The following is a 57,671-nucleotide window of genomic DNA, read 5'->3' as shown; positions in this document are numbered from 1 at the left end:
CGCCATCTTGTCATGCCATCCTTGTTTTTTCGGATCAAACGCCACCCAAAAAAGACCGATACAAAACACTAAAATGGATGGAATATATCCAATATAACGAATGATAGATTGCATCAAAGTTAACTTATTGCCTGTTTTTTCATCGAGAACCTTTAAACGCATTAAACGCTTACCTGGGGTACCCGCAAGATAGATCCAACATAAAACGGTGTATAAAAACGGAAAAGCATAATTCACGATCAAATCAAAACCATAATTTTGAGGTTTACTGCTCAAACCAGTAGAAAATATCAAATCATAATCGCCATGATAAAAAATCCATGCTGCAGGTATAATTGCTAAAAACATGATAAGGCTATCTATAATCATTGCCCCAAATCTTAGCCAGAACCCTGCATATTCGTATTTATAACTCATGCATACACCTCACTTTTCTTATGTTTTTACTTTACACCAAACACATAACTTCATTTTAGTTTCATCGTAAAGGAAATGTTTTTATTTTTAAATACTTGAAGTAATTTTTTAAGTTTATTAAGAATTGCCCTAAATTTTTTCGAGACCCTACACTCATCACATTAAAATAACATAGATCATTTTTAAGTATTTTATAAACACAAAACTCTAAATAAAGTAGCTTAATTATTTTCATTCGATTAGGCATATATAACAGCTAACTATTTCCAATAGAAAAACATCGATTTTACGTTCTTTTTTAAATAATAAAGCTGCACAAAAAAGCCCTAAACTAATCATAATTTAAAGAGGCTTAAAGTTAATATGCTATTAAATTTTTCAGAATGTTAAATACCACCAAAAAACATGATAAAGATCATATTTCTTATTTAACTTCAAAATAATGCTTTTCAGTAACGAGTTTTATTTTTAGATTTTTATATAATCGATCCTTGGCATTCTCGAGCGAAGGGACTACTTTTTCTGCAAATTTATCATCAGCCATAAGCCTTGCATAAGTTTTGTAGCCGATTACTAATTTTTCTGGCTCTTTACCTGTTTGTTTAAATTCTTCAATAAGCTTACTTACTTTCTTTGCTGTTAAATCTGCCATATGATCACTCCCCCTCAATATACTATTTGGTTATACGAGCTCAGTGTGACAAAAATATGAAAAAGTAATTTATTGTAAAGTTCATCTAAAAAATAAGTTTTCAGTTTAATCTTTACTATCTTAATAGTTATATTTAAAAACCTTATAAAACAATGAAATAATTAAGCTTCATTTAATTTGGTTGTGACTTAATTGAATTGATTTGTACCTTTAAACAAATGTGTTACTCTTAAAGTAAGAAAAGCTTCATACATATAACAACTTGTAAATAAGAGGAATAACATTATGAATTATCAACATATTATTGTACCTGTAGATGGTTCAGAAATTTCTTTGGCAGCAGCACGTCAAGCTGCCCATATTGCTAAGGCTTTTGGTAGTAAACTTACAGCGATTAGTCTTGTTGCAGTAGATCCTTTTAGCGGTGTCGATTTTTATTACATCTCTCCTGTTGTAAAAGATTACTTTGTTGAAGCTCGTGCAAATGCTGAAAAAACACTGGCTAAAGTAAAAGCTTTATGTGCTGAAGAAGGTGTTGATATTGATACAGAAATTATTCAGGGTGAAATTTCATCTGACGGTATTTTAAAAGCTGTAGAAGACTTAAAATCAGACTTAATTGTTATTGGTTCACATGGCCGTAAAGGTTTCCAAAAACTTATTTTAGGTAGCTTTGCGCAAGATGTTCTTAACAGCACCAAAATTCAGGTTTTGGTCGTTAAAGAATAATTTATTGATGTTAAGGAAAAGCCTAATCTATATCTATGGATTGGGCTTTTCCTTTTTAAACTGCATAAATTTTACACAGACTAAAAATCATTATAGAATACCAACCTCGTTTCCTATTCTTTGTGAGTCACGCCAATGAAGTAAGTCCTTTTTCTCATCAATTTTCCTTTTTTTGATGTGCAAAATAGACTATTTCTTAGTGGCTTAACGTCTTTATTTAAAGTTTAACTTTCCTATTTTGTACATCCTGTATTTATGAGGTTTTAATGACTCAGCAGGCATGTGTAATATCACAACTCACTCTAGAATTTCCTTCGAAAGTGATGTTTAAACAATTGAATTTCTCACTAGAGTATCGCCAAGTATCCGCTTTAATTGGTCGTAATGGTCAAGGTAAATCCTTACTTATGCAATTGCTCCAAGAAATTTGTCCCACTGAGGAAATGCACATCAGCGGTCAAATTACTTGGCAAACGAAGCATGCATATTTATCTCAATTAATGCGTCTTTCTTCATCCACCATTGCAGAAGCTTTAGAGATCGATCATCTCTACAATGCCTTGCAAAGAGTAGAACGAGGCGAAGCTGAATATGATGATTATAATTTATTAGAGGGCAAATGGGATCTTCCTTCAGTTTGGGAGACTTTATTGCGATCGGCACAACTCCCAACCGATTTAAAATTTCCAGTTCATCAATTAAGTGAAGGACAAAAAACCAAGTTAGCGTTAGCAGCATTATTTTTAAAAACCGACCACTATCTATTGCTTGATGAACCAAGTAACCATCTCGATCAAGATGCTAGACAATGGTTGATTGCTCACCTAAAAAATCATCCGGCAGGTGCTCTTATTATTAGCCATGATCTGACTTTACTCAATGAAGTAGACCATATTTACTATTTAAATGAACATGGTTTACATCACACTACAGGAAACTATGATTTTTTTTATGAGCAATATCAAGATCAAATTGAGTCTTTAGAGCAGTCGGTGCACCAACATCAACGTGAAGTTAAACACATGAAGCAGAAACAACATGATGTCTTAATGAAAGCTCAAAAACGTGAACGTGCTGGTAATAAGCTTCGTGATTCAAATTCACAAGCCAAAATTTTACTCGACTTTAAAAAAGAACAGGCTGGACAAAGCTTAGGTGCAATACATTCTCAACATCAGCGTCAAATTGATCAAAGCCAGCAAGACTTAAAGAATAAAAAAGTACTTCTGGAAACCGTTAAGCCCCAACAATTTGTCTTCCCCTCTTTTCAAAAAAGGTCAGGAGAAATTCTCAGGGTTCATAACCTAAAACTCAACTATGGCACACAGCAGCCAATTAATTTCGCACTCAAAGCTTCTCAAAAACTTCACTTAGTTGGTCGCAATGGTATTGGTAAATCAACTTTGTTGAAACAGATTGTTCAAAGTAGTTTATTGCCTACCGACGAAATTAGCCTATTTGTAAATTGTTTTTATCTTGATCAGAACTTTAGCTTTTTGTTAGATCATCTATCAGCAGTTGAAAACCTAAGGAATATTAATTCGAATATTTCCGAATTGGAGTGGAGAAATTTACTAGGTCAACTCAGGCTCCGTGGTGATAAAGGTACCCATCCTTTAACTCAACTCAGCGGCGGCGAAAAACTAAAAGTAGCTTTACTAGGTTTGAGTCATGCAGAGACTATGCCTGAACTTTTATTACTCGATGAACCAGAAAATCATTTAGACATCGAATCAAGAGAACTTTTCGCAGAATCAATTTCAAGCTATGAAGGTGCTGTATTACTTGTTTCTCATGATTCAAATTTTGTTGATAAATGCACAATTGTAGAAAAACTTTATTTAAACTGATTCTATTTTTAATCTATACATAGGCTCGATAGTTTAGACCTCATGTATAGATTATCTCTGTCATTTTATATTTTTATTATCTAATATTTGCAAATCTAAATTAAAGGACACTGTTCTATTTTTACGTGCACTATTTCGCATTTGATAAACTTGGATAATATAATCACCATCGACGGGCAATACTATTTCTCCGGAAGAACCTAATGTCGAACCCACTAACAAGGCTTGATCTTTGCCTGGCTTTTTACCTGGAGCAAAAATATTAACATAAGCTAAATTACTATAACTATTAATATTGAATTTTAAAACTTGTCCACTTTTTGCAAACACTCTATATCTAACATCATCATAACCTTGAAACTTTCCAGTTAATGTCATTTGATGTGAACCTTTTAAGAAACTTACTTTTGTTTCAACATTCTTAGCAAGAACTGATAATGGTATAGATAAAATTAAACCAGATAATAATATAGTTTTAATGATTTTATTCATTTTTAATCCTCAACATTATTTTGAATAATTATATGAAATATACTTTTTATTAAGTTTTAATTTATGTATAAATTTGATGTATACCGTTTGAGTTTGTAAATCATTTTCTTATAGCCTTAAAAAAATAGATGTCACTAAACTTTAACTTGCCAGCCCAATAAAACCAATTTAGAATCCGCCCAACGAATTTCTGGGGGCTTCATTGTGAGTACTTGCTCGATTGATAGAATTAAATCATCGACTCATATCTAAGTATCCACTACAGCCCTCTAGCTCTCTTGTGGATCAAAGAGAGTCCCCACCTTATTTTATTCTTATTCATCAGTTTTGTTTACAAACTAGCAAATACTTACATGTGCTCTTTGCTGTATTGGAGTCATCAATGCTATTTCTGAACTTAAAAAAATCTATTGTCTTTGTGAGTACTTGCTTAGCCTTTATTTCAAGTTATGCTGGTCGACCAATGGTTGTCGATGATGCTTCTTTAGTTCCTGCCCACACCTGTCAGCTTGACTCATGGATGCAGAATAACCCTAACGATAAGGAATATTGGGTCATCCCTTCTTGTAATATTGGTGGTAATTTTGAATTTGGTATAGGCATGGGCCGTCATTTTTCTGACGACACTGGCAATGCGACTTATACAACTGTGCAAGGGAAAACACTCTTAAAACCACTTGAGACGAATAACTGGGGGATTGGTTTTTCATTTTCGACTCAAATCAGTAACAACCATACTTCTGAAAAAGATTGGACTGTGAATGTTCCTTTAAGTATTTCTATGTTAGATGACCATTTTTTGGTACATACAAATGTGGGTTGGCTTAAAGAACATACCACTCACCGCGAACAAACTACTTGGGGTGTGGGTACAGAAACATTCATTACGAAACCATTAACATTTACTGCCGAAGTTTATGGAAATGATCGAGACGATTCATTTTATCAAACCGGCATTAAATATATGTTGTACAAAGATAATGTCCAGTTCAATGCAAGTTATGGTAACCGTTTAAATAAAACCAAAGATGACTCATTTTTCTCTGTCGGCCTAATCTTTGTGACTAATCCACTTTTTTCTAAATGAAATGATCACTAAAAAAGCCCATCTCAGGATGGGCTTTTGTTTTTATGAATCTTTATCTAGCGAATGTGGCGTTGTAGTTTTATCTTGCTGCTTCGTATCATTCTCGCCTTGGCAACCTATAACAGAGATTGATACGATTGCTACTAAGCTTAGAGTAGCTATTATTTTATTCATATTTTACCTCATACAATTTCCATTGATTAGCTAATAAATACTGGCTATCAATATTACGATCAGCATAGGTTTATAGACTTTTTTGTTTTATCTACATAGAAATGTAAACTGAAACAATGCACTGTAGCCAAAGTAAGACACTATTTTAGAAATTGTATAAAGCCACTACTTATAACTTTTCACTAATCCGAGTAATGCAATTCGTTCTGTTCTAATCGTAAGAAACACAAAAATCTAGCTTATCGTGAGGTTGTTTAAAGCATGTCCATGCATCTTTTTCAGGTTTATCAACAATTTTTTTTGTCTTTAAATTACGATAATAAATGTGTGCATCTTTTAAATTAGATAAGTTACTTCCGACAGAAACACATGGGTCCTCGTTTGAACAAATATTTGATTCTTTAATAAATACTTTAGTGTTAGGAAAAATTAATCTTTCAAAGTTAGATGTTGAGTTATTTGTAGAAGAGAGTAAGCAAGTCTCCGTAGTATTTTTACCATTTACGACAAAACAACTTTTACTGACCTCGAAGGGCTCTTGAGCGAATGTCCCTGTTGCATAAGGCAATACAAATAAAGTAATAATGCGCTTCATGTTCTTTCTCTCTGTATATTCGATATTTAGCCTAAAACTGCCTATTAATATTTAGACTATATTTAACTGAGTTGCCTATAATACCTCTATTAAGTTTAGTTAAATATTTACTATTTGATAAATTTTACAAAATATTGAAAAAACAGCCAAACAACTGATATATCAAATCAAAAAATTATTGATCTAAAATTTCCCAATCAGTTCCAATTTGTGCCAAAGCAGGTAGTTCATCACTATTAAAAACATTATTTTTACTATCCATAGCGAATCGATAGAGGGGAATTGAATCTGCCTCTGTTTTTTTAAAAAAACTAAAATCTTCGTTGATATGGTTTAGTCCTCTGAGCTATTATCTACTGCTATTTTACTTTTACCCACACCTAAAGGTATGTGTATATAACTTTCACAAGTAACATGAACTCTATTGCCATCCAAATCTTGATATGAACATTTCATATTTAAGCCCTTCCATAATTTTTATAGATGTGTAGGAAAACTTAACATGCTATGCACATAAGTTATGGAATTTTTTATAATGTAATTGTTTAAGTATGTATATCATGTTGAAAAGTTAACTGTTTTCTTTAATTAGAATTGATAGAAATTTTCAAAAAAAGCACCGTTATCGGTGCTTATAGTTATTTACACTTTCCATGAGGACTGTTTATTTCTTCTTTTAAATAATCAATATCCATTTTAATTAATTCTTTATCATTTGCTAGTTCTCGACCAGATTTCTTCATGAAGGTTTTATACTCCTTAAATCTAGCAATAAGAAATTCATTATATTGTAGTTCAAATTGCATATAGGTACATTCTATTGAATCTAGCTTTTTTCTTTGTGCATTAGTTAAATTTTTGTTCGCATTCTTTTTGATAAAAGCGTCTCTTTCTGCCTGAACTACATGAATTTTCTCTATAAGATTATAATACTCGTCTTCAAAACTTGCGTTTGAAGCAGCCATACTATTAGTACAAATAAGTAAGCCCAAGATAAAAACTCTTAATTTCATAATATATAATATTCACTTATCATAATTAAAAAATGCATATTATAAGACAATCATGATCAAATAAAGTAAATAAGTTATATAAAGAAAACCGCCCCAGAAGGCGGTTGCTGAAATTTTACAGCGATTATAAAAGTGCGGTGGATACACACTTTTATAGGACTTTAGACTAGATTTATTTTTTTATTATTTTTCTTATACTCTTCAGAATTAAAATAATTTTCGATCATTCTGACGTTTTCTTCGGATACTGTTTTTTTATTTTCCAGTACCCTCTGGGCTTCTTTTTTTTATATTAAAGTCTGCGGCCATAATACTTGAAAGTGGTGGAAGTTTTGGCTGCCCACCTATCGTAATTTTTTCAATAAAGCTTGCTAACCACATAATATATTCACCCTTATTTTTATATTTAGGCATTAAGCTCATGTCGATTTTAATGGTACATTCATTTAAAGGTTTACTTAAGCACTCTTCAAAATCTATAAAATTATATTTCAGTTTACAGGGAGTGCCCTTTATCTCTTTTCGAATAATGCTGACTAAATTATTCAGTTGTTCAATCAGGTTATCAGAAAATAATTTATCTTCTTCAAATCTTTTATAGATCTTTTCGGCAATTGTTATAAATTTTGGCATGGTTCCTTCCCTCTTATTCTAACTTTTTTTGTTAGACTGACTTTTAAGGAAGTATGATGGATATATCATTTCAGTATGTAAGTGTTGAAATGACAAGTGTAATCAATAAGAGGGTTATGAAACCTGTGCCCATAACTCACCACAGCAAATAATTAAAATGCAAAATTCATCACAATTTATATGCGGAAAAATTTTATATTTGGTAATAATTTTCTAAAAAAATTAAGCTCATCAATAATATTATTTGACCTAAGTTTTTTCTAATATGCTAGCTAAAAATAGAATATAGGAATTATTTTTATTTACTGCCTTGCTGAATAACGAGGTGATTTAGTCGAAGAATAAAATTTAACCCTATATTCAGCAAGGTTTTCTATGGTTTATATTTTAGATTGATGCAGCTTATGCACTACTTAGCGCTGCTTCAAACATTTCAATAATTGCTTTGGCTCCTTCAGCCTTTTGCCTTGCGTCTTGATCATCGAAGATAACCGTTTCATCATTGAGTTCACTCACATATCGCCGGGCTTCGTCTAGAGCTCTCCTTAATTTTTGTACTTTGTGTTTGTTTACGTCTTTGGCAATGGTTGGCGCATATCCTCCACGTTTTGCGTTTTTAAGTTGTCTAGCTCTGTTCTCTATTGCTGTAGCCATTCAAACACTCCAACTCACCTAACAAATTTTAGTAAAGCAACTTTATTGTTTGTTATTCTTAAACATTTAGTATTTTGTTTGTTTAAAGTGTCAAATTCGTTACTTAAGCCTCACTCCTTAAAAATTTTGGATCGAGTTTGCTTAAAAATCAGTCTTTTTTAAGTCATGAAACGCGCATAACTCATATAGTCAATTTATACCGCTATTTAATAATAATTTTCCAAAAATATTTATAAATTAATGTATAAAAATATTAAAAAATGCTATCTACTTGAAAATTCAAAGAAGATAGCATTCTTGTACCACTTACTCTACTGTAAGTTTTTGAAAATCATGGCCTGATGGTGCCTGATACACTCTTAAACCAAACTCAGGCAAAATCGCGATGAGATGGTCAAAAATGTCGGACTGAATTGCTTCATAAGAAACCCATGCAGTGGTATTAGTAAAGGCATAAATCTCTAGTGGTAGACCTTCACTCGTCGGTTGTAATTGACGAACAATTAAAGTTTGATTTTGTGCGATTCCTTTGTGCTGACGCAAATAGAATTCAACATACGCTCTAAATGTTCCGATATTGGTTAAACGTCTTTTGTTATAACGAGACTGACTACCTAAATGCTTATTGAACTCATCAATCTCAGATTGTTTAGCATTGAGGTATTGATCTAACAATAGAAAATCTTTTAGCTTTTGCTGCTCTTCTTCGGTCATGAAGTGCACACTACTCTGGTCAATGAAAAGCGAACGCTTCATACGACGGCATCCAGCGTTACTCATACCGCGCCAGTTTTTAAAAGTGTCTGTAACAAGTTTATTGGTTGGAATAGTGGTATAGGTTTTATCAAAGTTTTGTACGGTTACAGTATGTAGTGAAATATCAATCACATCACCATCGGCATTTAACGACGGCATTTCAATCCAGTCCCCTATACGTACCATGTCATAAGAAGCAATTTGTACACTCGCGACCAATGACAAAATCGTATTTTGGAAAACCAACATTAATACTGCTGCCATCGCACCAAAACCAGCAAGCAAGGTAAATACATCCTTTTTAAGGAATGTACCTAAAATCATTAAACCACAGACTACAAACAAGATGAGTTTAACGAGTTGCAAATAGCCCTTAATCGGCTTGTTTCTAGATTTTGGATTACGTTGATAGATTAAATTAAATATATTTAATAATTCACTGATCGTGAGCGCAATAGTCAGGAAAATAAATGCTTGCGCACCCATCTGTACCAAAGCAATTGCTTTTTCAGATAAGTGTGGAACGGTGGTAATACCATTCATAATCACAATAGCAGGAACAATATTGGCAAACCGCTTTATGACACTATGTTGAGCAAAGACAGATTGATTAAGTGACTTGATTTTAGTCACTAAATGACGAATACCCCGAACAATAATTCGCTTAGCAATGAAGTTTGCCAATGCAGCAAATAGAATTAAAATTGTGAGTGAAACTATCATTTCTAGCCAAGGATAATTGCTTAACTCAGCCTGAAGATCTCGATAATAATTAAAAAAATTCAAACCTCTACACCTTAAAACTTTATTTTCAATAATTTTAAAGTGTTCGTGTGCTATAGATTAAGACTTGTTTACATATGTCGTCATAAATACAACACGTCTATAATACTTAATCGCTAAATTAGATTAATTTATGGAAATATGATTCATACAGACAATAAGCTTAAATTTTTAGAAAGTTCTTAAATAATTTCTGACGCAAAGCCGCTTTTATCTTTGTAGACCATCTAAATCAGATTTTTGTCCTTTAAGCACATGGTGAATAAATTTACCTAATGCTAAAAATTAGCCATTCGCATTAAATCAAAAATTATGAATGGAGTGACATCTATGCTCACAGGGAATCATCAACTTAAAGCAAGAAAAGTATATTTCGACTTTTCAGAGTCATCTGTATGTTGGATGCCAAATGACCCTCTGTGTTCACATGTTGCTAATGGCATAAATATGCTTTTGCCTGCGGGTGAGTTTTGGTTCTGCCGAGTGTTCAATAAAACTCTACCCTACATTAACGATGAAAAATTAAAACAAGAGGTCGTTGGTTTTGTACGTCAAGAAGCAGCTCATGCTCGTGCCCATGAAAAAGCGCAAGACTTTTTGAGGGAACATGGCTACGACATTCAAGATCCTCTCAATCGTGCTCATCTGGTTTTTAATATTTTATTAGGTGACAAACCTCTTGGTATTCCTTTTTTAAAAGGTGAGAAAGTTGAGGAGTATTGGTTACTATTCCGAGTCGGTGTAATTGCTGCAATTGAACACTTTACCGGAACGATTGGTCAATGGACTCTCGATAGTAAGTCGTGGGATAAGGCAGATCCTGCCATGGCAGATTTATTCCGTTGGCATCTTGCGGAAGAAGTAGAGCATCGCTGTGTTGCCTATGACTTATTTGAGCACTTATTAACAAATAAATTTGGGTTTTATATTTCTAGGCAAGCCATCATGATGGCAGTTTTCCCATTATTTATTTATTTTCTTGCCGATTTCGCCCGTAGTCTTGGACGACAAGATTTGGAACACCAAGATATTCAAAAATTGATGCGTAGGGGTTACATTAATATTATTCGTGAGTTTGAAAAAACTGCTACTCAATCAGATAACCTACCAACAATCAAATATTTATGGAAAGCGACTTTAAGATGGGTGTCTCCAAAATTTAATCCGATCCATGAAGGTGACACCGAACAAGCTTTAGCGTATATGGCTCGCTCACCTGCCGTTCAATACTTTGAACAAATGACACAACATTCTGCTACGGCTTCAACATTAAGCTAAATGCTGACCTATTTTTTGTTTTAATCAGCGCCCCTTTATAGGGGCTTTTTTTATGTAAAAAGCATTATTCACAAAATATATCCGTCATTTTTTCCAAAAGATTACTTTTTGTTAGTGTGATCAATTTTTATAAAATAGTAAGTTCCTGCCTATCTGCTTATATTTAAAAACTTAATTTATTTAGCCTTTTACAAAATATAGATTTTATTATTCAAAGAATTAGATCAAAAAAATTAGTGAAAATTCCTATAACTCATCCTACTTTTGCTTTACAAACCGCAACAATCTTGGAATAAATCGTAATAATAATTTAATTAATAATAATTATCATTTACAACACATAAAAACCTGAGAAGATCTGCCATGATCCATGAAAATATTCTCGAATGCATAGGTAAAACGCCACTATTACAACTATCAAGGCTATTCACGCATCAATCAGTCTCAGTGATTGCGAAAATGGAATTGTTAAACCCAGGAGGAAGTATTAAAGACCGTCCAGCATTATTCATGCTACAGGAAGGCTTAAAATCTGGAGTAATTCATAAAGATAGTCACATTGTTGAAAGTTCGTCAGGGAACTTAGCGATAGCCCTTGCAATGGCTTGCAAAATATATGGATTAAAATTCACTGCCGTTATTGACCCGAAAATTGCCTCAGCAAACCTACAAATGCTGAAGCTTTACAAAGCCAATATCGAAATGGTCTCTGAAAAAGACCAAAACGGCGGTTATTTAAAAACCCGAATTGACACCGTAAAACGGCTCTGCCAACAACTACCAAATGCTGTTTGGATTAATCAATACGCCAATCCAAACAACTGGAAAAGCCACTATTTTGGTGAAGCAGAAGAAATCTTAAATCAAATTGATCGCAAGATTGATTACCTCGTGATCGGGGCAAGTACCTCCGGCACGATTATGGGCGTGTCTCGTCGCCTTAAAGAAAGATTTCCAGAATTAAAAGTCATCGCTGTCGATATTGTTGGCTCTGTGCTGTTCGGTGGTACATCTGGTCCACGCGAAATTCCCGGTATTGGAGCAAGTACTGTTCCGGCTCTCCTCTCCCCCGATGAAATTGATGATGTCATTTATGTAGATGACTACGAGTCGGCACTTGGTTGTAGAGAACTTCTTGAACACGAAGGAATCTTTGCAGGTGGTTCGAGCGGCTCATCAATTTCAGCCATCAAAAAATTGATTCCAACCATTCCCGAAGGTTCATGCGTCTTAACACTTTTACCCGATCGCGGCGACCGTTATCTCGATCTGGTTTATGAAGATGAATGGTTCGAAATGATCAAAAAACGTCACCTTAATCGAAACATGCGACGTCAAGAAAACCTTACTTTACAAAATGTTGTTTAACTTTCTCCTTAGGAAATATTCATGAGCAATTTGGCTACCCTTCGCTATTTAAGTCAATCAGATTTATTAAATCTTGGCGCAAATCATAGTAATTCATTTATTGAAGCGATTACTGAAGGTTTAACCCTGCATGCAAATAAACAGTTTGTACAACCTTTAAAACCTTATCTTCGCTGGCAAGGTGCAGACCATATTGCTGACCGTATTATCGCTATGCCTTGTTATTTAGGCGGCAACGATCCAATTGCTGGAATTAAGTGGATTGGTTCAAGACAACATAACCCTAAAAAATTCAATATTCCGCGTGCGAGCGCATTAATTGTTTTAAATGACTCCGAAACAAATTATCCAGTTGCAGTGATGGAAGGCAGCCTCATCAGTGCCATGCGAACTGCTGCAATTACGGGTGTTTCGATTAAGTATCTAGCAAAAAAAGACTTTTCTGACATTACCGTAATTGGCTGCGGCCCAATTGCCCAAATGCAGATTAAGACGGTGCTTGAACAATATGCTCAAGTGAAAAAAATCCATTTATTTGATGTGAACCCTGAAGCGGCTGAAAAACTCAAAGCTTTGTTCTTATCGGAATATCCACATCTAGAAATTGAAATTCATGACAGTGCTAAGTCTGCGATTCAACAAGCTGACGTCCTTATTACCTGCACAGTCTCAGATAAACCTTACATTCCGTTTGAATGGCTTAAAAAGGGCTGCTTTGTTTCAAACATTTCAATTATGGATATTGAACCTGAAGTCTTCTTAAAAGTCGACAAAGTCATTGTGGATGACTGGGATCAATCAAACCGAGAAAAGAAAGTTATCAACGTGCTGGTTGAGGATGGCTTATTCAGCCGTGAAAAACTACATGCTGAACTTGGCGACATCATTATTGGTCATAAAAACGGCCGCGAACACGAAGATGAAATCATTTTGCTCAACCCAATGGGCATGGCGATTGATGACATTGTCTGCGCTAAGTGGTTCTTCAATGCCGCACAAGAACAAAACGTTGGCACGGTTCTACCGCTTTTATAAGAATAGGAATAACTAAAATGTTAGATCGGATTTACACAACACAACTACAAAAAACGATAGATGCACTCTACATGGAGAATTACGGAGATTTTAAAGATCATATTTCCTATAAAAAGCCTTATCTGTCAATTACTCTCAATGATGAGTTGGAACTCTATTTCAACTGTTTAAAAGTAGATGGTGTAAATCCTTTCTATGTTACCCAACCTGAAGTTTTGCTTCATAACCTCTTGAGCAATACAACTTCTAAAATTTCTATTTCTGAAGTTTTTAACTATTTAACCCAAGCAACTTGGTGGCCGTCACCACACCATCAAAAAGCGACTAATTACTGGCTCGATAACTTAGTAACGGCTGAAAAAATTCCTCAAATTTTACAGTCAGCCCTTTCATTTTCTTCGCCTTTAATCAAAAGCGAGTTGCTATCACTGGTAACTGATCGCCCATTTCATCCGTTCGCTCACTCAAAAGGTGAACTTGCACCACTCACAACTCAAAAAGAAATTGAGGTGTATTGGTGGGCATTTAAGAAAGATGACGTGATCAATAATATGGAGTCAATTCCTCACAAAGAGCTTCTGTTATCAGAAGTTGAGGAAAGTTTTATTACTAACAAAATGCGTCAGCTTTCAGAGGACTACTTAGCCCTGCCTTTGCTAGAGACTCAACATCGCTATTTAAAGTTTGATGAAAATAAGTATGAAGGTATTGACCTAAACCATGTCACCACCATTGGTTTACCGACATCTTCTTTAAGAACCCTTATTCACAATGCAAACCCTACTCTGCATTTAAAACTCTCGACCAATGCCAAAACATTAGGTGCGATCCGCTCTATGCCGGGCCGTTATTTAATGAATGGGCATACGGCGTATGATTTTTTAAATGAAGTCATTAATGAAACTGCGTTAATAAAAAATCGTCTCTTTTTAAGTAACGAAACACATTGGTGGGTGCTCGGTAAGCAAGAGCCAATTGTAAAAAATTTAGGTGTAATCGGCTGCCAAGTCCGACATTTACCCAATTTTTGCCAAGACAAAAACGTCACCCCAATCACCATGTCAGCTTTAAGCTGTACCTATGTTGACCCTTGGGAAACGTTAGGCGTTGAAGGTGACAAATGGACATTACTAAAAGACTTAAGCGTTCATTTTATTCAAACATTCTTAACGCTTTGGGTAAAAGGAATCATGCCTGAATGTCACGGGCAAAACACCATGGTGTGTTATGAAAGTAATAATTTGAAATGCTTTATTTTACGTGACCACGATACCTTAAGAATATGTACCACAGCCATTGAAGAAAGTGGTTTTACCCCTCCGATTTATACCATTGACACGAGCACGCCGAATAATCTTATCTTTACTAAAAATGAGGACTTATTTAATTACTTCATTACCCTAGGGATTCAAATTAACCTCTACCCGATTGCTCTAGCTACCTTGAAATATACGGATCGTACAGAAAGCGATTTTTGGGAGATGGTTCAAGACATTATTCAAGATTTTATAGAAACCCAACCCATTTCAGAGCGAACAAAATCGCAAATTCAAACTTATCTTTTCGACAATAAGACTTGGCCATTCAAACAGCTCCTTACGCCTTTACTTGCGCAAGAAAGCGACTCAACAGGCATGCCAAGTAAAATCGGAACTACGCCAAACCCTTATCACAGCTTATCTGTTTCTAGCTATGAGACCATGGATATCTAAATCATGCGCTCATCTCGCCTAGATCATTTCATTATTTTGCTCTGTCAGTTTTTTTCCACTTTTGGGCTTATGGTGCTTATTCCAATCATGCCGCTTTATATGGAAAAACTGACGGTGCATATGAGTGCTCCCACTATCTGGGCAGGTTTGGCACTCGCGGCTCCCGCCATTGGCAGTTTATTTACCGCACCGATTGTGGGTCATCTATCCGACACATTCGGCCATAAAAAAGCCTTGTTACTTTCACTGGCTGGTTTCTGTATTTCAATATTGCTCATGGCGAGCGCCCAGCATTTATACCTATTTATTTTCGCGCGAATTTTACTCGGGTTTTGCGGTCTTTCCGTGATTTTAAATGCATATGTTTCATATCTTTCCAATGAGCAACAACGAGGCGCCGCTTTTGGGCAACTACAAAGTAGTGTCGCGCTCGCTTGCTTATGTGGCCCCGTGCTCGGCGGAATATTTATGGATCAATGGCGGGTTGAAGTATTACTCAACGCAACAGCATTTGTTGTGATGACACTGATTGTAATTGCGTCATTTGTACTAACCACTCCTTTTAAAACTGAGGCGCCAAAAACCAAAGAGAAATCTAAGCTTTCAGCTTTCTTTGATAGAACGATCTTTTCATGGTTAAGCGCCGGCATTTTGGTTCAAGCGGGCGGCTTTGGTTTGGTGTCTTGCTTTGTTTTATACATTAGTGAAATAAGCCAAAGCACTCATTCATCGTTATCTGCTGCAAGCTTAACAGGAACCATTCATGCGCTTTCATGGGGAGCAGCCTTTATTGCTGCGACCTATTGGGGAAAAAGAAATGATGATAAAGGAGATTCTTTTAATAACTTCGTTTACGCATCTTTAATTTGCGGCATCACAATTTTCGCATTGATCTGGGTTTCGAATATTTGGCTGGTTCTTGTATTACGACTCATACAAGGCTTTTGCTTTGCAGCCCTGATTCCCTCGATCTTACACACCATTTCTCTAAAAGCTGGCGCTCAAAGCCAAGGAAAAGTGATTGGCATTTCTAACAGTGCCTTTGTCTTAGGACAGCTTATTGGCCCAATCACCATCACGCTCACCTACTCATTTTTCAATATCACCGCTGCATTAATCTGCACTTCACTATTTTTTATCGGTGCGGGATTAGTAGTGATTTTGAACAGATTCTTAATGGATACAATTTTAGAAGAGGCACAAGAATGAACTCAATTATTACAACAGATGCATGGTCTTATAAACTTTTCGAACAGTACCTGAATACTTTCTTTCGTGAACTTAAAGTGAATCTTGAAGAACGCATTATCCCAGCTCAAGACTCTCCTTTATTCACACTTTATGCGGAGCAACCAGATACCCTCTATTTTGCTTATACATTTAATGCATCTAACACGACTGTTTATGGCGCAGTTCAGCACTTATCAACCACTGGCTATCACAGATATCAACGTGGTTTTGTACTGCAAAACTTAAATGACAATACATTTGACTCGCTCACCGAACCTAAACAGTTAGTGAAGCTGATTACAGATGAACTGAATAGCTTATTTAAAGACAAAAACCAAAATAAGAACCTATACTCCGATATTGCCAATAGTATCGAGAACACAAAATTCTTTTTAGAAAATAAGCCTTCCCAATCAGCAACTAAAGCGTTAAGCGGTTTTCAGGCTACTGAACAAGGCATGTTATATGGGCACCCTTTTCATGTGACCTCTAAAGCCAATTTAGGATTTTCTAAAGAAGACATGAAAAAGTATAGCCCAGAGTTAGGCGCAAGTTTCCAACTCCACTACTTCGCGGTTCATTCGTCTTTAATCCAAAAACTTGTAAGTGAGACCGAACCTTCTCACCGTATTGAAAATGAAGTTTTAGAAACTGTAAAAGAGCTTTTGCAAGAAAACTTTGCAAACTATGAGCTCATGCCAACCCATCCGTGGCAAGCCAATTTCTTACTTCAACATCCATCTTTAAAGAAACATTTAGATAACCAAGACATGATCTATTTGGGCGCTTTAGGTCAAACTGTATGGCCAACTTCATCCGTTCGTACAGTGTGGTTACCTCAATCGAATCTATTCTTAAAGCTTTCCATTGATGTGCGAATTACCAGTTTCATTCGTAATAACCCAATGGATGAAATGGAACGCGCGATTGATGCAAGCAAAATTATTATTAATCACAAAATTAATGAGCAGTATCCTGATCTTGTGATTCTACCGGAGTTAGAGGCAAAAACAGTCAAAATTCCAGAGTTAGAAAGTTCATTTGGCATTATTTATAGAGCAGGACTCACGCCAGAGGTATTAGAAAATACTCGAATGCTGGGCGGCTTGGTTGAAGAAAACGAAAACCATGAAATCCCACTTTTAAGCTTTATTCAGCAAGCAGCACCGAATCAAAACTTACAATCAAACGATGCGAAAGACTTCATTACTTTTTGGTGGAAACAGTACGTTAAAGTTTCGCTTATTCCATTAATTGAGTTGTTTGCAAATAAAGGCATTAGCGTTGAAGCGCACATGCAAAACAGTTTAATGGAATTTAAAAATGGCTATCCACATCGTCTTATTCTTCGAGATATGGAAGGCATTAGCATTGTTCCAGAAATGATAGAAGACGACTCATCTATTTCTGAAGATAGTACCGTTTGGTTCTCTCATAAAGATGCTTGGACCTTTTTAAAATATTACCTCGTGATCAATCATATTGCTCATCTCATCAGCGCAATTGCACGCGTTACAGCCATTGAAGAATCTGAACTTTGGCAAGCGACCCGTCTTACGCTCACGCAAGAAAACTTTAGCGCCAAAGGCCAACAGTACCGCGACTTATTAATTCATTCACTCACATTACCAATCAAGGCAAATATGTTAAATACGCTCTACCACAGTGGTGGTAATCCAATCTGGATTGAAGTTGAAAACCCTATTTATAAATATCGCGGCGCAGAAGCGCTTTGCCCTCTTCAACCAACACAACAAACCAATTATAAAACCATCGCGGAAAATCGCGTGATGGGCCAATTATTAGAAGCACTTATTTTTGAAAATACTTTTAAATACGAGTTTTCTAAAGGTCAGATCAAGTTCTATATTTCCGATACCGTCTTTTATACCTGTGCGGCTAAACGACACTTTAGTTTTAAACGAATTAAATTAGATCCTTCAACCTTAATCCGTTCTGATATTACGTTAGACGCTGAAACTCGCCCTAACTTAAAAATACTACTTGCCGACCTCAAAAATATTATTGAAGCAGACCCAGTTAAATGGCAAAACTTTAATGATGAGCTGAATTTAACTTACGTTAAACATGCGCAGACTTTGAGCCAAGCGCCTGTCCAACCTTTAAGAACCTTGCCTTATTTAGAACAAGAAGCGCGAATTACCAATGCGCATTTATATCACCCAAGTTTTAAATCTCGTATCGGCTTCGATTTAAAAGAAAATCAAAAATATGCACCCGAGCTTTCTGAAGGTTTTACGGTTCAATGGGTAGCGACTCATAACAGTTTATGCAAACTAGTTTTAAGTGAAACCATTAACTTAGAACAGCTTTATAAACAGCATTTTTCAGAAAAAGATCTACAAGCCATTACTGATCAATTGAAAGAGCAAAATGTAGATTTTAAAGATTATATCCTCACCCCAATTCACCCGTGGCAGTGGGATAAAATTATTGAATTATATTATCAAGATGCGATTAGCAACCAACTGATCATCCCGTTAGATATTGAAGGACCGACTTATTTACCGCAGCAGTCGATTCGAACCTTATCAAATATTAGTGATATCTCGGCGCTTTCTCTTAAATTGGCAATGAATTTGGTCAATACTTCTACCTCTCGTGTATTGGCACCGCATACCGTTCAAAATGCGGCGAAAATGAGTGACTGGCTTTATAACATTGTTGAGCAAGACCATATTTTAGAAAAACAGCGCAAGCCTGTTATTTTAAGAGAGATTGGCGGTCTTTCAGTTAACCAGCAAATTGCACTACCTGTTCAATACGGCGCACTCGCCTGCATTTGGCGCGAAAGTATTTACAGCTACTTAAAAGAAGGTGAATCGGCAACACCAGTAACAGGTTTAATGCAACTCGATATTGACCAAAAACCTCTCATTGATGAGTGGATTCAAGAGTACGGTATCGAGTTCTGGTTAGAAAAATTACTCAGCAATGCTTATTTACCTATCATGCATATTTTATGGTGCCACGGTCTCGCTTTAGAGTCACATGCACAAAACATGGTACTGATTCATAAAAATGGCTTACCTGTTAAAGCTGCCTTGAAAGATTTCCACGATGGAATCCGTTTCAGCCGTCATCTTTTACGTGAGCCAGAGCTTTTACCTAACTTGCAAGATGCGCCAAAAGAACACGCCAAAATTAACCCGAACTCTTTCTTAGAGACCCACTCTCCAAATGAGCTCAGAGACTTTACTCAAGATGCGCTTTGGTTTGTAAATCTCGCAGAGTTAGCGATTTTCTTAAATGAACATTATGGCTTCGATGAAATCAAATTTTGGACCATGTTAAGAACCATCATCAATCAACACAAAGAAGCTCATCCAGAGTTTGGTGAGCGATATGAATTGTTTAACTTTACAGATGACACCATTGATATTGAACAGCTCGCAAGCCGTCGCTTTCTTCCGGAAATTCGCTTAAGAGTACAAACCACGCCAAACCCGCTCAGCCTAATTAAGGAAATTGAATATGAATAAGCATTCGATTTCTTTTAAGAAACGAATAGCAAATGGTGAGACGCTCTACGGAATCTTTTGTTCCGTAGCTTCGCCAATTAATGTCGAGCAACTGGCACTTGCTGGCTACGACTTTATTATTATCGACTTGGAACATACTTTATTTAGTACGTCTCAAGTCGAGACCATGATTTTAGGCGCTAGAGCCATGAGCCTCGATCTGTTTGTAAGAGTGCCTTTAAACGCTAATCATTTAGTTCTACCTTTGCTCGATGCAGGGGTAGCAGGCATTGTGTTTCCACGTATTGAAAATGCTCAGCAAGCTCAAGAAGCGGTGAACTATTGCCACTATATGCCGCTTGGACAAAGAGGACTAAACTCGACAAGATTAAATCGATATGGCATGGATGATTTAGCGAGTTTTGTTCAACACGCAGCAAACGAAACGGTTGTCGTTGCCATGATTGAAAGCTTAGGAGGATTAGAGCAGCTAGATGAAATTTTAAAAGTCGAAGGTATTGATATTATTCTGGAAGGTGCTGCCGACCTTTCTCAATCGATGGGAATGCCGTGGCAAACCAGCCATCCAAAGGTGAAAGAAGAAGTTCAAGAGATGTATTTAAAGACTAAAAATAGTCAAAAGCATTTCTGCGCCATTCCTCGACAACCTGAAGATATCGCGGCATGGAAACAGCAATCTGTTCAGCTTTTTGTACTCGGCGATGACCGCAGCATTATTCGCCGTGCCCATCAAAACCATCTAAACACCTTTAAAGACAACTCATAACTGTTCAAATCTTTTTAGGGGAATAAAAGCCTATTCCCCTAATTCATTGAATAAATTTCAAATATATTATTTTAAAGCAATTAATAATATTGTTAATTACAATGATTCTCATTTATAATTCGGTCAATTTAAAATCACTCTCAGGGCGAGACAATGGGAAATAAGAAAAGTAATAAGCTTTTAACGAGGAAATCTGAAGTTAAAAATATCATTCCACTTCTTTCACTTGGTGGAGCCATTATTCTTTCAAACACAGCATTTGCAGCTTCAACTTCTGACACCACAGAAACAGAAAAAAAGCCTGAAGCTCTTCCTACCATTACCATTACCGCTTCACGTGCAGATGAACTTTCTACATCGGCCAAACAAGTCACCAAGCTCGATGAAAAACAAATTGAACTTTTAAAAAATGGTTCGTCTGGCAACATTGCGACAGTTTTAGCCAAAGCTGTACCGGGCCTATCGGACTCAAGCCGAACCATTACCGATTATGGTCAAACTTTACGTGGCCGTAATGCGCTTATTTTGGTCGATGGCGTTCCTATGAACCTTACACGTGATACAGCAAGAGGACTTTCAGCCATTGACCCTGAAAGTATTGCCAACATTGAAGTAATTCGTGGTAGTAACGCAATTTATGGTGGCGGCGCAGCGGGCGGTATTATTTCAATTACTACAAAAGCTGCGGGCGGTGAACCTACGGCTAAAACCGTCGTTGGCCTACAAACACCACTTACAAATCTGCGTTCTAATGCTTTAAGTGGCGATATTCACCAGTATTTTACGGGCAGTTTTAACGCTTTTGACTATGCACTTGACTTTGGTTATCAACGTATTGGTAGCCCATACGATGCAAGTGGTGACCGTGTTGCACCTGAACCAAGTCAGGGTGACCTTTACGACTCAAATGGTTATAGCATCGGCGGTAAGCTGGGTTATCACATTGATGACAACCAATATCTACAGTTTGCTGCGAACTATTATAATGCCGAACAAGACTCAGACTATGCATCTGACCCAAGTGTAAAAAAAGCTCCAGCTGGAACCGTACCAGCCAAAGCTATTAAAGGCTTAAAGCTTAAAGACCAAAATAAGAATGAAAACCAGATATACAATTTGACTTACAACCATAAAGATTTTTTTGGCAATAAGGTTGATGCTCAAATTTATTACCGCGACTTCTTTACACGTTTTTCACCGTTTGATGCGCGTGGAAATGCGAATCGTGGTAAGCAAGTCGATCAGATTTATCAAGAAAATAACGTACTCGGTAGCCGTTTAACTGTGACCACACCACTTGAATTTTTAGGTGATACATCATTGGTTTGGGGTGGTGACTTTAGCCGCGAAAAAAGCGAAATGCCTTTAGATATTTTCGACCCTAATATTTATGATCAATCTGGTGGTTTAGAGTTTGTAAAAATCGGAAAACTGATTTATTTGCCTGAACTGACCACGCAAAGTGTCGGTGGTTTTGTGCAGTTAAAACACCGCTTTAATGACCAATGGTCAGCAGAAGCTGGTACACGCTATGAAGACAGCTATGCGCAAATTGATAGCTTTGTTCCATTATCACAATTAGGCAAAACCAATCCTTACACGGTTCCGGGCGGAAAAGTAAAAGCTGATGCATGGTTGTACAATGCTAATGTGACTTTCTCTCCAAACGACCAGCACTCGATTTATGCATCGTTTAACCAAGGTTTCCAGTTACCTGATGTCGGTTTAATTATCCGTAATGCAGGTACAGGCTTTAACCTTGGGTCATCATTCTTAGAGCCTGTAAAAGTTGATAACTACGAACTCGGCTGGAAAGGTAACTTTAATAACTTCTCGTCAAGCTTAGCGGTATTCCACTCTACTTCTGACTTAGGTGCTGTGCAATCATTCAACAATGGTTTAGTACTCGCCCGAACCAAAGAGAAAGTTACTGGGGTTGAAGCAACGCTTGACTATCTTGATGATGCTAATGTTTGGGGAACTGGCGGTAGTGTTACGTGGATGAAAGGCCGTGAAAAACCTCAAAACGGTTCTGAACAAGACATGACAGCCTTCCGTATTCCACCATTAAAACTCACAGCTTATGTTTCTTATAGTCCAACTGAAACTTGGACGAACCGATTACAAGCAACTTACTTCGGTTCAGAAGATTACCGTTTAGATGGTAAGAACAGTTTTGGTCGCTACGATGTAAAATCTTATACCACAGCAGATTTGATCAGCAGCTTTGCGCTGAACAAGAAAGACACCATGACCATTGGTTTAGAAAACATGTTTAACCGCAAGTACTACCCGCTTTATAGCCAATTACTAAGAACGAGCGATAACACTAGCCACTTACTTGCAAATGGTATAACGCTTAAAGTGACTTATAGCCATAAGTGGTAAGAACTTTGGTTAGACCCTAATACAGTAAAAGCCCCAACTTCGGGGCTTTTATTATCTTGAGTATTTTATAAAAACATCGCTATAAAATATTGGAATTGCTTGTCTCTTTCATCTACATCGGTATGACTCTGCCTTTGAATAATAGCACCTTCAATCATCTGTAAAAATAGTTTAGCTTCATCATACGAAGTATATGCTTTAAGCATTCTTAGCTGACTATAGATTTCATTGGTGAGCCACATTCTATATCTCACCGCTGTTTGATAAGCGTTTGGATAATTATTTTTAGTTTCAAAAATAGTTTTCAATAACAGGTAATACGGCCCTTCTAAGTCAGTATGCAAGTCATAAAGTATTTTGAGTTTGTCTCTCACAATTGAGTCTTGGTCATATTCCACCGTTGCAACGACTTTGTCTTGAAGACGTTGTTTTTGCACAAGTAGGCAGATTTCAATAAACCGCGCTTTGGACTGAAAGTAATGATAAAACGTCATTTTTGTAATTTCAGACTCTTTCACTATTCTGTCGACACCAACAAGGTAAAATCCGTGTTGATGGAATAAATGAATTGCATGATTCACAACTTTTAAAGCACGTGTAGAAAGTACTAAAGGTGACATAGTTGTACCGTTTAAAATAATTTTTTGTTGTATGTAAAAGAGATAGAAATGCCATCACTCTTAAAATGAGTGCTAAAAACAGGCATGCAAAAGCGGCACAATAGAGGTGTGCTCGCCTATCTCAGGTTTATTGTTGCTATAATTTTTGAGCCGTAACGATTCGTAAGGTGCAGAAAACCTAGAGTCGATTAAACCGATTTATAGGCTGTTTAAACGGTATAAATGGAGAGATTTTGGCAAAGGCCAATAAATAAGATGAATTAGTACGCATAGCGGACTCCTTGTGTGTAAAGAAGTTCTACCAGATCACTGTCAAATGATTATGGTGGTAGAACGAGAGAAGGTTGACAGACTGACACACAAGAATCAGCACGCACAAGGCGTCCCTCCCTCGCCCTACCGCTACGAAGGGGGACGAACGAGTTCGCCACCAAAAAGAGAACTTTTTGATGTCTTGTGTGTTAAATCGATCTGTCAAAATCGACTGGCAATGTAGGCCAGCAGGCAAAGGATAATCGGAGAGATTTGGGGTGTCAATGTGATATTGGCTAGAAAATGGATAAATAATTTTTTGTTTTTCATTAGATTAGATTCGTTAATCTATTGAATAGAATATATTATATTTGCTTAACGCACTTTAAATTATAAATATGAATACGATCTCAGCTACTCTTTTACGTGAACACCCAATTGAGGGTTGCATTAAAGATGCAAATGGCAACTTAAAACCATTTCCTATTCTTGCAATTGATAATATTCCATTAAATATATGGATGCATCAAAATGCGCGCGTTATTGACGAAATGAATGATTTAGTTCCAGCGCAAGGTTGGTTATATGATCATGATAGTGAGTTAGCATTAAGTAACGCATGGAAACTTCTTAAACCAGAAGCTTATGAAAATGTAGCTATTTCAACAGTGGTTCCAATCTTAATTTGCCCTGATGATTTAGATCTAACATGTAGCGTAATTATGGTTGAACAAATTGTTTCCGCAGATCAAGTCATATGGGCTCGTTTTGGTTACGCATTTAACCATATTCACGATGTTGTGACATCCGTAGTTTGGGAAACCTCACCTTCTGCTCCGCGGTTAAGTTTTTCGTTGAGCGAATTTGAAAAAGCATATAATGATTTAAAAGAATTAGACAAAAAATGGAGTGAAGGTTTTATCTAGTTTTTTTAAATATGACCGCATATTGAAAGATGCTGCTCTTACTTTCTCTAAATATCATCTAATAAATTTAGGTTAAATAAATGTCTAATAGTTATAAATTTCAATTAAAAATGGAGCTAGATCTAAAATTAATCACGCCTGAAGAGATTCAGAACTGGGCCGTGTATGCACTAGAGAATGATCCAACAAATGAGCTAGCTTTAGACATCTGTTTTTTATCAAACACTGAGCAAATATTAGAATACTTCAGACTCACAGAAAAAAGTGAATTTAATGAAATTTCGGTAGATGAAATAACAAGGAAAGTTTTGGAAAATTATATTTTTAAGCACTAAAATACTTGGAATTATAAAGATCAGATAGATTCTTTCTTTCAGAATACTCATTACCTGATTCATTATGTAGAAAATGCAGAACTAGGTTTGTTAATTCGCTCATATGAGAGTCAACTAGATGTGGCATTTCTAGGTTATTCACAATTAGAGCCTGAAACACTATGGGAAAATTTTAAATTAGATTTAAAAGAACACCTTTCATCTCCAACAAATTCCAACAACTAAAATATGATCATTAATAGATCCCCAATTAGCTATTTTTTATATTGAGTAGATTCTTAATAATTATTTTCTGATTTAACTGAAAGTTATATACTGTGATACACCGATAAAATGAATCATAAAATTCATTTTATCGGCTTGCCTACAGAGGCTTTTTAAGATTCCATTTTATTTTCTAATATAGTTTGGAAACTCTTTTAAAACCATACTGCATAATTGGCCTTTCATATCTTCGCGCTTGCGCGCTTCAAATTGGTCCATACCTAATCTCATAACTTCTCTACCATACTTTTCACCTAGTTCATGTTTGGTACACTTGTCAGATTCATGAACTAATTCTTGTGAGTTATAGTGATAATTACAATCAAGTTGAGCACGGCTTAAAAAGCCATGTAATTGTACTGTTCTCTCACAGCTTGTCCGCGTTACAAAAGTTTTGGGTTCTTGACCAGCATAAACTGATGTACCTACCAATAAAGTGAAAGCTGTTACTAAAAAATTACGCATTATTTCCCCGATAAAATTATTAAAAGTATAAGTGGCAATGTTGCGGGTGTATTAAATAATAATTGTTTATAAGTGTCTATTAATAATAAGAAAGTTAGATAAATCCTCTCATCTTTTGAATATTTCATCACCTTAATAAAAATGTGGAATTAAGTTTAATAAATGGGATTGGTCTTTATCAAATAGATGACATTAGATTTGTTTTATGCCCGTCTTTAAACATTAGTAAAGAATGTGCTCTTATTATTTTCAATAAAGTGAATTGATAGCAACTTTGAAGTTTCCATGTTTAGACTAAAAAACAAACCTTTGAATATAAAAAAGCTCTTTAAGTAACAAGAGCTTTTTTATCATTTCGACAATTTTACTGATTATCGATATTTTTTATTACCACTTGGTGTAATACAGTAAGTCCCTCCACGAGGCCCAACACAATTATTTGACCCACTACAAGGACATTCGGAAGAACTATTACTAGAAGAGCTACTACTAGAACCCCCATAGCTACTTCGTCCATGGGATAATTTACTTTTTGAAGAGTAATGATGACTACTAGATGAATAACTATGGCTACTAAATGATCTTCCTCCGCCACGACCTCCCCGCGCCTCGGCCTGAGTTAAAAATATTATCTGTAATAAAACTAATATAGATAAGAAAATAATTCTCATATTCACCCCTAAAAAATAAAAACTCATATTAATTTATGGCCAAATTTTAAACTACAGTTTAATAATTCAACTTTGGTAGATCATATAATATTTGGTTTTATGAATACAATTTAAACTAACGGATAACTAAAAATTCTATTAGTTCATTAATTATACAAATATTTTTTGTAATCTAATGCCACTTATAAGAAATTATTTTAAATCCCAAACATGATAATTAATGACAAATTATATTAAAATATACAATATTTTTAATATAATTTAGTATGACTAAAGAATAATAAAAAGGGAAAAATCCAAATATTTTGATCATTTGTGCAATATACGGCTCTGTCCATATAGAGATTTATATGCCTTATAAAAATTCGACTTTAGTCTGATGTTTTTATAGCAGAATAAAAATAAGATGGCGGTTGGGTAGACAGTGAATAAATAATTATACCCAGAATATCTTTAATAAATCAGGAACATAACAATGACTTCGCCTTTAATGAATAATTATCTTAACTTTGCATCTGGAATTGCACATCAGCAGTATTTACCAGCTGAAGAAGGGATTGTTAAGGCATATAATGATGGTTGTACTCACTGGTATGTAGATGGAAGTCTGCATGGAGAAATGGTTCCAGATTGGTCTTCTGAACGAATTGAAAATCTAAATAACTTAATAAAAAAATATAATGTTCAACCTATTTTCCACGGTAATTTTAAAGCCCCATTAGGTAGCGATGTAGATTATTTACGTGAAGCTGCTGTGACATATGTTAAACAAGAGATTGATATTGCCGCAAAGATTGGTGCCCCTTTAGTAATTCATGGCGGCGGTATTGTTGAACCTAAAAAAATTGTCCTCGCGAAACAAAAAGCTCTCGATAACTATATTCTGTCTATTAAAGAACTGGCTGAATATGCGGCTGAAAAATCAGTTGATATTTATTTAGAGAATTTATCAAACTATAAACACTATCGTCCGTTCCATTATGTCTTTACCCATATGGAAGAGTACGATTATGTTTTCAACAAAATTGATCATAAAAATGTCTATTTCTTTTTAGATGCAGGCCATGCAAATGTGGGTGAAGGTGACCCTATTGCTGTTGTAGAAAAATACCATCAAAAAATTAAGGGTATTTCTTTTAGCAATAATAATGGTGAGCAAGATCAACACTTTAGTATTGGCCGCGGTACTGTAAACTATTCTGATTTTATCGAGACCATTAATCGAAATAATTGGAAAGGTCTTGTTGCCTTTGAAGTGAGAGACAAAAGTACTTTAGATTCAGTTAAAGAATTGGCAAGTGCATAAAATTAAAAGCCTTCTGAGGAACATCAGAAGGCTTTTTAAATATAAATAATTCATTTTTAAAAGGATATATTAAGTGAGTGGTTTACTAGTTTTCATAACAATTGCCTTTCTTACATTATCAAGCCCAGGACCTGGTGTCTTATTTACAGTGACAAATTCAATAAATTACGGTGTCCGTACCGCCTTATTTGGCATTATTGGCTTAATTATTGGTATGTTTGTTATTGCAGTCATTTCGGCTAGTGGCGTTGGTTTAATTATTACTAGTAATCCCACTATTTTTACTGTTTTAAAATTTATAGGTGCATTCTATTTAATGTACTTAGGCTATAAGAACTTTGTTAAAACATCCCCTTCTCAAGACTTATTAGATACCGAGACAAGTGAAAAAACGGTTAGAAAGTCCAAATTATTTTATCAAGGTTTATTCGCGTCTCTTCTAAACCCTAAAACTATTGTTTTCTTTATTGCTCTTTTCCCACAATTTATTGATATAAAAGAAAAAATAATAAATCAATTTTTAGTATTATCTTTAACCTTTTGCCTGATCGGATTCTTAATCCATCTGGTCTATGCTAATTTTTCCTCAATCTTTAAAGAAAAAATGCTATCTGGAAATAACTTTGCCAGATTAAATAAAATCAGTGGTTGTATATTTTTCATTCTCGCTGTTTTATTAATTGTTCAATAAGTAAACTTACGTTTTTTGTCTTAATATCAGTTCTTTATAAGATCCGCAAAGAGCACTGTTTAGTCACCCTTACTGCAACAGTGCTCTTTGCTCCATCATAACTCCTATCCAGTAGAGTCCGATGCATAGAAATAGTGTATGGCTGTCTCACTTAAAATGTTGACTGTATTTTCAGTTTTTTTAAATGATCTCAGCATAAAAATCACGTATATTAAAAATTAACAGAAGAATCTTCTTTGGTTTATATTTTGAACAGCACAGAATACACACTAGATCGCATAGATCGGAAAATATTATCTGCCCTTCGTGGAAATGGCCGCTTAACAGTTGCACAGCTCGCCGAAGAAGTTGGGCTTTCATCTTCGCCCTGCTGGACTCGACTCAAACGTTTAGAAACTCTAAAAATTATTGAAGGCTATACGGTAAACGTAAACCCAAAAGCGATTGGCATTCACGAGTTATTCTTTATTGAAATTACGCTAGAACGCCACGACGACGAAATGCTAGAAAACTTTAGTGAAGCTTTGGCAGATATTCCTGAAGTGGTCGAGGCGCATTTAGTTACGGGTGACTATGATTACTTGGTGAAAGTGGCCGTAAAAGATGCCGAACATTACGAACGCTTTTTACGTAAAAAGCTCTATTCGATTAAAGGTATTCGGCACACGCGTTCAACCTTTGCTTTACGACCACTTAAATCTGCTAATACTGCCGACTTAATGTTGATTGAATAATTGACTTATATAAGCCACTTTAGGTGCTTCATTGTTTTAATTTGATTTTATTCAATGTTGCACATAAAGCCTTCTTGTCGGCTTCTTTTAGCTGAGGGTGCTGAACTGGCCACATATAGCTACAGCCATGCGGTGCCTTGTTATTATTTTTCTTAAGTTCATAGGCAATATTTTTTAAAAGTTCGGTGTTTAAAGAACTAATTTTTAAACGCACTTCGCTTAAGTCCTGAGGCTTCCAGTTGGTTTCAGGGCTAGACAACCAATCTGCTCTATATCGGTACTGAATAGCTTTGGCTACATTCATTTGTGTCACTATAAACGGCTTTACCATTTCGCTATTCAGTCCAAAAGATTCGGCCTCAGAAAGTGATTGGTCAAGTACTTTCTTTTCTTGAGCTAAATCTTCAATCGGTAAATGCTGCTCTGCTTTATAGCCTGCGACATCTTTCATATAAGATAAGCGCTCGTTAACTAAACGTGCTATTTGATCATATTGATATGCTTGTGCCAATGAAGAAAAGCACATCAAAGCTGCCACTGTAGTCGCTACTTTAACCGTTTGTTGAGCGTTCTTAATATTTAACATTTAAGTACCTATCGAAATTATTGTTGTGCTGTCATTCCAAAGCAGTACTCTATTTTAAGAACACTCGAAAGTAAAATCTCACGATATGCTAAGTTCTTGGCTCCATGCAGAATCAGGTTGATGATAGATGTGCTGACATACGTGTTTTACAGATGAAATAAAGTGCGGGTTTTGTCCATCCCATTTTTCTACCATGCAATACGTCACATGTATGCCTTTGGGCTGAAACTCTCTTGCCAATGACTGCGATAACGCACGAATACCCGCAAACATACTTTGGCTTAATACATCGTGGTGAGGTGAATTGTGAGATGGTGCTCCAAGAAAAATAACTGTACCTCTTTGCTGCTTTAGCATCGGTTTAAGCACTAATTGCGACACGCTCACTGCACTTAAACCTGTAGTCTGCCAACTGTGCTCAATTTCTTCTAAAGATAAAGATTCAATATTTGGTGCAGATGAAAAATTTGGCTGAAAGACGCATAACTCAATGGTATGGCGATGCTCTGTTATATATTTCAGCAGACTTTTTAAATGCTTAGTATTTACCAAATTTAAACGAACACTTGTTATGCCATCATTTACAGAGCTAACTTGTATGTTCTGAACAATTGCATCATGTACGACTTGATAAACGTGTAATGGAGATTGGCTGTGTTTATCTAAAATTACAAAACTTTGATCAGGTAGTTCTAAATCATGGCCTGCAACCACTGCACAACCCTGCTTTTTTTGAAACTTCTGAAATATTGTTTTTAGCATATAAGTCTCTCAAAATTTTTCTTGGTATGGGCGTAAATCTAACTCATGTGTCCAGAGTTCAGGACTTTGTAGGTAAAGCATCCAATAGTTTTCTGCTATTGCATTAAGATTAAGCCCGCCCGTCCCACGTGTAAGACGCGCTAAACGACCTAGACCAAATAAAGCTTTATTCACTCTATCCCCATCAACCATTCCATCAATAATGACATGCGCAATATGAATACCTTGAGTTTTATATAGTTGAGCTAAATTTAATGCATATGCTCGTAAGGCAGATTTGCCCATCGTAAAAGCAGCGAAAAAGGGCTTTCCACGTAATGAAGCACTCGCCCCAGTAAAAATAAGCGTACCGTGTTTTTGTTCTTTAAAAATTTTTAGACTGCTTTGAGAAACCAAATAAGCCGATAAAAATGTGGATTGCCACATTTGATTGAAAAATGAGAGTGGACTACGTAAAAAAATTGAGGGAATATTTCCTCCCACATTATGAATAACAGCAGTAATACGTTCGTTTTGACTAGTAATGGTGTCAAACAAGGCTTGTACTTGATGTATATCTTCAGCATCTAAACGAAATGCGGTAGCCTCACCGCCCTTTGTATGAATTTCGGCAGCGACTGCTTCAATTTTCTGGAAAGTTCGCCCAGCAACGTAAACTTTTAATCCTTCTTTTGCAAAACGATGACAAACGGCTGCACCAATCCCCTGTGAAGCTCCGACCCCAATAACAACTGCACAATCTCGTGTTTTACTCGGTGGTTCTAATGACATAGTCGTTTCACCCTGTTTGTTTTTTATACCATAAAGCAATAAACGGACGATTCAAAATTTCTTTACTAAACTTTTTACTTGTTCGAACGACTTCACCAAGTTGAGCAACCACAGCAATGTCTGCAATCGTTTGGTTATCTCCAACCAACCATTCACTTTGAGATAACACCTGCTCAATACGATTTAAGTGTTTAATAAACTCTGCTTCAACATTTTCAGCTTTCATTCGGCCCAAACCTTGAAAGAAAAGCTGTGTTTTTAATTCGGCTAAAATAAAAGCTTTTACCATCGGCTTTTCATACGCTGGGCGCCCAATGCTACTAATACGGATGGCTTCTTCTAAAGCTTCCGAGTCATTTACCCTTAAATACACCTCATAAAAATAAAGAGACTCATCTGCCCAGTCTTCCCACAGTTCGGTAAGTGCCTTCTGATTTGGATCTTCGGGATAAAGTCGCGGCGTATCTGGATAGGCTTCATCTAAATAACGAGCAATACGGGTACTGTCTTGTATACGTTGCCCTTTATCATCTATAACGGGCACTTTCCCCACTTTACTCAGCAAAGGAACTTTGGCACCAAGAATGCCGTTATAGTTCACTGTATCAAATGGAATTCCCTTAAATTTCAAAGCCCTTGCAACTTTTTGACAAAATGGAGAAATTTCCCACTGATGCAAAATAATATCCGACATTTATTCACCTTTATTTTTAATTGCCTGTTTTACTTATTAGTTCTTTTTTAGAACTGATAAATAAATATACAGAATAGCTTTTTAAGTCAAACCATTTTTGATGACGGTCAAGTTTCGAAAATTAAGAATTATTTGATTTTTATTATGATTAAAAGAACTGTGAGTGTTTACGTTATCTTTTAATTTATAGATTTTTGCAAAGCTATGTACCCTAAAAAACTAAGATACATAGCCTTGATATTTTTCTTATAAAGCAACACCACAAATGTCTTTAGTCCCTGTTGGGTAAGTAAACTGCATTTTTGATTTATCTGTAACCAATTGAAGACCTACTGTTTTACCAGTTAAGACCGAGTTAGCGAAATGATCTTGGTTAATTGCTCCCATGAAGCTAATATATTTTAATTTATTTTCCATAGTAAGATTTAAGTAGCCGTAATTTACACCATTAACAATATACCCAATCTGTTTAGTATTTTGATTTACATAAATTCCTACTCTAACCTTTCCATCAGCTGGTACTTGTACCGGATTACTGGTTCTATTAGCACTTAAGAGTGTTAAATGACCATTTCCATCAGATTTATATGTAACACCTAAAGAAACAATTGAGTCTCCATTTAAAACACCTGAATAGTTATTACCTTTTGCAAACATTAAATTTAATGTAAATTCCACTTTAGATTGTGAGGATCCAGTAATAACAAAACCATACTCATACATCTGAGAAGTGCTGCCAAGGTTTACCTTGAGATTATTCACATCAAAAATGAACTCCTGACCAAAAATATCTGAACTAGCAATAGGTTTATCTATTATCGCAACATTATCTGGTGTATTAGAGGTATATTGGGTTTTAAACTGAATATATTTTTTTGAAGCTAAAAGCTTATCAACATCTTTATTTGAATAATAATTTATAACGTCATAACCAGACTGATTCGTATTATTTATATTAGCAACTTGCTCTGCATAACGATAATTAGCTGTGTTTGCTCCGTTTGCAGCTTCAAAAGCTTTTATGTCTTGTAAGGTCGCATCAAAGCTATAGGTACACTCAGCAAAAGAGTTACTCATACCTGAGATACCTATTATTGTTGCTAAAATTATCTTTTTCACATCATTATCCTTTTTTATATTTGAACATTTAGTATATATAAATACATAGATAATTTAACTAAATCCGATAAATGGTGCAATTATTGCACCCCTAATAATTAAAAGTACTAAATCTTATAATTAATAAAGCACTATCTCTTTTAAAGAAATAGTGCCTGAAATAATTAATAAGTCACTGTAACAACAACATTATCGGAGTAAGCACCTGGCCTACTTGCAATGGTAGTACCCTGAGGAATTTTTCCATAAACGGTTGTAGTTTGAGCGTTACCTGATCCAGTGCCAGACACTCCACCTGTTCCACCAATACTAGCTACCCCACCTGTAGCATCCCACACCGAACTATAGTTAGAATCTTTATATAACTGATAGGGAATGAACTCATTATTACTATTAGCCATACGCCTGAACCCTCCACTTATGCGGTTATTGCCATCCCCTAAATAAATCGTATATGGCGTTCCATAGTTACAGGTCGTATTTACAGCACCTTGAGTCGTGTAGTCACGTTTAGTAATACCAATATCATTAATATTGCCAAAATCGACAGTTGAAGTTGAGTTTAATTGGCAAAGCGTCGGCACTACAAAGTTTGCTGTTAAAGTTACATTTCCAGAACTCCAACTGATGATATCTCCTAAACATAACACCGCTAGAAGATCCATATCCCAAAAGAGTTGAACTGTAGCTGTATAGGTTCCTTGAGGGTATGCAATGAGCGATCCCGTTCGCGCCGGTACCTTCACATTTACTGAGTAACTAAGAATATTATTTGAAGCGATTGTTACCACTGGACCATACCAAACATTGGAAGTTTGATTGGTGGTAGAAGAACCTGCTCCACCAACAGTTGCAGTGACTGTATATGGTAACGATACGCTATTATTTGTAGTGGTTGCTCCTGTAAATACTGTCTTCATACACATAAACGGAGAAATTTGAGGTAGTAGTCCTCCATTCGTGCAACTAATTGTTCCTGAAAAGTTTACAGTTGCATCACTATTAATATTTGCTGCTGTGTAAATAAACGTATTATTTGTGGTTCCAGCTACCGTACAGGCAGCATGTGTTGGACTAAAAAAAGCATAAACGAGATAAAATAAGCAAATACCTATAAAGTACTTTAAAGATAAGGAAATTTTTTTAGAGCTCTCTATTTGAGCCTTATTCATAATATTTAATGACATATATAAGGTCCCAATTTTTTAGTTGAGTACTGATTACTGTTATATGTAAATTCAACTTGGCATGAACCATGATCAAGAAGATCTACTTCAAGTTTGTTTTGTTGTAATAGATTTGGAATAAATACTTCACCGTCATAGCCCACTACGGCATCTTGTTGCCCATTAATTCGAACGCTATAACCCGGTAATAATGGTGAGTTGTTTTTATCAAATACTCTCACCAAACCTGAAATAACCTGATGAGCACCAAAGTCGACTAAAGTCCCTTGGCGATAGCCTACTACTGTTTTTTGATCTGTAGATTTAACATTCCAATTTAAAGGCAGATATGAGGGATCTAAATAAATATGGTTCTCTCTATACGGCATAAGGCTTGGTATAAGAAACCTTCCAGACTTGTCCGTTGTTCCTAGATTTATCCCACCATTTAAAATTTGGCTTTTCGGTCCAGCATTGGTGACAACAGCATAACCATCTCCAATTTCATTCGCCGCGAATATACGGCCTGCTGCTGCAACTAAAGATCCTGTCGCTGAAAGTGCAACTTGGTCATTATCTCCAATTCGGTTATAACGACCTGTCAGGTACGCAGCTCTGGCGCGATAAGAGCCATAGACCGATGCATTGTTAGCATGTGCATCTTGATCCCGCTCAACATAACCACCCCATCCAAATGAACCAACTTGCGGTTCCGATAAAACAAATACTTCTTGGCGATAACTCAGCCTGCCACTATCACTGGATACACTAGAAATCGCATTGACTCTGGTAGATGGCGTATAGCGCAGCGCAAAGTAAATGCCATAGTCCTTATGGGTTTCATAATCCTTATATGCAGAACTATAAAAACCCCAGTTCTTGTTTAAACTTCCGCTTAAGTTGGCAGACAGCAACTTATACGAGTGATCACTGTATTTGATCTGGTTATAGCCGACATAAACACCATAGCCTGTATAAAAGTTATAGTTAATCCCTGCCCTAAAAATCTCGTCTGCCAACGCGCTGTAGTTTAAATAGTTTTGTGATTCAGCATTAATCTGATTTTCTTTTAAATATCGAATTTGAGACACCCGTGCCAAGTCAAAGTAGTTATCAAATACTTTGCGGTAGCTGGTGTTAAATGAAATATTCTTGCTAATTCGCCCTTCTAAGCCAACCAAAGCCGAATAGCCATTTTCATCTTTATACTGACTTGCAGCAATATCGGCATTAATCACCCCAACACCAAACAGGTTCTTGGCAAAGCCCGTTCCCACGTTGGAAAGACCATCTGTGGAAGCTTCTGCACCTCCAATTAAGGTCAGTGAGTTGCTATAACCATAACGAATTGCACCAGAGGCTAAGGTGGCATCATCATAATCATTTGAGTACAGTCCGTAGTTGTAGCGCGGAACCCCAACATCGACTGAAAACTCATTGATACCTTTTGCCAGAATCTTCGATGAAAAGTAATAAGGTTTTTTAGTAATGGTTTGTTGACCTGTTGCATCGGTGGTGACTAGTGTAACTTCATTTCCTGAAATAAACGGGAGCTGCTTAACATCAAATGGACCTGAAGGAACAAGGCCTGAATAAATCTTTTGCTGGTTAACGTATAAGTCTAGTGTAGAAGGCAGCGCCGCTGAACCGGAAAACTGTGGCAGCGCAGAAGTAATAATATCGCCACGTTGGGTATATGCACTCGACCACTGCAAACCGGCAAGACGCACACTACTGCCCCAGTCAGAACTATTAGAAATAAAATCCCCTAGGGTATATATTCTGACTTTTTCAGGGTCTACATATTGCCATTTACTTTCCAGACGTACCCACTTCTCATGGCTATAACTGTTTTCATTACTCCCGTTATATAAAATACCGGATGAAAAATTACCAAGCGCGCTGTTAAAAATCCCTTCTGCCGAACCTGAGAAAATACTCTCATCATTGGTAATGGTGTGATACATGCTGTAATTCAGAATTGCAGCATTTAAAGGTTTCATTTTTAGTAAGTTGGTGTTTGTAGTCGGTTGACCAGTTAAGTCAACAGAATAGTCACTCAACATGCTCGCAGGAACTTGTAAGTTTAGAGACTGCTCATTTTCCAGATACTTAAACTGGATTCCTTTCAGTTCATTAATACATACCCATTGGCTGTTAGGGATATGTTCATCAATTTTTATTCTTAGCGTTTTTAAGTCACCAGAGCGAATATATAGTTTTTCATCCTTAGATTGTTTTACAGAAAACAAGTCTTCAGAGGCATTTGAATTAATAGAAATATTTAGAAATAGCTGAGTAAAATTATTTTCTTGTTCTTGTCCATCCGTCTTTTCGTGCATATATTTATTATTGTTACTTATAGACTTAGGAACACTGGGAACCGCAGTGTTCGTATGATCTAAAAGTTGTTCAGCAAATAAATGTGCTGGAAAATATGCGACACATAAGACACCTATAATATATTTCATATAAGCCTCTTAAAGTGTGGTTTTTTTACCATTAACTGTTAGAGAAATACTGTATTTGTGATTTGGCTGATAAGTAAAATTATTAATTGAATAATTTTTTGATTTTCCTGAAAGGATATAACCATTTATGGTATTTACTTTAATCGGATAACTCTTATTCTCTGTGTTATCTACAAGAATTAAGTCATTTAAAAGTGCATGTCTGTTACCAATATTACTAATATTCAAGGAAGTATCATTTTGCTTCGCATCAATTTTCCAGTTCAGTTGGGTAATCGCATCTTTATTCACTACAAATACAGGTAATGATGAGCGAAGTAATACATTTACACCTTGAGATGCTTTACGACTATCGATAGGTTTTGGTAATTCATCAAGAATAATACGATAAGTTTTTTCACCAGAAATTGGTTCTGGCTTAATACGGACTACACGCAAATTATAAGAATCATTAGGTTTTAATTTTAAGAAAGGTGGACTAATTGCAATATCATCTGTTGGAATTAATTGATCTTGTCCAGCATTCTGAGTCCATTCAAATATACGTATTTGTAAGTCAGCACTTTCGTTCGACTGGTTATATAAACTAATTGAGGACGCAGATTGATCACTCAATATTTCAACACTCACAGGAGAAAGACGTATTGAGGCAGCATTTAACATACTAGGCAAAAATAACAATAAAGTAGCAACAAAGATATTTTTTTTCATAACTTGCCCAGAATTACTTTTCTCAAATTAAGCTAGAGCTAGCTCTTACAAAAGAGCTAGCGACAATAATGAACAGAACTTATTTAAAAAATTAATAAGTCACAGTCACAGTTACTGTATCAACATAGCTACCAGCGCTTGGCAAAGCTGAACCAGCAGGAAGACGACCATACACGTTCACTGTTTGTACTGCACCACTACCAGTTCCACTATAAGCTGTTGTAGCAATTCCAATCGCGGTACCGCGGCCTGTATCTGAATACAAGTTATAAGGGATATATTCGTTACTTGTTGCCCCACCGATCATTCGTCGTTGAGTGGATAAAACATTTTGACCACCATCAAATGACAAAGTCCATGGCACAGTGTTGTTACAAAGGACTTTAATTGCTGTACCGCCTGTCGTTGTGGTATCGGCATCAACATTACTAGTCAGAGAACTTAAAGTACCAAAGTCCAAAACCGCATTTGTTGTGGTACCTGTTGCAGAGGTATTAAGGACACAACTATTTGTTACTGTCGCCTTAACAGTTAATGTCCCCGTTGCTGTAGCGGCATTTGCTGCATTAACAGAAATTAATGCTATAGCAAGTGCTGATAAATAAAAAAAATTCTTTTTCATGGTCAAAACCTTTTGAATGAAATTGTCGAATTAATAGATATAAAAAAATTAACTCTTATCCTTACAATCATTTTTATTTGACTGCTCTTTTAAAGCTTATTTTTTATTCCTATTTTTAAATATCATACATAAAAATAATTAAAATGCATGAGTTTGTTATTATTTTAACTTCCAATTAACAAAATAATATTAATAAAACTTAGTTTCCAATTATAAAAAAAGACATAACACAATTACAAATAATTGATTTATATTAATTTAAAAGAGATTCAACAATATTTACCTGTAAAAATTTAACCAAATATTTCAATCTATATTTTTATTGAATTTGGTCACATAAATCAATTTTTTAACCAAACAATTCACTTAAAATTAAAGTATTTTATTTTTTAATATATTTAAATAATACATTTAATATTAATTAAAAAACTTTATAATTTAAAAATACAAAATAATGGTCAAAATAAAGGCCTCATACGAGACCTTTATTAAGTATTGTTAAATAATTAAACGCTTAACATACTATTTAAAGTTTCAGAAACGTTTTTAGATTTCACTTTAGGCTGTAATGCCTGCAAAGCTTGTTGCACTTGCGTACGTTGAGGCTCTGCAAGCGTATACCAGCGTGACAATACCTGTAATAAACGTGAACCTAAAATCGGGTTTTTCTCGTCAAGATATTGCGCAAGATTAATAAAGTGCGCTACACCAAAGCCCCAAGTATTTTCAGGGTTATTTGACAAGCCCCCACTTACAGCACGAATACGGTTTGGCGTCGTTAGGTCATAATCAGGATGTTGAGTTAAATACTCGATTGTTTCTGCTGTCGCATTTGGATTGGCTGCCTGAATCATAAACCATTGGTCTAAAGATAATGCTTCATCTTTAAAGCGGTTATAAAAATCAGTAAGTGCTTGCTTCGCTTGAGGCGCATTTTGCCAAACTAGTACACGTAATGCACCTAAACGTTCAGACATGTTACCTGTGTTTTGGTATTGCTCATAAGCCAATTCAAATGCAGTTTGATCGCCCTGACGAGCCATCATCATCAGCATGATATTTTTTAATGCACGAACCCCCATCGCTAAAGAAAATTCTTTTTGCAGGTCTGGGTCAAGGGTAAGGTAAGTATCTTTCCAGAAAGAACCTAACTCTTGTGCTAATCGATTCAGCAAAGCTTCACGTTTTACATGAACATCGGCTGGTGCATAGTTCTGATCGATACGGCTACCCAAATAACCTTCACTTGGTACATCAAACAAACGAGATGCTAAAAGTGGGTCACGGCCAACTAACTCAGGTAAAGTGCTTTGAATAGCTTGAATGTACGCATCGGCAGAATGGTCTTCTAACAAAATACGTTCAAGCAAGGTTTGCGTTGCTTGCCACTGGTTAAAACCATTCGTTTCGTGTTGAATTAAGAAAGCTAATTCTGCATCGGTATAGTCAAATACAAGATTTACAGGCGCAGAGAAATTACGAAGTAACGAAACAACTGGTTGTTCAGTCACACCTGTGAATTCAATGGTTGCCTCGTCTTGATCAAACAAGTACACACCATCTTTAACATCATTAACGAATAAGCTGTTGCTGTGCAATGTATATTGCTCGCCTGTTTTAGCATTAAATAGCGCTAAAGCCACAGGAATTGGAACAGCTTTTAAATTTGGATATTTAGGATGTGCTTTCAGACTTTGTTTAAAGCTTAAACGGTAAGTTTGTGCTGCTGCATCGTACTCACCTTTTGCTTCAAGCTTTGGTGTACCCGGTTGGTTATACCAAGTTAAAAATGCAGATAAATCAACACCCGAACCTGCTGATAATGCAGCAACCCAGTCTTCTACAGTTACGGCTTGTCCGTCATGACGTCGGAAGTATTCGTCTGTTCCCTTACGGTATTTTTCTTTACCAAGTAAGGTCGACATCATGCGGTTAATTTCCGCACCTTTTTCATAGACTGTCGCAGTATAGAAGTTATTAATTTCTACAAAGTGGTCTGGACGTGGTGGATGCGATAATGGACCTGCATCTTCAGGGAATTGGTGTGATTTAAGTACAGCAACGTCATCAATACGTTGAACCGCAGCAGATTGTAAATCTTCCGAGAAAGACTGGTCACGGAATACCGTCAAGCCTTCTTTCAAACAAAGTTGGAACCAGTCACGGCAAGTAATACGGTTCCCTGTCCAGTTATGGAAATATTCATGGGCAATCACAGACTGTACACGCATAATCGCTGCGTCAGTGGTGTACTCTTCATCGGCAAGTACGCATGAGGTATTAAAGATGTTTAAACCTTTATTTTCCATTGCACCCATGTTGAACTGGCTCACCGCAACAATCATATAGTTGTCTAGGTCATAGGCACGGCCGTAATGTTCTTCATCCCAACGCATTGAATGCTTTAAAGCTTCCATCGCGATATGGCATTTTGGAATGTCTTTCTCAATGGCATAGATTTCTAAAGCAACATCACGCCCTTCCGAAGTCGTATAACGATCTTTCAGTACAGCTAAGTCACCAATAACACAAGCAAACAAATAGCTTGGTTTTTTAGTTGGGTCTTGCCAAATTGCAAAGTGACGGTTTTCACCCGCTTCACCTGTTTCAAGCAAGTTACCATTGGCAAGTAACACAGGATATTTTTTGTCTGCTTCTACACGAGTCGTAAAGACTGAAAGTACGTCTGGACGGTCTGGATAGAAGGTAATTTTGCGGAAGCCTTCAGGCTCGTTTTGCGTAACAAACAAATCGCCAGCTTTATATAAGCCTTCAAGCTGAGTATTGGTTTCAGGATGAATAATCACTTGAGTCTGTAAAATGACTTCATCTGGTGCGTTAGTGATCACCAGTTGCTCACTATCGAGTAAATATTGTGCAGGAGTAAGCGTTTGACCATTGAGCTGAATAGATTGCAACTCAAGGTCACGGCCCAACAGCACCAAATCTCCAGCAGTTTGACGCTTCATGACTAAAGTTGAATCAACAATTGTTTTATCATCATAAACTTGAATATCAAGATTAATGGATTCAACCAAGAACGAAGGTTTTTGATAATCTTTTAAATAAACTGTTTGATCTGCCTGAACGGGAGGCTGTGCCGCAATATTCATCTTTATTCCTTATATACTTTTCGAAAACCGTAGTACGAATTTTATGAACTTGATCATACACATTCATACATACTATGTTTGCTTACCTTAATAAAATTAATGGGACTTGATTTATACATTTCAAATTAGAATCTGGTTTTATTAGCACAGATTAGACCAAAATTACGATAATCGTTGTTTATATAATCAATCTATACAATAAAAATAAAACTCCTTTCGCTTTTAACATTTTATAGGAGCTGCTTACATTTTAGGCATGGTTCTTGCCTTATTGAATATACCAGTATAAGTATTTCGATCAGAACAAGAGGTAGCTACTATGGAATTAAAAACTTATTTACATCGTTTAGAAAATATTAAAGCTATTCATGATCTAGATGCAGCGGGACTCGACCATCATGTGATTGCCGTGTTTTTAACTGCTGAAGGTATTTCAATAACTGCTCAGGAGGTAACAACTATCGTTAATACTTATGACGCATTAGGTAAAGTGAAATTACCAAGTAAAAAAGTACAGGCGCTTATCAATGCTAAAAAACTTGGACAACATGATGAGAGCTTACCGTGCCCTGTTTAACCTTAACTTTTAATCTCTTATGAAAACCTAAAATCAAAATAAAGATTTTAGGTTTTCTATTTTTGCACCAAACAAAAATACAATCTCAGCTATCGGCAATGCGGCTGTGTATAATAGGTCAATCATGATTGATTTAAGTGTTCGGAGCGAAATGGCCTTACAAATTCTACAGAAACAGCTAGATGAAAGTAGCCATTGCCCACTCTGCCAAGCTTCAATGTACTGGGTAGATGCCGAACAATTTGAGCAAGACATTCAGTTTCATGAATGCAGTCATTGCCAGCACCGTGTATTTAAAGACACAAAAATGACGTGTCACTGTGACCAATGCACTAAACAAAGAAAGAAACTTTTACAGCAAACCCGCCTACAAGAACAACGCCAGTTTAAGTCAAAAGACCAACCTCAGCGCAGTCTGGAGCAACTTAGTTTTTTAAATAAACTTTTTCTGCTTAGCTTGCTCGATGATTATGCACGTGACGATGTTGCGCATGACGAATATATTCACTGGGACCAAATAAAATATCAACCTATTACACCCAACTGGATGTTCCAAAATCATCTCATTAAACAGCTTCATAAAGATGGGATTTTAAATGCACAGGATCAATCTGACGAACCACAGTGCTTTTATTTAAACATTCGTCTAGACGGCTATAGTGACCCAAGCTTATTTAGTGTAGCCCAACAACTACGTCTCTGGTTTTATGAAAACTTAAGTCTTGGTATTCCATTTCGTAGTGCCGATGAAGTGAAAGATGTCCTTTTTCAGGTGCTCTATCAAGAAATTATCCAGTTTATGCAGTTCTACTGCCGAACATGGGGTATTCAAATTGCTGGTAGCTCTAACTTTCAAACTTTTTGCTATCGTTTAATGGACTCCTTGGCGATTGGTCAAATTTATTATTTGATTCAAACTGCACTCGAATATCTTTATAAGCAAAAAGCTCTACAGCCACGTAATGAAAAATTTATTAATACCAATTTATTAAAGAAAACTTTAGAGCAATATCGGGAAAGAGCCTTGGCAGAAAAGTGGGAAACTTCGATGTTGCCACGCCCTTACAATATTCCTTACAGTAAAATGAGCCACATTTTGTTTAACCGCTTTTTAGGTTATGACGAACACATTTTTGTACAACCTGTATGGAAAGCATGGCGAAAAATTGAACCTCGGTTAAACTTTTACTCGGTTAAACGTTGTATGCATTGTGGTTCAAATGATTTAAGTGTTGATTATGATGCAGCAGATTATGTTTCTTTGATTTGCGAAAGATGTAAGCATCAAGATCACTACTTTACCCGTTAAATGTTACTTCTGGCTTAATAAGGATAATCAGATGACTTCAACATCAAACCTCATTGAACAGGTGATTGAAGCTTGGCAAAACATGCAGGCTCAAACGCCTCTTGTGCAATGCATTACCAATAGCGTTGCAGCCAACTACACAGCCAATGTGTTACTGGCTTCTGGTGCTTCACCGGCAATGATTGATAATCCTTATGAAGCAGAAAGTTTTACCAAGATCTCATCGGCTTTAAGCATTAATTTGGGGACACCTACTTCAGAGCAAATGCAAGCCATGCAAATCTCTGCCAAAACAGCACAACTTAACAATATTCCTTGGGTACTTGATCCGGTCGGTTACGGCCCAATTTTAGCTTGGCGCAGTCAAATGACAGACGAGCTTTTACAGTTCAAGCCAAGCGTTATTCGTGGTAATGCTTCAGAAATCAGTACGCTTGCAGGCAATCAGGTTCAATCTAAAGGTGTAGACAGCACTTTAAGTAGTGATCAAGCCTATCAACAAGCTTTTTCTCTCTTAACACATGCAAGCTGTATCGCTATTTCTGGCGAGTCAGACTATATCTTGTCTCATGAAATAGATGCTGTGATTCAAGTGAACGGCGGAAGTCCTTTACAACCAAAAATTACCGCAACAGGCTGTGCTTTAGGTGCGTTAATTGCCGCATATAGCGCTGTGACAACACCAACCATTGCTGCTCTTTCAGCTCATGTTCATTTTGCAATTGCGGGTAAACTTGCAGCAAATCAAGCGCAAACCATGGGAAGCTTTAGTAGCATCTTTATGGATTATATCCATATGCTAGATGACAACCTGATTGAACAATATGCAGATATCAAACTTATAAAGATACAGGCATAACCTAATCTATGCCTGTATCAGATTAGACTCACTTTAGAAGTAAGTAAATGTCGGTAACAAGGTCACACTCGTTCACTTCGTGCACAAAGTTGTGATAGTGAAAGAAAACTGGATAATCCCCTGCTTCTTCTGGTTGCTCAGGTAACCAGTTTCTAAAGATGTAATACACGCTATCTTTAATCTGGTCATGGCTACCCAAATGTCTTACGGTTGCATAACGACCCGCAGGAATTTCACCTGTCTGCACGCCGTAACTATTTTCAGGTACAGCTTTTTCAATTGAACCTGCAATATCAAACCGAAATTCATCAGATGGTGTCTGATCTGGATCAGCAAAAGGAATACCATAAGTTTTAGACTTGGTTACGGGCGATAAACCTGTTTCTTTACGCCAAGCAATAAAACGCGCAGCTGTTTCCAAGACTTTATCTGGACTTCCTAAATGCGATAGATAGGCAATCTTTTCAGCCAGACGCTCAACAATATTTACATTCATTTTTAGCTCACTTTTTGGAATCGTAAAAACAAACTTCTGGTGCCAAGATTCCCAGTCTGGTTTATCTCTAAAAGCCCGAGGAGTTTGATCAAATGAACGCTTAAATGCACGAGTAAATGCCTCGGGACTGTCAAACCCTGCTTGTAATGCAATCTCAATAATCTTGAGATCGGGTTCAAAAGCCAGTTGAAAAGAGGCCCGCTTTAAACGAGAAAGTTGAATAAACTTCATTACATTTAAGCCAATATGAATGGCAAAAATACGATGAAAATGAAACTTAGATAAGGCCGCAATCTGGCTCAATCGATCAACATCTAAATCTTCGTCTAAATGTCTTTGAATATAATCGCAAACCAGTTGCAACTTTTGTGTATATACAGCCATACATTTATGTCTGTTCATTCGATAGCACTACTTTTACATAGTGCTCATCGCTATTCTTGATCGAAATTGCGTTTTTATAGTTATACAACTTGCTTAAAATAATCTTCTCTTGGCATGTCAATTAGCTCAACACACAATTGAATTTCTTTATTAAACCCTTGTTGTAAATATCTTTTGTTGCTAAGTGCTGCTAATAATTGCTCACCCATAAGCTGTTTTTGTTCAGCCGTTCTTCCCGACAAAATATACGCCTTTACATGAATATAGGCTTGATCAACTCCTAAGCCTATTAGGAAAACATCATCTTTACGTGCACGGCTTTTAATGTCTTCTGGACTAAATAACTCTGTCTCAATCAGTGTGCTATTAATTTCTTCAAGTAATTGTTTTGCGTTTAATCCAGTTAAGTTTTCTGAATAATCGACTACTACGTGCGGCATAGCCACCTCAATTTATGTAATAAGTAATTAAGCCAATCAAACTTTATTCAATAAATAATAAAGCTAATCGAACCTGATCATATCCCATTCGAGGACTAGTTGCTTCAACAATTGGTCTTAGTTTGATCGAACCATCATCAGAAAAATGATCTGGATTCTGACGTTTTTTCAATTTCTTGTAAATTTTACGGACTTCTTCAACCACTTCTTCACCAGGATGAGCAACCGAAATATCCAGCTTTTGTTCTTTATGAAGTCGAGCCAAGTGATTAATAATCGTCGCTGATGTCAGGCCACGTTCATGCGCGATGTCTTCAATCTCGTAACCTTCTTCAAACAATGCACGTGTTTCATCTAGCGTTGCTGTAGCGTAATTTTGCTTGCCACCTTTTGCGAGTTTCTTCTCATTACGAGAAATCTCAGTTTCGTTTAAGGTACCGCCACAATGACGAATAAAGGCTTTATGCTGAGCCGTTAAATCTACATCTGCAAAGTTATCTTCGGCTTCTTTTGAAAGCTCTTGGAAACGGCGATCCGCTTTGACCGCTAAACTATCTAACTCTAAAGCTTGTTCATTAATACCTAATAACTTTAACCCTGTTAAAGATTTTAAGCGCGAAAGCGCAACATAACCCTGACCTTTTTCAAAGGTATTCGTGAGGTTAATTTCAGCAGCTTCTAAAGTCATACCTTGGCTTTTATGAATGGTAATCGCCCAAGCTAAGCGAAGTGGAATTTGTTGAAAACTTGCAATCACTTTGCCCGCTTCGTTTTCGACTGACCATGTTTCAGGCGCAACGAGCAATGTCGTGCCATCGGTTAGTTTTACTTTCGGCAGTAAGCCATTTTCGTCATCTTCTTCAAAGCCGATAACTTCACCCAAGCTTCCATTGATATAGCCCATATCGAAGTTGTTTTTGACAAACATGACTTTGGCATGCTTTTTAAGGGTTAACTCTTCTGGTGCGCGTACCGAGGATTTTAAAGTTTCTACCAGTTTCTCATTACCATCTAAAACGGCATTAAATTGATGCCCTTCATTATCAATTTCATTTAAGTGCTGATAATTGATATTGTCGACATCTATATTATGCGTATAAAGACGAGTAAAGGTCTCACCAATATCATGCGAACGCGATTGACGTAATGCGTGTAAATGATCTGATTGAATATTTTGCGCACGGATAGCATTTAAAATCTGATTTAGAATTTCATCGTCTTGACGGTGCTGTTCTGTTAAATAACATACGCGGAATTTGGCTTCGACCCATGCATCAGACATAAAACAAAATTTGTCGCGATTGGCTTCACCATTACGTCCTACAGGTGGTAACTGGAAGAAATCTCCAGCCACAATGACTTGAATGCCACCAAATGCCTCATCGCTTTCTTTAAAATATTTTAGAACCTGATTGACTAGATTAAGCTGCTTTGCATGTAGCATCGAAATTTCATCGATAACGAGAACTTGCGCATTTTCAAGGTGTTCCTTGAGATATTTACGCTCTTTCATACGTTTTAGGTCATCGTCAGTTAACTGATCTTTAATGCCAATGCCAGCCCATGTATGAATGGTCATGCCGTTCATATGCGTTGCTGCTATACCAGTCGATGCGGTAATAGCCACAGGAACTTTACGTGCTTTTAGATATTGGATGTACTGATTGAGTGTATAGGTTTTCCCTGCACCAGCCGAACCGGTTAAAAAAACATTTTCACCTGCTTTGAGCAGTTTAAGCGCAGTTTCCTGTTTCATAATCTCATATGTACATCTTCAACAGCCCATAGCTTAACGATTTTCCCGAAAAAATTAAATGAATGTGCCAAATTTTATATAAAATCATTAAAAATCAATAATTAAATCCCAAGTAATATTTGGTAGGTTTTTGGTAGGTAGGAAAATAATCTTCAGATCACAATACTAAGCCCATGGTGAGGCTCACCTGTAATAACAAACAATGGATTTATGGAAAAAGGAATCACTCCATGGCTTTTAAAAATATTGCAGATCAAACAAACGGTTTTTATATTCCTTGCGTATCACTCTTTGGACCAGGATGTGCTAAAGAAATTGGTACGAAGGCGCAAAACCTCGGCGCAAAAAAAGCATTAATTGTGACCGATGAAGGCTTATTTAAATTTGGCGTTGCAGACCTTATCGCAAACTATTTAACCGAAGCAGGCGTTGCGAGCCATATTTTCCCGGGTGCAGAACCTAACCCAACGGATATTAATGTTCACAATGGCGTGAAAGCCTATAACGACAATGGCTGTGACTTTATTGTGTCTTTAGGTGGCGGTTCATCTCATGACTGCGCAAAAGGTATTGGCCTAGTTACTGCTGGCGGTGGTCATATTCGTGACTATGAAGGCATCGATAAAAGCAAAGTGCCAATGACACCACTGATTGCAGTAAATACAACTGCTGGTACTGCATCTGAAATGACTCGTTTCTGTATTATTACCAATACAGACACTCATGTAAAAATGGCAATTGTTGACTGGCGTTGTACCCCACTCATTGCAATTGACGACCCGAAACTCATGATTGCAAAACCAGCTGGTTTAACTGCTGCAACAGGTATGGATGCATTAACCCATGCAGTTGAAGCATATGTTTCTACAGCGGCAAACCCAATTACCGATGCGTGTGCAGAAAAAGCCATCACCATGATTAGCCAATGGCTACAACCTGCTGTCGCAAATGGTGAAAACATCGAAGCACGTGATGCAATGAGCTATGCACAATACTTGGCTGGTATGGCATTTAATAACGCATCATTAGGCTATGTTCATGCCATGGCGCATCAGTTGGGTGGTTTCTATAACCTACCTCACGGCGTATGTAACGCAATCTTATTACCACACGTATGTGAATTTAACTTAATTGCTTGCCCAGATCGTTACGCAAAAATCGCCGAGTTAATGGGTGTAAGAACTCACGGGTTAACAGTGATGGAAGCTGCATATGCTGCAATTGACGCCATTCGTAAACTGTCTTCATCGATTGGTATTCCATCTGGCTTAACAGAGTTAGGTGTGAAAACCGAAGACCTTGCAGTGATGGCAGATAATGCTCAAAAAGATGCATGTATGCTGACCAACCCTCGTAAAGCTAATCATGCTCAAGTTGTGGAGATTTTCAAAGCAGCACTTTAATCCTGATGTAATGGCATGTCCCTCTAGTAAGTCAAATCCCTCCGACCGTTGACTTACTTTTTTGGGGAATACTTAGCTCCAGCGGTATTCCCTTTTTTTAGAACCTATACTCCAACCTTCTCCAAACCTGATTGACAATTCGCCCATTTCATTGAAGGATACTCAGCATGTCTTAATTACAATAGCTCGATAAAAATGAATACATCTTCAGCTAATCAAAATTATGTTCCAGATATTTTAGGTGCTGGCTACGATCAGCTTACACTCAACTTTCCTAATGATTACGAAGGAAAAGTTGTAGCTACCTTAGTGCGTAAAAAGGCAGCTCAATCGACTCGAAAAGCTGTGCTATATATTCATGGTTTTTTAGATTATTTCTTTCAAACCGAAATGGCTGAGCAATTTAATGCTCATGGTTATGACTTCTATGCACTTGATTTAAGAAAATATGGGCGTTCAAAACTGCCTCATCAAATTTTCTATAATGTGCTTGATTTAAATGAATACGATGCTGAAATTACACAAGCATTAGAGATTATTGGCAAAGAGCAACACACCCAAGTCTTGCTTGCAGGACATTCGACTGGCGGTTTGACAGCAACGCTTTATGCTGCCCATAACCCAAACCACCCTCTGATTAAAGGACTTTGGGCAAACAGCCCGTTTTACGATTTTAATTTAAGCTTGGTCGAGAAAAAATTTGGTATTCCAGTACTCAGTCGAGTAGGAAAATATCTGCCAAAAGTTAAATTCCCAAGTCAATTAAACAAGTGGTACACCGCGAGCCTTCACAAACAGCTCAAGGGCGAATGGGACTTTAATCTGGACTGGAAACCGACCTCTGCCCCTACGGTTCAACTCAGCTTTCTACATGCGATTCATACAGCACAAAAAGAAATACATCGCGGGGTTAAACTCAATGTTCCCGCACTGATTATGCACTCGCACCAAACTAAAAACCCTAAAAAATGGGGACCAGATGCGACTCAAAGCGATATCATTTTAGATGTTAAAGACATTGCCAAATTTGGTAAAAAAATGAAAGGCGATGTCTCTGTAGTTTCTATTCACAATGGATTACATGACTTAGTACTTTCAGGCCAGCCAGTACGGGAACAAGTCTATCAACAATTGTTCCAGTGGCTAGATCAAAAAATCACTTAACTGAGTTTAGGTGAGTCAAGGTATTTCACCAGCAGTTGATGCGCAGGATGTTCACTCGGTAATAGCTCCATAAGGCGTTCTACCGCATCAATTGCTTCAGGAAAATGAGCTAAATGCTTAAGTAATAAATCTGTTTCTTGTGTTTTAAAAATTGCATCGCTCAAGCGTGACTCAAGGCAGTCACGCCATGCACATAAAAACGGACTTTCCGTTTTTGCCAGAAATACACCTGTGTAAAGCTGCAAAGCTGAGGCCGCATATCCCGCATCGAGTGCTTGTTCAGCTTGTAAAAAATCGGCTTCAACGTGTACAAGTAAACGATATGGACGTGAACCAAGCAAACCGCCCAAAATATCGCGTAGTTGAGACATTTCAGCTTTAAGCGTGCCCATGCTGACTTTACGTTCGCCATAGAGTGCCTGATAAAGATGCTCTAAAGTTAAACCATGCGGACATAGTGCCAATATGGTTAAAATTTCAATTTGACGTGGCGTTAATAGCAAGCTTTTGCCATTAAATTTAACTTGTGGCGTCGAAAATGCCCGGATATGTAATTGCTGACGCTGCTGCTCTAGCAAAGCAGACTGAATAATGGATGCACAACGTTCAGCAGCCAATATCCCTAAACTATTATGGTTCTTCCATGTGGTTGATAAATCAACAACACCAAGGGTTTGTTTTGAATATGGATCAATAATCGGTGCGGCATAACACACCCAATCATGAATCGACTCCATGTAATGTTCGTTTGAAAAAACACAGCTTGATTGTTGAGTTTTTAAAGATAAAGCCAAGGCATTGGTGCCAACAAATTCTTCACGCCATTGACCACCTTGTACAAAATGTACAAGCTCAGCAGCACTTTGCATTTGAGCACTGGGTGCTGTCCAGATAATGGTACTGCCGATATCACCGACAGCAATTACCATTGATGATTGTTCTGCAATATGACGTAAGTCGTCGGCACATTGGCTTAAAGCCATATCTAAAGCATTTTGTGAAGCAGTTTTCTTCTCGACTAAGGGAGCCGCAAAACGCTCTTTAGGAATCGCAGCAGAGGCTGATCGTTCCCACGAGCTTGCAATACTTTGGCCGAGTTTGGCAGCGTTCTGAGGAGAGAGACTATTTTGCGTGCGCAGTTGATCAATCAACGTCCGTTGCTGCAATAAATCCTTTTTTGTGAACATTTGTAAATTCCTTATATATCCACATTTCTATTCCAACCTTTCTCCAACCTTCTTCTTTATATCCTAATTATACAAAGTACGAAAGTACCTACTGACAGGGTTCTTGTTAGTCTTTAGTCCTAAAAAGCAAAGGAATATTTATATGCGCTATATCGATCCAAATCAACCAGGCTCAAAAGTTCAATTTAAATCACAATACGAAAATTTTATTGGTGGTGAATGGGTTGCACCTATAAAAGGTGCTTATTTTGACAATGTATCTCCTGTTGATGGAAAAGCTTTCACACGTATTCCCCGTTCTAGTGCCGAAGATATTGAGCTCGCTCTAGATGCAGCCCACAAAGCGAAAGCAACATGGAATAAAGCATCACCGACGGTACGCTCGAACATCCTTTTAAAAATTGCTGATCGTTTAGAAGCAAATCTTGAAATGCTTGCTGTTGCTGAAACATGGGATAATGGTAAAGCGGTACGTGAAACTTTAGCAGCCGACCTTCCGCTCGCGATCGACCATTTTCGTTATTTCGCAGGATGTATTCGTGCTCAAGAAGGCGGCATCTCTGAAATTGATGAAGATACCATTGCGTATCATTTCCACGAACCACTCGGTGTGGTTGGTCAAATCATTCCGTGGAACTTCCCGATTTTGATGGCAGCATGGAAACTTGCACCTGCTTTAGCAGCAGGTAACTGTGTGGTAATTAAGCCAGCTGAACAAACGCCAGTGGGTATTTTGTTGGTCGCTGAACTGATCCAAGATATTTTACCGCCGGGTGTACTTAATATTGTCAATGGTTTCGGTTCAGAAGTCGGCCGTCCTTTAGCGACAAACCCACGTATTGCAAAAATCGCATTCACAGGTTCAACTCAAACTGGACAAATGGTGATGCAATATGCGACCGAAAATATTATTCCAGTGACATTAGAACTTGGCGGTAAGTCACCAAACCTTTTCTTTGAAGATATCATGGATAAAGAAGATGACTTCTTAGAAAAAACGCTTGAAGGTTTTGCTATGTTTGCCTTAAACCAAGGTGAAGTATGTACTTGCCCTTCTCGTGCTTTAGTACAAGAAAGCATTGCTGATCAGTTCTTAGAGATGGCTGTCGAACGTGTAAAACGTATTAAAACTGGTCATCCACTTGATACTGAAACGATGATTGGTGCTCAAGCATCTTTACAACAGCAAGAGAAAATCTTACGTTGTATTAACACTGGTCGTGAAGAAGGTGCAGAACTCTTACTTGGCGGTAGCGGCCGTAAAGAAGTAGGCGATGGTTACTATGTCGATCCGACTATTTTTAAAGGTCACAATGGCATGCAAGTTTTCCAAGAGGAAATTTTTGGACCTGTACTTGCTGTGACAACGTTCAAAGACTTTGACGATGCAATTAAAATTGCCAATGACACCATGTATGGTTTAGGTGCAGGTGTATGGTCACGTTCAGCTCACATTTCTTATCGTGCTGGTCGTGCTATTGAGGCGGGTCGTGTCTGGACAAACTGCTACAACATCTACCCTGCACATGCTGCATTTGGTGGTTACAAGAAGTCAGGTATTGGCCGTGAAAACCATAAAATGATGCTTGATCATTATCAACAAACTAAAAACTTGTTAGTGAGTTATTCAACTAAACCAATGGGCTTCTTCTAAATTTCGCACCAAGTTGATACCAAACTATCAACACTAGAAAGAAGTAAGGTCATTCATGATACAAGAAGCCAGTAATTTAGATTGCTGGCTTCTTTATTTTGTACTGTTAGTTCTCAAGTTTTTACTATGTGGAATAAAAAACCGTCACCTAATATTTAAAGCAATTTATTTAGGCATTGCTTTTGCATTAATTCATACAAACTAACTCGCAGGAGTATTGTATGAATCAACCAGAAACAGCTTCCGTTATTTCCTCAAAGACAGAAGTCTCGTCAGCAGAATATTTTGCTCAGCGTCAACTCAAACAAGGTACGGTTGGTTGGTTACTCCTGATTGGTTTAGGCGTAGCTTATGTGATATCGGGTGATTTTGCTGGCTGGAACTTCGGCATAGCCCAAGGTGGTTGGGGTGGGATGTTTATTGCCACTGCACTCGCTGCAATCATGTACCTATGTCTATGTCTTTCTATGTCAGAAATGTCCACCATGATGCCGACAGCAGGCGGCGGTTATAGTTTTGCGCGTGCTGCTTTTGGTCCTTTTGGGGGCTATTTAACAGGAACAGCCATTTTAATTGAATACGCAATTGCCCCTGCTGCTATTGCCGTATTTATTGGTGGTTATTGCGAATCTTTATTTGGCATTAATGGCTGGATGATTTACCTCGCCTGCTACGCCATTTTTATGGGCATACATCTGAAAGGTGCTGGCGAAGCCTTAAAAATCATGTTTGCCATTACACTTGTCGCAGCTGTTGCTCTGGTTGTGTTTATTGTCGCAATGATTCCACACTTTAATGCACAAAATTTATTTGATATTCCAGTTGGCACAGCAGCTGGTGCAAGTCGTTTTCTACCTCATGGCTATTTAGGCATCTGGGCCGCAGTTCCCTTTGCAATCTGGTTTTTCCTTGCAGTTGAAGGTGTGCCATTAGCCGCCGAAGAAGCAAAAGATCCAGCAAAATCCCTGCCACGCGGTTTAATCGGAGCAATGCTTATCTTAACGGCCTTTGCCATGCTCATTTTATTCTTAGGTGCAGGTGCAGCGGGTGCAAGTACTTTACAAAACTCTGGTGCTCCCCTCGTCGATGCTCTGGTTAAAGTGTATGGCACTAATACTTGGCTTGCGACTTTTGTTAACTTTGTTGGTTTAGCAGGTTTAATCGCGAGTTTCTTTTCAATTATCTATGCCTATTCCCGTCAAATTTTTGCACTGTCACGAGCTGGTTACTTACCTACTTCACTCTCTTTAACCAATAAAAATAAAGCCCCTTATCTCGCAATTATTATTCCGGGCATTATTGGGTTCTTGCTTTCACTTACCAAAGAAGGTGATTCACTCATTTTAATCGCTGTTTTTGGTGCCACCATTTCCTATGTATTGATTCTTTTATCTCACATCAAACTACGCCTATCTAAACCCGACATGCCTCGTCCTTATAAAACTCCTGGAGGAATCTTCACTTCAAGCATTGCACTGATTTTAGCAGTCGCTGCTGTGGTCGCAGGCTTTGTTGTTAATCCGAAAGTTTGGTTTATTGCTGCCGCTATTTATATCGTATTTATTGCTTACTTTTTATTCTATAGCCGTTATCATTTAGTGAAAGGTACACCAGAAGAAGAGTTTGCAAATATTAAAGCCGCAGAACAAGAACTATAAAAAGGATTCAACTATGAGTTATCGCAATATTGTCGCCAATCAACAGTATCACTTTGCTGACTTGAAGACCTTGATGGCAAAAGCTACACCGTTACGTTCAGGCGATGAGTTAGCAGGTGTAGCTGCCAGAGACGCAACCGAACATGTTGCGGCACAAATGACTTTGGCCGATGTACCGCTTAAAACCTTTTTAAATGAAGTTGTGGTCGATTACGAAACTGATGAAATTACACGACTAATTATTGATGAACATGATCTGGCAGCATTTGCCCCTATTTCACACTTTACAGTAGGCGATTTTCGAAATTGGTTGCTTGATGAAGAAGCCACTGCACAAAGCCTAAAAGCCTTAGCGTCAGGTTTAACTCCAGAAATGGTGGCTGCTGTCAGCAAAATTATGCGCAATCAAGATTTGATTTATGTTGCCAGTAAATGTGAGGTAATTACCCAATTTCGCAACACGATCGGTTTAAAAGGCCATCTTTCTACCCGTTTACAACCGAACCACCCTACCGATGATGTGCTTGGTATTTCTGCCAGTATTTTAGATGGTTTGATGTATGGCAATGGTGATGCCGTAATTGGCATCAATCCAGCGACGGATAACCTACATAATTTGTCAGAGCTACTAAAATTGCTTGATCATGTCATTCAGGAATATCAAATTCCAACGCAATCTTGTGTACTTACCCATATCAGCTCAGGCATTCAACTTGCTGAAAAAAATGTGCCAATTGATTTAATGTTCCAATCAATCGCTGGTACACAACTGGCTAACGAAGGCTTTGGAATATCGCTCGATTTACTACAAGAAGGATATGAAGCCACACTTGCACTCAAGCGCGGAACTATTGGACAAAACGTCATGTACTTTGAAACGGGTCAAGGCAGTGCGTTATCCAGCAATGCACATCACGGCGTTGACCAGCAAACATTAGAAACGCGTGCTTATGCAGTCGCCCGTAAATACAATCCGCTTTTAGTAAATACAGTCGTTGGTTTTATTGGTCCCGAATATCTTTTTAACGGCAAACAAATTATACGTGCAGGTCTAGAAGACCACTTCTGCGGTAAGTTGCTTGGTGTGCCAATGGGCTGCGACATTTGCTATACCAACCATGCCGATGCTGACCAAAATGATATGGATGTTCTCCTTACTCTGTTTGGTGCCGCGGGCATTAACTTTATAATGGGGATTCCGGGTTCAGACGATGTCATGCTCAACTATCAAACCACTTCATTCCATGATGCCCTCTATTTAAGACAACTCCTCGGTTTAAAACCCGCTCCTGAGTTTTCCGTTTGGCTTGAACAGCAAGGTATTTTTAAACAGCAAAACTCTCAAATTTGTTGGGCAGACCACATGCCCGACCAATTCTCTCGTTTGCTCATGAACTAGGGAGAACATTATGAAACTTAATCGTGATATTCAATATCCATCAAGTCCCCATCAAGATCAGTGGGAAAAGCTTAAACAATTTACTGATGCCCGCATTGCATTAGGTCGCGCTGGTTGTAGCATCCCAACACGTGCCTTACTTGAGTTCCAGTTGTCTCATGCGCAAGCAAAAGATGCGGTTTATCAAGAGATGGATGTGTCCTACCTCTCGGAGCAATTAGCACAACGGCAGCTGCAAAGTCTTCATGTACAAAGTAATGCACCTAGTAAAGAAATTTTTCTTAAACGTCCAGATTTAGGTCGTCAGCTTTCAGATCAATCAAAAGATGTCTTAATTAAGAAGTATGCAGAAAATCCACAGCAGTACGATGTTTGTATTGTAGTCGGTGATGGTCTCTCCGCAAGAGCGATTGAAGCGAATGCTATCTCATTCATTACAATGCTGAATGAACAAATTCAGCAAGAAAACTGGCGCCTTGCACCCATTGCACTGGCAACGGGCAGTCGTGTTGCTTTTGGTGATGAGGTTGCTGAAATCTTTAAGGCACCCATGCTTGTGATGCTGATCGGTGAGCGTCCTGGTTTAAGCTCTCCTGATAGTATGGGAATTTACTACACATGGAATGCATATTCAGGCTGCCTCGATGCCAAACGTAATTGTATTTCTAATGTTCGCTCAGCAGGTTTAAGTATTCCAGTTGCAGTACAACGTTTAATGGCATTAATGAAAAAATCAAAACAGCTCGGCTTTTCAGGCGTTAATTTAAAAGATGAACATCAACTTTCAGATATAGGTCTTGAGGGAACTCAAAAGCTATTATTTTAAAAGATCGAATATGCAAACAGATTCATTCAAAATAGGTAATCGTTTGCATAACAACATTATCTTAACGAAAAATATCAATTTTCAGGTATTGACGATTTATACAGATATTTTCTTCTTTATATTTATCGCTATACTCCACCTATTGATCTTCTATGAATCATTTCTATGAGCACAACAAACGCCTTCCCCAAAACTATTTATGCCATTCAGCATCTTGCTTTCGAAGACTTAGGTTCATTAGAAGATGTCTTTTATCAACTCGGATTTCGCGTCCGTTATTTTGAGGCAGGCGTTGATGATTTAACCCCTGCTTTTTCACATGAAGGTTTAACTATTATTTTAGGCGGTCCAATCGGAGTTTATGAAACTGACGATTATCCATTCTTAAAAGATGAAATCGCTTTACTCAAACAACGTTTAGCAGCTGACAAGCCTACACTTGGTATTTGCCTAGGCGCACAGCTTATTGCTCATGCACTTGGCGCAAAAGTATATGCAGGACATCAAAAAGAAATTGGCTGGGGTCCACTCAGCTTAAGCTTACGCGCTAATCAGGTTTTATCTGGTTTGCTTAACAATGTTCATGTTCTACATTGGCACGGCGACACTTTTGATCTTCCTGAAAATGCCGTGCTATTAGCAAGTTCCGATGTTTATACCAATCAGGCATTTGAAGTCGGTAATAATATTCTTGCCTTGCAGTTCCATATTGAAACGACTGAAGAACATTTTGAAAAATGGCTCATTGGTCATACATGTGAACTTCGTCATGCAAATATTTCAATTCCAAAACTTCGTGAAGAGAATCAGCAATATGCTCAAAACCTCGAACATGCTGCTTTTGAAGTAATTCAAAAATTCTTAAAAAGAATTGGTTATAGTACCTAAGTGAAGTAGTTTCTAATCTGCATCAAATATAGCTTTTTATCACCTCGCATTGTTCGATTATTTTTTAAACAAAAAAAGCTTTATATTTTATTTTTAGAAACATTTCAGAAAAATTTCAGTGTATTATTAATTTGTAACATAAAATATACGCTGTGATCCTAGCCAAAATAATGGACAGTACTTCCCTCTAAAGATAACGTAACGTTAACTTTGGAGATCCAAGAAATGGCCAAACGTTTTAGTGCTGAATTTAAACAGCAAGCAATTGATTATGCAC

At 37.1% G+C, this 57,671-nt stretch carries 50 protein-coding genes and 2 pseudogenes (1 of these 52 running past the window's edge); 26 read left to right on the top strand and 26 right to left on the bottom strand.

From position 1 onward, the window contains the following. Positions 1–417, bottom strand: partial view of an RDD family protein gene (locus tag MSG95_RS14740; RefSeq protein WP_004701040.1) — the 5' portion only. It extends 27 nt beyond the left edge of the window; the window shows 417 of its 444 coding nt (coding positions 1–417); the start codon lies at positions 415–417; the stop codon falls past the left edge of the window. Positions 418–841: 424 nt separating this feature from the next. Beyond that, a complete protein-coding gene (locus MSG95_RS14735; protein ID WP_004701036.1) occupies positions 842–1,069 on the bottom strand; it encodes a hypothetical protein in 228 nt (75 codons plus the stop codon). A 285-nt stretch (positions 1,070–1,354) separates the two neighbouring features. Between MSG95_RS14735 and MSG95_RS14730 the strand changes: the two genes are divergently transcribed. Together MSG95_RS14730 and MSG95_RS14725 are read left to right on the top strand one after the other, a co-directional pair. Beyond that, entirely contained in the window at positions 1,355–1,798 is a 444-nt protein-coding gene (locus MSG95_RS14730; protein ID WP_004701033.1) for a universal stress protein, read from the top strand. Between the two features lie 266 nt (positions 1,799–2,064). Further along, on the top strand, positions 2,065–3,648 hold the full coding sequence (locus MSG95_RS14725; RefSeq protein WP_151819553.1) for an ATP-binding cassette domain-containing protein: 1,584 nt from the start codon (positions 2,065–2,067) through the stop codon (positions 3,646–3,648). 60 nt (positions 3,649–3,708) lie between these two features. Here the strand turns inward: MSG95_RS14725 and MSG95_RS14720 are convergent, their stop codons facing one another. Next, positions 3,709–4,140, bottom strand: coding sequence for a DNA breaking-rejoining protein (locus MSG95_RS14720; RefSeq protein WP_324624918.1), 432 nt, complete (start codon positions 4,138–4,140; stop codon positions 3,709–3,711). Between the two features lie 382 nt (positions 4,141–4,522). Here MSG95_RS14720 and MSG95_RS14715 point away from each other — a divergent pair, with 382 nt between their 5' ends. Continuing rightward, on the top strand, positions 4,523–5,227 hold the full coding sequence (locus tag MSG95_RS14715) for a hypothetical protein (RefSeq protein WP_077166282.1): 705 nt from the start codon (positions 4,523–4,525) through the stop codon (positions 5,225–5,227). Between the two features lie 42 nt (positions 5,228–5,269). Here the strand turns inward: MSG95_RS14715 and MSG95_RS14710 are convergent, their stop codons facing one another. The 7 genes and pseudogenes from MSG95_RS14710 to MSG95_RS14680 form a co-directional block, all read right to left on the bottom strand. Beyond that, a complete protein-coding gene (locus MSG95_RS14710) occupies positions 5,270–5,401 on the bottom strand; it encodes a hypothetical protein (protein WP_077166281.1) in 132 nt (43 codons plus the stop codon). A gap of 211 nt (positions 5,402–5,612) precedes the next feature. Beyond that, positions 5,613–5,996 (bottom strand): hypothetical protein, encoded by a 384-nt coding sequence (locus tag MSG95_RS14705; protein WP_077166280.1) that lies wholly within the window; start codon positions 5,994–5,996, stop codon positions 5,613–5,615. Positions 5,997–6,171: 175 nt separating this feature from the next. Next, positions 6,172–6,452, bottom strand: a pseudogene (locus tag MSG95_RS14700) (hypothetical protein). Positions 6,453–6,634: 182 nt separating this feature from the next. Next, positions 6,635–6,961, bottom strand: coding sequence for a hypothetical protein (locus MSG95_RS14695; protein WP_324645099.1), 327 nt, complete (start codon positions 6,959–6,961; stop codon positions 6,635–6,637). Between the two features lie 209 nt (positions 6,962–7,170). Next, a pseudogene (locus MSG95_RS14690) lies at positions 7,171–7,642 on the bottom strand (hypothetical protein). A 402-nt stretch (positions 7,643–8,044) separates the two neighbouring features. After that, entirely contained in the window at positions 8,045–8,296 is a 252-nt protein-coding gene (locus MSG95_RS14685) for a hypothetical protein (protein ID WP_016804989.1), read from the bottom strand. 306 nt (positions 8,297–8,602) lie between these two features. Further along, positions 8,603–9,838: a mechanosensitive ion channel family protein gene (locus MSG95_RS14680; protein WP_004701012.1), complete on the bottom strand. Its 1,236-nt coding sequence runs from the start codon at positions 9,836–9,838 to the stop codon at positions 8,603–8,605. 327 nt (positions 9,839–10,165) lie between these two features. Between MSG95_RS14680 and MSG95_RS14675 the strand changes: the two genes are divergently transcribed. The 8 genes from MSG95_RS14675 to MSG95_RS14640 all read left to right on the top strand — a co-directional run bounded on the left by MSG95_RS14675 (position 10,166) and on the right by MSG95_RS14640 (position 23,115). Further along, on the top strand, positions 10,166–11,113 hold the full coding sequence (locus MSG95_RS14675; protein WP_039254101.1) for a metal-dependent hydrolase: 948 nt from the start codon (positions 10,166–10,168) through the stop codon (positions 11,111–11,113). A 363-nt stretch (positions 11,114–11,476) separates the two neighbouring features. After that, positions 11,477–12,481 (top strand): 2,3-diaminopropionate biosynthesis protein SbnA, encoded by a 1,005-nt coding sequence (gene sbnA, locus MSG95_RS14670; protein WP_077166277.1) that lies wholly within the window; start codon positions 11,477–11,479, stop codon positions 12,479–12,481. A gap of 21 nt (positions 12,482–12,502) precedes the next feature. Then, positions 12,503–13,516 carry a 2,3-diaminopropionate biosynthesis protein SbnB gene (sbnB, locus tag MSG95_RS14665; protein ID WP_003652251.1) on the top strand — a complete coding sequence of 338 codons (1,014 nt, stop codon included), beginning with the start codon at positions 12,503–12,505 and terminating at the stop codon, positions 13,514–13,516. 71 nt (positions 13,517–13,587) lie between these two features. Further along, complete coding sequence (locus tag MSG95_RS14660) at positions 13,588–15,228, top strand: IucA/IucC family protein (RefSeq protein WP_324645103.1); 1,641 nt, start codon at positions 13,588–13,590, stop codon at positions 15,226–15,228. Positions 15,229–15,231: 3 nt separating this feature from the next. Further along, positions 15,232–16,437, top strand: coding sequence for an MFS transporter (locus MSG95_RS14655; RefSeq protein ID WP_077166276.1), 1,206 nt, complete (start codon positions 15,232–15,234; stop codon positions 16,435–16,437). Then, entirely contained in the window at positions 16,434–19,961 is a 3,528-nt protein-coding gene (locus MSG95_RS14650; protein ID WP_077166275.1) for an IucA/IucC family protein, read from the top strand. Before MSG95_RS14655 ends, MSG95_RS14650 begins: the two co-directional genes overlap by 4 nt. Next, a complete protein-coding gene (locus tag MSG95_RS14645; RefSeq protein WP_139344835.1) occupies positions 19,954–20,727 on the top strand; it encodes an HpcH/HpaI aldolase family protein in 774 nt (257 codons plus the stop codon). Before MSG95_RS14650 ends, MSG95_RS14645 begins: the two co-directional genes overlap by 8 nt. 153 nt (positions 20,728–20,880) lie before the next feature. Further along, positions 20,881–23,115, top strand: a complete 2,235-nt coding sequence (locus MSG95_RS14640; RefSeq protein WP_077166274.1) for a TonB-dependent receptor — start codon at positions 20,881–20,883, stop codon at positions 23,113–23,115. A gap of 65 nt (positions 23,116–23,180) precedes the next feature. Here MSG95_RS14640 and MSG95_RS14635 read toward each other — a convergent pair whose 3' ends face one another. Further along, positions 23,181–23,735, bottom strand: a complete 555-nt coding sequence (locus MSG95_RS14635) for a TetR/AcrR family transcriptional regulator (RefSeq protein WP_077166273.1) — start codon at positions 23,733–23,735, stop codon at positions 23,181–23,183. 650 nt (positions 23,736–24,385) lie between these two features. Here MSG95_RS14635 and MSG95_RS14630 point away from each other — a divergent pair. After that, a complete protein-coding gene (locus MSG95_RS14630) occupies positions 24,386–24,913 on the top strand; it encodes a hypothetical protein (protein ID WP_077166272.1) in 528 nt (175 codons plus the stop codon). Positions 24,914–24,993: 80 nt separating this feature from the next. Continuing rightward, complete coding sequence (locus tag MSG95_RS14625; protein WP_228144429.1) at positions 24,994–25,248, top strand: hypothetical protein; 255 nt, start codon at positions 24,994–24,996, stop codon at positions 25,246–25,248. Positions 25,249–25,638: 390 nt separating this feature from the next. Here the strand turns inward: MSG95_RS14625 and MSG95_RS14620 are convergent, their stop codons facing one another. After that, on the bottom strand, positions 25,639–25,977 hold the full coding sequence (locus tag MSG95_RS14620; protein WP_077163408.1) for a hypothetical protein: 339 nt from the start codon (positions 25,975–25,977) through the stop codon (positions 25,639–25,641). Between the two features lie 1,146 nt (positions 25,978–27,123). On the opposite strand from MSG95_RS14620, the gene MSG95_RS14615 reads away from it, so the two are divergent. The 3 genes from MSG95_RS14615 (at position 27,124) to MSG95_RS14605 (ending at position 29,379) form a co-directional block, all read left to right on the top strand. Next, on the top strand, positions 27,124–27,954 hold the full coding sequence (locus tag MSG95_RS14615) for a sugar phosphate isomerase/epimerase family protein (RefSeq protein ID WP_077166158.1): 831 nt from the start codon (positions 27,124–27,126) through the stop codon (positions 27,952–27,954). A 73-nt stretch (positions 27,955–28,027) separates the two neighbouring features. Next, positions 28,028–28,645, top strand: coding sequence for a LysE family translocator (locus tag MSG95_RS14610; protein WP_009392922.1), 618 nt, complete (start codon positions 28,028–28,030; stop codon positions 28,643–28,645). Between the two features lie 248 nt (positions 28,646–28,893). After that, on the top strand, positions 28,894–29,379 hold the full coding sequence (locus tag MSG95_RS14605; RefSeq protein WP_031944456.1) for an Lrp/AsnC family transcriptional regulator: 486 nt from the start codon (positions 28,894–28,896) through the stop codon (positions 29,377–29,379). A gap of 28 nt (positions 29,380–29,407) precedes the next feature. Here the strand turns inward: MSG95_RS14605 and MSG95_RS14600 are convergent, their stop codons facing one another. From MSG95_RS14600 to pepN, 10 genes are all read right to left on the bottom strand, one after another. After that, entirely contained in the window at positions 29,408–29,965 is a 558-nt protein-coding gene (locus tag MSG95_RS14600) for a chorismate mutase (RefSeq protein WP_077166159.1), read from the bottom strand. Between the two features lie 78 nt (positions 29,966–30,043). Further along, a complete protein-coding gene (locus MSG95_RS14595; RefSeq protein ID WP_077166160.1) occupies positions 30,044–30,727 on the bottom strand; it encodes an SDR family NAD(P)-dependent oxidoreductase in 684 nt (227 codons plus the stop codon). 9 nt (positions 30,728–30,736) lie between these two features. Then, complete coding sequence (locus MSG95_RS14590) at positions 30,737–31,498, bottom strand: SDR family NAD(P)-dependent oxidoreductase (RefSeq protein WP_151819314.1); 762 nt, start codon at positions 31,496–31,498, stop codon at positions 30,737–30,739. A 7-nt stretch (positions 31,499–31,505) separates the two neighbouring features. Next, the gene (locus MSG95_RS14585; protein ID WP_077166162.1) at positions 31,506–32,192 is read right to left on the bottom strand and encodes a glutathione S-transferase family protein; all 687 of its coding nucleotides are present in this window, start codon (positions 32,190–32,192) and stop codon (positions 31,506–31,508) included. Between the two features lie 246 nt (positions 32,193–32,438). Next, the gene (locus MSG95_RS14580) at positions 32,439–33,311 is read right to left on the bottom strand and encodes a DUF4882 family protein (protein ID WP_151819313.1); all 873 of its coding nucleotides are present in this window, start codon (positions 33,309–33,311) and stop codon (positions 32,439–32,441) included. A 164-nt stretch (positions 33,312–33,475) separates the two neighbouring features. After that, positions 33,476–34,498, bottom strand: coding sequence for a spore coat U domain-containing protein (locus tag MSG95_RS14575; RefSeq protein WP_151819312.1), 1,023 nt, complete (start codon positions 34,496–34,498; stop codon positions 33,476–33,478). After that, positions 34,489–36,948: a fimbria/pilus outer membrane usher protein gene (locus MSG95_RS14570; RefSeq protein WP_151819311.1), complete on the bottom strand. Its 2,460-nt coding sequence runs from the start codon at positions 36,946–36,948 to the stop codon at positions 34,489–34,491. Before MSG95_RS14570 ends, MSG95_RS14575 begins: the two co-directional genes overlap by 10 nt. A gap of 9 nt (positions 36,949–36,957) precedes the next feature. After that, positions 36,958–37,659, bottom strand: a complete 702-nt coding sequence (locus MSG95_RS14565; RefSeq protein WP_324624904.1) for a molecular chaperone — start codon at positions 37,657–37,659, stop codon at positions 36,958–36,960. 91 nt (positions 37,660–37,750) lie between these two features. Beyond that, entirely contained in the window at positions 37,751–38,287 is a 537-nt protein-coding gene (locus MSG95_RS14560) for a spore coat U domain-containing protein (protein WP_213033536.1), read from the bottom strand. A 500-nt stretch (positions 38,288–38,787) separates the two neighbouring features. Next, on the bottom strand, positions 38,788–41,394 hold the full coding sequence (gene pepN / locus MSG95_RS14555; RefSeq protein WP_077164698.1) for an aminopeptidase N: 2,607 nt from the start codon (positions 41,392–41,394) through the stop codon (positions 38,788–38,790). Between the two features lie 319 nt (positions 41,395–41,713). On the opposite strand from pepN, the gene MSG95_RS14550 reads away from it, so the two are divergent. The 3 genes from MSG95_RS14550 (at position 41,714) to thiM (ending at position 44,139) form a co-directional block, all read left to right on the top strand. Beyond that, entirely contained in the window at positions 41,714–41,971 is a 258-nt protein-coding gene (locus tag MSG95_RS14550) for a hypothetical protein (RefSeq protein WP_039251716.1), read from the top strand. 151 nt (positions 41,972–42,122) lie between these two features. Next, complete coding sequence (locus MSG95_RS14545; protein ID WP_139344708.1) at positions 42,123–43,280, top strand: hypothetical protein; 1,158 nt, start codon at positions 42,123–42,125, stop codon at positions 43,278–43,280. 31 nt (positions 43,281–43,311) lie between these two features. Beyond that, positions 43,312–44,139 (top strand): hydroxyethylthiazole kinase, encoded by an 828-nt coding sequence (gene thiM / locus MSG95_RS14540; RefSeq protein WP_077164697.1) that lies wholly within the window; start codon positions 43,312–43,314, stop codon positions 44,137–44,139. Between the two features lie 28 nt (positions 44,140–44,167). On the opposite strand, the gene MSG95_RS14535 is transcribed toward thiM, so the two are convergent. From MSG95_RS14535 to MSG95_RS14525, 3 genes are all read right to left on the bottom strand, one after another. Further along, positions 44,168–45,019, bottom strand: coding sequence for an AraC family transcriptional regulator (locus MSG95_RS14535; protein WP_077164696.1), 852 nt, complete (start codon positions 45,017–45,019; stop codon positions 44,168–44,170). A gap of 80 nt (positions 45,020–45,099) precedes the next feature. Continuing rightward, positions 45,100–45,459, bottom strand: a complete 360-nt coding sequence (locus tag MSG95_RS14530) for a 5-carboxymethyl-2-hydroxymuconate Delta-isomerase (RefSeq protein ID WP_213033535.1) — start codon at positions 45,457–45,459, stop codon at positions 45,100–45,102. Between the two features lie 43 nt (positions 45,460–45,502). After that, a complete protein-coding gene (locus MSG95_RS14525) occupies positions 45,503–47,215 on the bottom strand; it encodes an AAA family ATPase (RefSeq protein WP_077164694.1) in 1,713 nt (570 codons plus the stop codon). Positions 47,216–47,445: 230 nt separating this feature from the next. Here MSG95_RS14525 and mdh point away from each other — a divergent pair, with 230 nt between their 5' ends. Next, a complete protein-coding gene (gene mdh, locus MSG95_RS14520; RefSeq protein ID WP_077164693.1) occupies positions 47,446–48,618 on the top strand; it encodes an iron-dependent methanol dehydrogenase in 1,173 nt (390 codons plus the stop codon). Positions 48,619–48,813: 195 nt separating this feature from the next. Continuing rightward, a complete protein-coding gene (locus tag MSG95_RS14515; protein ID WP_077164692.1) occupies positions 48,814–49,782 on the top strand; it encodes an alpha/beta hydrolase in 969 nt (322 codons plus the stop codon). On the opposite strand, the gene MSG95_RS14510 is transcribed toward MSG95_RS14515, so the two are convergent. Further along, positions 49,779–50,969, bottom strand: a complete 1,191-nt coding sequence (locus MSG95_RS14510; protein WP_077164691.1) for a helix-turn-helix domain-containing protein — start codon at positions 50,967–50,969, stop codon at positions 49,779–49,781. The two genes, MSG95_RS14515 and MSG95_RS14510, sit on opposite strands and share 4 nt — an antisense overlap. 142 nt (positions 50,970–51,111) lie before the next feature. Here MSG95_RS14510 and MSG95_RS14505 point away from each other — a divergent pair, with 142 nt between their 5' ends. The 5 genes from MSG95_RS14505 (at position 51,112) to MSG95_RS14485 (ending at position 57,394) form a co-directional block, all read left to right on the top strand. After that, entirely contained in the window at positions 51,112–52,623 is a 1,512-nt protein-coding gene (locus MSG95_RS14505) for an aldehyde dehydrogenase family protein (RefSeq protein ID WP_002119354.1), read from the top strand. 221 nt (positions 52,624–52,844) lie between these two features. Further along, complete coding sequence (gene eat / locus MSG95_RS14500) at positions 52,845–54,281, top strand: ethanolamine permease (protein WP_077164690.1); 1,437 nt, start codon at positions 52,845–52,847, stop codon at positions 54,279–54,281. A 13-nt stretch (positions 54,282–54,294) separates the two neighbouring features. Further along, on the top strand, positions 54,295–55,680 hold the full coding sequence (locus tag MSG95_RS14495; protein WP_077164689.1) for an ethanolamine ammonia-lyase subunit EutB: 1,386 nt from the start codon (positions 54,295–54,297) through the stop codon (positions 55,678–55,680). Positions 55,681–55,690: 10 nt separating this feature from the next. Beyond that, positions 55,691–56,506 (top strand): ethanolamine ammonia-lyase subunit EutC, encoded by an 816-nt coding sequence (eutC, locus tag MSG95_RS14490; protein ID WP_077164688.1) that lies wholly within the window; start codon positions 55,691–55,693, stop codon positions 56,504–56,506. A gap of 165 nt (positions 56,507–56,671) precedes the next feature. After that, positions 56,672–57,394, top strand: a complete 723-nt coding sequence (locus MSG95_RS14485) for a glutamine amidotransferase (protein WP_077164687.1) — start codon at positions 56,672–56,674, stop codon at positions 57,392–57,394. Positions 57,395–57,671 lie beyond the last annotated feature (277 nt).

This window comes from Acinetobacter sp. IK23 (assembly GCF_035615275.1).
GTDB lineage: Bacteria > Pseudomonadota > Gammaproteobacteria > Pseudomonadales > Moraxellaceae > Acinetobacter > Acinetobacter seifertii.
This window is presented reverse-complemented; position numbering and strand designations above follow the sequence as displayed.

Bases quoted from the DNA above. Each gene is read 5' to 3' on its own strand.
- MSG95_RS14590 (WP_151819314.1), bottom strand. From the start codon at position 31,498: ATGTCATTAGAACCACCGAGTAAAACACGAGATTGTGCAGTTGTTATT.
- MSG95_RS14710 (WP_077166281.1), bottom strand. From the start codon at position 5,401: ATGAATAAAATAATAGCTACTCTAAGCTTAGTAGCAATCGTATCAATC.
- MSG95_RS14675 (WP_039254101.1), top strand. From the start codon at position 10,166: ATGCTCACAGGGAATCATCAACTTAAAGCAAGAAAAGTATATTTCGAC.
- eutC (WP_077164688.1), top strand. From the start codon at position 55,691: ATGAAACTTAATCGTGATATTCAATATCCATCAAGTCCCCATCAAGAT.
- MSG95_RS14510 (WP_077164691.1), bottom strand. From the start codon at position 50,969: ATGTTCACAAAAAAGGATTTATTGCAGCAACGGACGTTGATTGATCAA.
- MSG95_RS14720 (WP_324624918.1), bottom strand. From the start codon at position 4,140: ATGAATAAAATCATTAAAACTATATTATTATCTGGTTTAATTTTATCT.
- MSG95_RS14620 (WP_077163408.1), bottom strand. From the start codon at position 25,977: ATGCGTAATTTTTTAGTAACAGCTTTCACTTTATTGGTAGGTACATCA.
- MSG95_RS14565 (WP_324624904.1), bottom strand. From the start codon at position 37,659: ATGAAAAAAAATATCTTTGTTGCTACTTTATTGTTATTTTTGCCTAGT.
- MSG95_RS14505 (WP_002119354.1), top strand. From the start codon at position 51,112: ATGCGCTATATCGATCCAAATCAACCAGGCTCAAAAGTTCAATTTAAA.
- MSG95_RS14515 (WP_077164692.1), top strand. From the start codon at position 48,814: ATGAATACATCTTCAGCTAATCAAAATTATGTTCCAGATATTTTAGGT.
- MSG95_RS14630 (WP_077166272.1), top strand. From the start codon at position 24,386: ATGAATACGATCTCAGCTACTCTTTTACGTGAACACCCAATTGAGGGT.
- MSG95_RS14530 (WP_213033535.1), bottom strand. From the start codon at position 45,459: ATGCCGCACGTAGTAGTCGATTATTCAGAAAACTTAACTGGATTAAAC.
- MSG95_RS14550 (WP_039251716.1), top strand. From the start codon at position 41,714: ATGGAATTAAAAACTTATTTACATCGTTTAGAAAATATTAAAGCTATT.
- MSG95_RS14525 (WP_077164694.1), bottom strand. From the start codon at position 47,215: ATGAAACAGGAAACTGCGCTTAAACTGCTCAAAGCAGGTGAAAATGTT.
- MSG95_RS14595 (WP_077166160.1), bottom strand. From the start codon at position 30,727: ATGCTAAAAACAATATTTCAGAAGTTTCAAAAAAAGCAGGGTTGTGCA.
- MSG95_RS14730 (WP_004701033.1), top strand. From the start codon at position 1,355: ATGAATTATCAACATATTATTGTACCTGTAGATGGTTCAGAAATTTCT.
- pepN (WP_077164698.1), bottom strand. From the start codon at position 41,394: ATGAATATTGCGGCACAGCCTCCCGTTCAGGCAGATCAAACAGTTTAT.
- MSG95_RS14615 (WP_077166158.1), top strand. From the start codon at position 27,124: ATGACTTCGCCTTTAATGAATAATTATCTTAACTTTGCATCTGGAATT.
- MSG95_RS14650 (WP_077166275.1), top strand. From the start codon at position 16,434: ATGAACTCAATTATTACAACAGATGCATGGTCTTATAAACTTTTCGAA.
- MSG95_RS14625 (WP_228144429.1), top strand. From the start codon at position 24,994: ATGTCTAATAGTTATAAATTTCAATTAAAAATGGAGCTAGATCTAAAA.
- MSG95_RS14495 (WP_077164689.1), top strand. From the start codon at position 54,295: ATGAGTTATCGCAATATTGTCGCCAATCAACAGTATCACTTTGCTGAC.
- MSG95_RS14545 (WP_139344708.1), top strand. From the start codon at position 42,123: ATGGCCTTACAAATTCTACAGAAACAGCTAGATGAAAGTAGCCATTGC.
- MSG95_RS14585 (WP_077166162.1), bottom strand. From the start codon at position 32,192: ATGTCGGATATTATTTTGCATCAGTGGGAAATTTCTCCATTTTGTCAA.
- MSG95_RS14705 (WP_077166280.1), bottom strand. From the start codon at position 5,996: ATGAAGCGCATTATTACTTTATTTGTATTGCCTTATGCAACAGGGACA.
- sbnB (WP_003652251.1), top strand. From the start codon at position 12,503: ATGAGCAATTTGGCTACCCTTCGCTATTTAAGTCAATCAGATTTATTA.
- MSG95_RS14715 (WP_077166282.1), top strand. From the start codon at position 4,523: ATGCTATTTCTGAACTTAAAAAAATCTATTGTCTTTGTGAGTACTTGC.
- thiM (WP_077164697.1), top strand. From the start codon at position 43,312: ATGACTTCAACATCAAACCTCATTGAACAGGTGATTGAAGCTTGGCAA.
- MSG95_RS14635 (WP_077166273.1), bottom strand. From the start codon at position 23,735: ATGTCACCTTTAGTACTTTCTACACGTGCTTTAAAAGTTGTGAATCAT.
- MSG95_RS14735 (WP_004701036.1), bottom strand. From the start codon at position 1,069: ATGGCAGATTTAACAGCAAAGAAAGTAAGTAAGCTTATTGAAGAATTT.
- MSG95_RS14695 (WP_324645099.1), bottom strand. From the start codon at position 6,961: ATGGCTGCTTCAAACGCAAGTTTTGAAGACGAGTATTATAATCTTATA.
- MSG95_RS14660 (WP_324645103.1), top strand. From the start codon at position 13,588: ATGGAGAATTACGGAGATTTTAAAGATCATATTTCCTATAAAAAGCCT.
- MSG95_RS14575 (WP_151819312.1), bottom strand. From the start codon at position 34,498: ATGTCATTAAATATTATGAATAAGGCTCAAATAGAGAGCTCTAAAAAA.
- MSG95_RS14725 (WP_151819553.1), top strand. From the start codon at position 2,065: ATGACTCAGCAGGCATGTGTAATATCACAACTCACTCTAGAATTTCCT.
- MSG95_RS14600 (WP_077166159.1), bottom strand. From the start codon at position 29,965: ATGTTAAATATTAAGAACGCTCAACAAACGGTTAAAGTAGCGACTACA.
- MSG95_RS14570 (WP_151819311.1), bottom strand. From the start codon at position 36,948: ATGAAATATATTATAGGTGTCTTATGTGTCGCATATTTTCCAGCACAT.
- mdh (WP_077164693.1), top strand. From the start codon at position 47,446: ATGGCTTTTAAAAATATTGCAGATCAAACAAACGGTTTTTATATTCCT.
- MSG95_RS14645 (WP_139344835.1), top strand. From the start codon at position 19,954: ATGAATAAGCATTCGATTTCTTTTAAGAAACGAATAGCAAATGGTGAG.
- MSG95_RS14535 (WP_077164696.1), bottom strand. From the start codon at position 45,019: ATGGCTGTATATACACAAAAGTTGCAACTGGTTTGCGATTATATTCAA.
- MSG95_RS14485 (WP_077164687.1), top strand. From the start codon at position 56,672: ATGAGCACAACAAACGCCTTCCCCAAAACTATTTATGCCATTCAGCAT.
- eat (WP_077164690.1), top strand. From the start codon at position 52,845: ATGAATCAACCAGAAACAGCTTCCGTTATTTCCTCAAAGACAGAAGTC.
- MSG95_RS14640 (WP_077166274.1), top strand. From the start codon at position 20,881: ATGGGAAATAAGAAAAGTAATAAGCTTTTAACGAGGAAATCTGAAGTT.
- MSG95_RS14655 (WP_077166276.1), top strand. From the start codon at position 15,232: ATGCGCTCATCTCGCCTAGATCATTTCATTATTTTGCTCTGTCAGTTT.
- MSG95_RS14685 (WP_016804989.1), bottom strand. From the start codon at position 8,296: ATGGCTACAGCAATAGAGAACAGAGCTAGACAACTTAAAAACGCAAAA.
- sbnA (WP_077166277.1), top strand. From the start codon at position 11,477: ATGATCCATGAAAATATTCTCGAATGCATAGGTAAAACGCCACTATTA.